This window comes from Enterococcus florum (genome assembly GCF_004309355.1).
GTDB classification, from domain to species: Bacteria; Bacillota; Bacilli; order Lactobacillales; family Enterococcaceae; genus Enterococcus_A; species Enterococcus_A florum.
In genome coordinates this window covers 115,344-173,014 of the sequence record NZ_BJCC01000009.1, presented here as the reverse complement: position 1 = coordinate 173,014, position 57,671 = coordinate 115,344, and the positions used below count along the sequence as shown (strand labels likewise).

Genomic DNA, 57,671 nt, shown 5'->3' with positions numbered 1-57,671 from the left:
ATCAGGATCGTTAACAATCCCACTGGTACATTGATCCAAAAAATATAGGACCATGAAAAATGAGAGAGGATCAAGCCGCCAATCCCCGGTCCAGCGATCGCACCGAGAGAAACAAAGGCTCCGATCGATCCCAGCGCCCGTCCTCGCTCCTGCATCGGAAAGACCTCCGTTGCGATCCCTGAATTCGTCGCCATCGTCATGCTTGCACCGATTCCTTGAATCACTCGACCGAAGAGAAGAAATTCCAAAGAGTGATTGAAGCCGCACAGCAAAGAGCCGATGGTAAAGACAACCGTACCCAAACGATAGACCTTGATCTTCCCAAAGCTGTCTCCAACTTTCCCAAACAGCAGCAGACACGCACAGACCACCATTAAATAAACAGACGCTACCCATTCTGCCTTGTTCATCGGGACGATCAGATCCTTCGAAATAGTAGGCAGTGCAATATTTACGATGCTTGAATCCAGAGTAGACATAAACGCAAACATCGCCACCGAGACTAAAATCCACCAGCGGTTTTTTTGGACCAGCGGATCCTCTTGATAGGTTTTCATAACAGGACTTCCTTTCTTGCAGATTATAGCAAGTTTTCAAAAAAAGCGGCAAGGATTTGCTACTTTGGTACTGATACTAAACAGAAAGTCGCCCCTTTTGTCCAGCATTTTTAAGATCTACACAGACGAAGAGGCTATGACTTATGTCATAGCCTCTCCTGTTTAAACTTATTGGGATTTGCGGCGGCCGCGACGTTGATTCGCTTCCATGATAACTGGAAGGATCACCGGACGACGCTTGGTTTGCTCGAACAAATAGCGGCTCAACCGATCTCGAATGTCTTGTTTCAATTTGCTCCATTCGAAATCATCGGAATGCAAATGCTTCTCCACGATTTCACTCGTGATATCACCGCTTTCCTTGATTAAATCACGGCTGGCTTTCACATAAACGAATCCGCGAGATGTGATCTGCGGTGTCGAAACGATTTTCTTCGTCTTGCGATCGATAGTGACTACAACAACGAATATGCCATCCTCAGACAGAACCTTTCGGTCGCGCAACACGATGTTGCCGATGTCGCCCACACCGATCCCATCAATCATCACATTGTCAGCTGGCTCACTGCCAGCCGCACTCATGTGCTTGTTTTTGTATTCCAGCACATCACCGCGACCTGTGATAAAGATTTTTTTATAAGGAATCCCCAGTTCGTGTGCCAAATCTGCGTGAGCAGCCAATTGGCGGTATTCTCCTTGCACCGGAATGAAATACTGAGGCGACATGAAATCGATCATCATTTGCAGATCTTTAGGGTTCGCATGACCAGAAACACGCAGGTTTTCGGAAATATTTTTTACGATTCCGCCCGCACGGTAAATCATGTCTTCCGTCTTAGCCACAGTTGTTTCCATCGCGATCGTTGGTGTCGTCGTGATGTATACCAAGTCACCGTTCTCGATTTTTACGTTGCGGTGAGACCCATTGGCCATTTTTTGCAAGGACTTGATCGGTTCGCCCATCCGACCTGTTTCTAAAACAATCAGTTCTTCAGGCTTATACTTTTTCATTTCTTTCAAGGTGATGAACAGATCCTCTGGTACTTCCAGTTTGTCTAAACGCATCGCCGTTCGAATGATCCGCTCCAGATCCTGCCCAGTCAATACGACTTTTCGATCTGCCTTTTGCGCCGCATTCAAGACTTGTTGGACCCTTTGCAGATTGCTGGCAACACAGGCAACGATGATTCGTCCGTCCCAATATTTAATGGTATCAAAAACCTCATCAGCGATTTCGCGTTCCCCTGCAACCTGCGCAGCATTTTCCGCATTCGAGGAAGAACTCAGCAAAGCCAATACGCCTTCCCCTCCGATTTCGCCTAGGCGGCGATAACTTGTGGAATACATTGGGATCGCTGTTGGATCGAATTTGAAGTCTCCTGTATAAACGATATTGCCTTCATCTGTTTTCAAGCTGATCCCGACTGAATCCGGGATCGTATGGGTGGTGCGGAAGAAGCTGATTACTGCCGAGCCAAAATCGATCTCAGCATGCTCATCAATGATATGAAAATCCTTGAATTTCTTGCTTTCTTCATTGTTTTTGACACTCAGCTTGGCCAATTCGATCGTCAATTCAGTCCCAAAAACCGGCACCTGAACCTCCGACACCAAATATGGCAATGCACCGATCGCATCGGCATGTCCATGTGTCAAGAAAACTCCTGCCACACGGTCGGCGTTTTCAATTAAATAGGTAAAGTCAGGAATCACAATATCGATCCCCAGTAATTCATTTTCCGGATATTTCAGTCCACAATCCAGGACAAAAATATCATTGTCCACTTCCACAACGTACATGTTTTTACCATTTTCACGTACACCGCTGAAAGGGATAAGTTTGATCGTACTCAAATAAGACACCTCTCTATTTATCGTTTTATCTATTGGTTTCAGCTTCCTCAGACCCCGTCTCAGTACGGTCTGTGCTTATACTCATTTGCTATTATACATGATTTTTACTGAAAAACCATGCAGGTCGCCGCAAAACCCTGCTTCTGCTTGTCTTTCTTATAAAACGATTCCTCAGCAAACGCAAAAATGATCTTTAAAACCAGCTCACAAAAGCTGCTTTTAAAGACCATCACTCATTTACTTTCAGGGCATTGCTCGTGCTTGGCGGTCCACCACCTGATCCACTTGGAAGAAATTCTCCAATACGTTGTTTTCTCCCTTTACATCCGAATCGAACCGCAGCCCATCGACATTGATTCGAGCATTCCGGTAATATGCTGGCGTAAATTGACCCCATGCAGGTTTTGAAGCATCGACGTTGGCAAATATATCATACCCCTGCCCCTTCAAAAAGCTGTATTTCGCATTCGCCGCCGTATAATTCGCCGCATCACTGATATCTGCACCGAATGGATAGATCAGCACATTGGTTTTTCCAATGATCGGCTCTACTTCATTTTTGAAGCGTTGCGTATCCTGCTGAATATCAGACAGCGGAGATTTGGCAAAATCAATATGCCCCCACGAATGGGAAGCAAAGGTCCAGCCAGTCTCCTTCAACCGATCGGCCACTCGTTTGGCTTCAGCCATCGCTTGTTTGGTCTTCTGAGTATCGCCATAACTTGATACCGAGCTGCGATAGCCCAACACACCATTGTAGCCAGTCACTGCTAAAATCCCCTTTGACCCTCGATAGGAAAAATCAGGATGCTGAGCGACAAACCGATCAATGATCGGCACCATATCGTAGTCTCCGACCTGTTCGCCTCCATTTGATTGGTAGCGATTTTTGATCTGCTGCTTCCGGTCGATCATCAGCTTTTCAGCAAACCCGGAGTTTTCCATGTATTCATAATAATTGACATCGTCTTGCGACAAAATCAAAGGCTTTTTTCCTTCCGGTAAAGAGACACCGGTGAATTCCAGCTGTCCTTGCTCATTTTTATGAAGCAGGTCGGCATAATTCACCAGTACATACCCCCGCTGATACGTTTGTTCGATCGCCTTCTCGAACTCAGGGATCGTCACCATGTAATCCTTATAGCCTTGTCCCTGCGATGTGCGAAAAGCGATTGCTGGATCAACGATCAAACTATGAACAAATAGATGAGAATAGGCCGCAGGATCCTCCCATTGGACCAGCTCTTTTTGCTGGTTCTCATAATTCTGCCGCTTGTTCTTTAGCTGCGGATTCTCATCGCCCTGCAGTTTGGCAATCGCAGCTTGAAAATCATATTGACTGGCCAAATGATTCGCCTCCTGCAATCGTCTGTTTGTATCAGAAGCGTCATGATTTTTTTGCTGTGTGGCTTCCGTTGTTGTTTTCGTGGACTGCTCCGATGCATTCCATGCTTCCCTTCGGTTCAGTCCTAAAAAGATACTTGCCCCTGTAGCCAGCACAACGATCATTGCTAGCACACTTAAAAACGCTTTTTGTCCTGTACTCATCTAATCCCCCACACCTTTATTGGTAAATTTTACTTTACCGCAAATACCGTCAAATCTCTAATGATACGCAAAAAGACAGAGAACCAACGACTGACCAAGTCGCCTCTCTGTCCCCCTGTTGATAAACGATTGCTTTCGGCACACATCCATGAAATTGACCACCCTTGCCCTCAACGGATGATTGACCACTAACCTTTGCTGGGGACGAAGATGGGATTCAGTGCCCTGAGTGGACTTTGACAACAACTGTAAGGGTAGCTGTCTTTTTTTGTATACACTAAAATACCCAATTTCTTCAAAACAGTTTTCCGAAAACAATGAAAATCCATCAACTTACTCATTTACTTGATTTTATTTTAACAAATTTCCAAATAAGTTTTTTTTATTAATTTTAACGTTTCATAAAGATTGCGATTTATCGAGAGGATCTCAGACAAAAAAAGGCAGAAAAGCCTTTTGTACCAACCTTTTTTAGTATTCAAAAAAAATTCTATCCCTACAAACAAAAAGAACCCTTTTGAAGAAAAGGGCTCTCTGTGATGTTATATCAAGTTCATTTCAACCATGGTTTCAGCGATTTGGACCGAATTCCATGCGGCCCCTTTCAGCAAATTGTCTGACACGACCCACATATGGACACCTGTGTCGACGTCGATATCTTTGCGGATACGGCCAACAAAGGTTTCTTTCTTTCCAACACTGTTCAATGCCTGCGGATAAAGCTGAGTACTTGGATCATCTTCCAAAACAGCGCCTGGTGCTGCAGCGATCACCGCTTGGATCTCTGCTACAGTTGCTGGTTTTTCCGTTTCGATATAGATCGATTCAGAATGCCCGGACAATACAGGAATCCGCACACAGGTCGCGGACACTTGAATGCTGTCGTCTTCCATGATCTTTTTGGTCTCATTGACCATTTTCCACTCTTCGTAGGTATAGCCTTCTTCTGCAAAGACATCAATTTGTGGAAGCGCGTTGAAGGCCAATGGATAATGCTTCTTGTCTCCCCCGCAAGGCAAGATGTTTGCAGCCATCTCCTCACCGTTTAGAAACTGCTGCGTTTGTGTTTTTAATTCCTCGATCGCTTGATTCCCCGCACCAGAGACTGCTTGGTAAGTCGACACGATGATTCGTTTTAAGCCAAACGCCTTGCGCACTGGCTCTAGAGCGACCATCATTTGAATCGTAGAACAATTTGGATTGGCGATGATGCCGTTGTGCTGACGCAATGCCTCGGGATTGACTTCCGGTACTACCAGCGGTACATCTTCGGCCATCCGGAAATGACTCGTGTTGTCGACAACGACTGCACCACGTTTGACTGCTTCAGGAGCAAATTTCGCTGAGATACCGCCACCAGCGGAAAATAGCGCCAGATCAACGCCCTCAAAAGATTCAGGAACCAGCTCTTCAATAACTTTGGTCTCACCCTTAAAAGTCAATTCTTTTCCCGCAGAGCGAAAAGAAGCCAAAAATTTGACTTCGCCCAAGGGCATACTCGTTTCTTCCAGCATTTGGATCATTTGTGTTCCTACTGCGCCGCTTGCGCCAACTACTGCCACGTTCACTTTTCTCATGATAATCACTCTCTCAACTCATAGTATTTTAAATATTCTATCACAGATAGACCAAAAGGCAACCACCATTCCGTCTAGACGTCCTTCGAAGACCGATTCTTTTTTTAAATTTTTGCGATGAATTGAGAATGTCCTCCTTCAAGACGAATGGAATCACTCTGCTGCACGATGTCCGTTTTTGAAAAATCTTGAAGACATTTTCGGATGTGTAACGGGACATCTTTATCTGAAATGCTGCGATCAACTAGACCTGCAAAACGTTCTTCACTGAATAAAGAAAAAGCTGCTGAAGCATTCACTCCAGCAGCTTTTTCTTATTCGTCTTTCTTCTTATCAAATTTATCTTTAAGCTTGCGTGCTTCTCTTTTGATGTCATCGCCTAATTCACGCGCATCCTTTTTGACTTCAGCTCCGAACGATTGTCCTTTGCCTTTCATTTCTTGCTCTTTATCGCCTCTGACTTTTCCAGCGGTCTCATTTGCTTCACCTTTGGTCTTGTCTTTTAAGTCTCTTGCATCTTTTTTGATGTCTGACATAGCGGATGCCCCCTTTTTTTAATACCCTAAGAGTAGGCGCAATTCCTGTTTTAAGCAAGTTATCTGCTTATTTTGCTGTCGATTGACTATCTAGCCATGTCTTGGCGGATTGCAGTTCGCTCATATCCAGCTGATGGCCTCGCTCCGTTTGCTCGATCGTGACATCCGCCTGTCGAGTTTGAAAGGCCTTCACCAATTCATCAAACGATTCTCGGCTGACGATAGGGTCCTTTTCGCCACCATAGGACAGCCAAACGCGCTTATCAGACAGCTCAAATTGTTGCGTATGCACCTCCAAAGACATCGGGTGAAAAAAGATTCCTTGACGCAAGGGGGTTTTTCTCTCTAACAATAAATGAGCGGCGATGTTCGCCCCATTTGAATACCCCACAAGAATCCAGTCTTCCATTGCAACGCCCTTCTCGGCACTTTCTTTTTCAATGGCAGCTAATAAATGATCGCTTTCCTGCTCCAGGCTCTCAAAATCAAATTGATTCAAGCCGTTGCGTTTGAAAAAGCGATTCATCCCGTCCTCTTGGATTTCTCCGCGAAAAGACACGATACGGCAGCTCCCATCAAGAAATCGGGCAATATCCACAAGAGAGGTTTCGTCTCCACCTGTTCCATGAAGCAAAAGCAAATTTTTTCCCCCTGCTTCACCTGGTTGGTATAAGGTTTTCATATCGGCTCCTCCATAACTTACTTTTTATAAGCCAAAGGTATCATGTTTTATTTCGAGAATCAAAAAATCTGTTTCTGGAACTATTTATCATTTGTTTTTTATGGATATGCCATTTAAAATTAATGTATAAAAAATAGGGAGATGATTGGATGCAGGTATTCGGAAAAGTGATCAAAAATCAGCGGCTTCATTTAAAACTGACCAAAGCACAAGCAGCCTGCGATTACTGCAGCGTCTCCGAGTTGACCCGAATCGAAGACCACAACCATGGGAAACAAAATGTGATTTTAGCATTGTGTCACCAGTTAGCGCTGCCTTACGATGCCGTTATTCCCAAACGCGTATTGACTGACCCCGTACAATTGATCCGTCTCATCGAAGCTCTGAATGCACGCCATGAATTCAAATCGGTCCTTTCCCTGCTTGAGTCTTATCTTCCACTGCTGCCTGTTCAAGACACCATTCAAGCTGGTCACCTGTTGTATTTAAAAGGCTATGCGGAGCTGCACGCAAACGAAAATATCCATCATGTACTGCTTTCTTACCAACGAGCACTGAATTTGGTGCAAGATGATCCACTGTATGAATTGCTGGTGTTGAAAGGCATCGCCTATTATTACCAGCAAAATAATGAATGGCATCGTGCAAAGCATTACTTTGACTATGCCTTGACCATGAAAAACAGAGCCCCGAATACAAAAAAGTTAGCGTCTTTGTACTATAAATCGTCCCAATTTTACGCCTGCATTGGCGAGGCCCAAAAAGCAATGAAGCTGTGTGATGAAGGGATTCAACTGATCCAAGAGCATAAGCTGACAGAAGGCTTGGATCTGCTTTATTTTGAGAAAGCCCTGCAGCAATCTACTAAAGAAAAAATGCGTGTGGATCTATTGGAAAAGGCCGATCAGTATGCGCGGATCAATCGAAATTTTTATTTGATCAACCTGTTAAAATATTGGCTGTAATGAATCAACATCGATAAACCAGCGGTGGCTGATTTGACAGCAGCCAGGTCAACAGCTTAAACACATTTGGTGTCAAGCGGCGTTTTTCAGGAAATAAACGCTGCAAAAGCTGCTGCCACTCTGCTGGTGAAAAATAATGCTGGAAATAAAAGAGATAGCGTTTCATTGCATGCGTGACACGCAAACGATAGAGGGAACGGACCAACTCACACAGGAACCAAGAAAAATCTTCAAAACCAATACGATCTCTCACTTGGAGGACCACTAGGAGTTTAAGCGTGTTCGCCTCATTTTTGGTTTGGTCATAGTAAGCAAAGATCCGTTTTTCCAATGTTTGTCGTTTTAGTCGGAACAGCTGCTCCATCGTAAATGGTTGCTCCTGCATCGTCCTTCCCTCCCTCGTTCAAGAATTGTGAACACTGACGCTGGATCAGTGTTCACTTTTTTATTTAAAAGACCGGTGTTTCGATGGTCTCAACATATTTGGCGCTAGACGCCCGTTCGTACAATCGTACCCCGTTTTTTTCAAAAATGCCTAGACCGCAGAGCTTGTCCATCTCCGTCTTGATTTCTTCTGACGTCAGCTCTTGATTGGGTTCCTTGTAATTCCAACGATGGACCTTTCCCTCGCTGGTTTCAAATGCTACGGATAACTTTAACATGGTGTTTCCTCCTTCGGTAGTATTTTCTAGTTTCTCCTCGGTCAGTTATTTTGTGATCCGAGATTGACTCGTTACGATCACACCGTCCAAGCTGTTTCCTGCGACAGCCATGCGTTCCATAATCTCTGCTAATTCAATCACCTTTTCCTCAGCAGGGTCAGCTACGACATTCGAAAAGTTGATCTTGTTCAGCTTGTCAGCACCCGCTTGTTCCAATTGAACCTGTAATTTGGTACTCAATCTTTGCTGCATCATCGATTCCTCCTTGATAGTTAGTGTAAGTATCGCGATTGCCTTACACCCCTATAAACGAGGAACAACACGTTTTTTCACCCCTTCTCCGCAAAAAAATCGATCGCCCGACAACGCTTCCTCAAACGATCCCGCCAACGGTATACCGCTTGAACACTGACCCGATAATAATCCGCGATTTCTGAAATAGTGAACCCACGATAGCAGTGCAGCACGATATAGCGTTTTTCTCCGATTGACAGATCTTCCCATATTCGTTCGATCAAATCGCTGTATTCCAGCCGTTCCACCGAAGGTCCATGTTCTGCCGATCGATATTCTTCACAGGCACGTTCAAAAAGCGCTTGCGAACGCCATTCTTTTCGCTGCAGGTCTCTCACACGCCAAGCAAACAATTGAAAAAGATACGCGATCAAAGAGCGATCTGGCATCGTTAGATCCTTCTGTTCGGCTGTTTGCAGCAAAAGGATACGCAACGTCTGAAGATAATCCTCGTAATTCGGATCACTGCTCTTCACCTGACAATGGTGCAACACTTTATAAAATAACATTTGATATTTTTCCAGCAATTTTTCTTTTTCCATTTCAGACATACAAATTCTCCTTATTTTTTTGTCCGGCCGGCATAAAAACCATACAAAACATTGGAAAACATGTAAAATTGCAATTTTGTAAATATAAATAAAAAATTACGAGTACGCACAACCCCTTAAGATTATATATAATAAAAGAACAAATACTATCAGAAAGGATGATGTCAATGTCAGAAGCACTCATTTTACCATTTCAATCTGAACCTCAGGAAAAGATCTTAAAAAGCAATATTCAAGACCCTTATTGGATTTCGCTGCTTGAAAAAGCGACGGTTTTCAATCATTATGACTGCAGCAAGATTTCTGCTCTGGTTCCGATTTACGGACGAAATGAAACACTGGTTCTGCGGGATGGAAAACCGTTCATTTCAGAAGGAACCACCCGAGCCACCCTCGATCGCTTCAACCAAGCCAACAGTTTTAGCAACTATCAGATTTTGATTCGTACCTTTCGCCAGTTTCGTTTGCTGCCCTCTTACAAAGTACCTGTCTCCAATCTCTATTTTTCACTTGTTCCGATGGAAGCCCCAAGGCATTGTATTTGGCTAAACACCTTAGAAGTCTATCGCTTATTCTCCAAAAATAAACGAGCCTATTGCGAAATGATTGACGGATCGATCATCGAACTGCCCGTCTTGTACCGCAGTGCTCTCACAAATCTGGAAAAAGCCGCTCTTTTTCTGGCGCTTTATCGTTGTGAGCACCGCTTTGAACTACGCAAAGGCACACATCCATTAGACTTTCTCGATTTGCCGGATACTCCGATGGGGCGTCAGCTCAGCAAATCAACCATGCTGGAAAAATGGCCGATCCAACCAGGAGCATTTCGTGAACGCTATGAAAAATTGAAACTGATGGACCTGTACAACAAGCTCGATTCAAACGCAATTTAAGAAAGAAGGAATGCATATGACTCACCCCTCTCCATTAATTTTAGATATCAGTGAATGGCAACCACCACAAACACTCCATTATGCTCAACTTGCTAAACAAATCGACCACGTGATCGTCCGTGTCCAATATGGTTCAGCTTACGAAGACAAGCACTACAAAACGCATATCCCGCAATTTCAAGCATTGGGAATTCCCGTAGCCGTCTACGCTTGGGTCCGCGGAACCAGTATTGCAGATATGCAGGACGAAGCCCGTGTGTTTTACGAACGTGCCAAACAATTCAAACCAAGCTTCTACTGGCTGGATGTAGAAGAATTCTCCATGCCCGACATGAGACGCGGCGTTGAAGCTTACCGCCAAAAATTGAAAGAGCTTTCAAACGCAAAAGTTGGCGCCTATGTCGCCAACCACCTGTTCCGACAACTTAACCTAGCCATTGAATCCTTCGATGGTCTTTGGCTGCCGACCTATGGAGCCAACACAGGCATTTATCAGGGTGCCGATCCAACAGCCAGTCAAGCCTACGATCTGCATCAATACACTTCCCAAGGCTGTTTGGTAGGGTACTCCGGTCCACTTGATCTCAGCCGTCTGGCCAGCAACAAATCCCTCAGCTATTTTACGGAGGGCACACAAAAAGCCCCAGCTCCTGAGACCAGCTGGGGACACGCAGAAAAAGGAATTTTTACATTGAACACAGCCATTCATCTACGAACTGCCCCAGACCGGACAGCCGCGAGTCTTGCCGTCTTACCGTCTGGAGCAGAGGTTCATTACGATGCCTTTGCCCATCAAAACGGGTACGTCTGGATTCGCCAACCTAGGCAAGACGGCAGCTGTGCTTACCTTGCTACAGGTCCTACGAACGGACAAACACGTACCGCTCCAAGTTGGGGAAGCTTCCGTTAAATCCGAATAACTCTCATCCAGAGAACAGAAATCTTGCACATACAAAAGAAACAGAGATGCCCCAACAGCATCTCTGTTTCATTCCTTACAAACCAGCTGCAGGAACCCCCAGCGTGTTGCCAAATATTCTCCACGAATCTCTTCATTCTTTAGGTGATTGGTCACCAATGTGCCTTCAACACGATAGACGATCACCGGCTCCTGATTCGAAGGAGCCACCCTTTCCAACAGCTGCAGCAAATCCCGCTTAGGCATCAAATAATAATTAAACTCATCTTCCTTCAAACGCTCATACGTGATCGCCCCTTCAAACGTCATATATGAAGCTAACTCCTTTAGCATCCACTTCGTTTGAACCGGTGTGATCTTCAGTCCCCGATACGAAAATGACTCCATCGCTTGATCCCCCCACTTCACATACCCTTTTGCTCCTCTACAAATCGCACCTTCATTTTAGCACACATCAGATAGCCAAGCCCACAGCCCGCCAAATTTGTGAAAATATCCCAAATATCAAAGGTTCCCAAATAAAACACATACTGCAGTGTTTCCACTCCCAAAATCGTCGCTATGGACAGAAACACTGCTTCTTTCCAACTCGCCCGAATCCCATACAAAATACCTAACGGAATAAAATAGACCACATTTAATAAGAATTCTGCCGCTTGTGTCCCCGTCCGCAACGGCATTTCAAAAGGATTCACATTCAGCGAATGATATTGCTGCGCCTTTGTAAACAGCACAATAAACAGCAGCAACCCGTACACACTATAAAACAAGTACAGATAAACCACCGACAGCCGTCGTCGCTCCCACTGCACATAAAACAACCACAAGCTCAAAAAAAGAAACAACCACAAGGCCTCATCGGTAAACGCAAACCGCTCCATCACTCCCGCTAACCGCGGATAGCGCGTCAATGTCGGCAAAGCCAAGAAGTAGATCACAACATAGCTTGCGATCCCAGATACGATCGCCGATATCAATTTTCTCATGCAGCCGCCCCCTTGATCCGGTAATGAATAGCTCATTATAGCAAAAAGCGACAAGGGAAAGAAGTCATCTTCTTCCGATCCCTTGCCACCTTAAGATTAATTTAGATGAAGCTGCTGCTTCAATTCATTTTGGACCCGTGTCAATTCTTCCGGCGCAACTCGTTGATATGAAACCTCGTTTTGCATGAAGCCCTCACCCTTCAACTGATCCGTTTTAAACGTATCAAACGCCGAACGATATTTTGATGCCAACGTCCGCATCTCACCAAAGGTCAGGTCCGTCTTCACGTTTTCACCCATCGCCGTCAAAATTTGCTGGTAGCTGGTCACACCATCCAAGGTCATGATCTTTTTCGCCACCCCAGTAATGATCTGACGCTGACGCTCCTGGCGCCCATAGTCGCCATTCGGATCATCATACCGCATCCGCGAATACTTCAAAGCCAAATCGCCATCCAGCTGCTGACGTCCTTCAGGAAAAGTCGTTCCCTCATAGGTAAACTCAAACGGATTGTTGACCTCAATCCCATCCACAGCATCCACTAAACTCTCGATCCCCTGCATATTGATGGTAATGTAATGATTGATCGGAATATCCATCAACTTTTCCACTGTATCCATCGACATCGCTGCCCCACCAAACGCATACGCGTGGTTGATCTTATCCTCCGTGTTATGCCCGACGATCTCCGCATACGTGTCCCGCGGCAAGCTCACGATCGTCGTTTGATTGTCCGCCGGATTCACCGTCGCCACCATCATCGTATCCGAACGCCCTTGCTCGTTCCGACCAAGCGCTCCCGTATCAACTCCTAGCAGAAGAACACTAAACGGTTCTTTGTCTTCTAGGCTGACCGTTCGACTGTTCCCATCCTGACGCTCCACCTTCTCATGAGTGCCATCCGCGGTCCGTTTCACATCGCTGTACATCTTCGCCCCGACCACTCCAACAACAACGAGGATCGTTAATAGGATACCTAGCAAAGTAAAAAGAACTTTTTTGGCTGTACTCGTACGTTTGACACCTTTGCGTTTTCGTTTTTTCTTTTCAGACATGATTTCAACTCGCTTTTTTCGATTTTTTCACAGTGTTAATGGTAGGGGAAAGTGATTTTAAAAACTAGGATTTAGTAGAAAATTAACGAAAAGAGTTCATTGCTTATGATGAAATGCAATCCTAGGCTAAATTCTTTTATTTCTAATAAATTCAATAATTGGATTTGTACGGAGGAATGTAACAATTACAAAATATATCAATACTGCGATTATCGCTTGAACAATATTCACCCATAATAGTTCAGGCATGTCATGTGTGAATAACCGTGTTAAAAAAAACATAATTAGTGCAGCCATTGTGTAAGAGATTATGTTTTTTACGTTAAACTTAAAATCTGTTGATTTTAAAAATGATCTAACTCTAACAATAGTGACAAATAATTCAGCGAAAATATTAGCAAAGACTACTCCGAAAAATCCAAACAACGGGAGAAGAAAAGCATTCAATAATATATTAATACCTGCTCCTAAAAGGACAGATTTATTATATTCCTTAACCCTACCTACAGGCATTAAATACTGTCTAGATATAGACATACCTAATGGAATTACTACAATTAAAATGCTGAAAAGAGGTATAATCTTGTTTATAAACAGAAATTTACTTCCAAAAAACCAAGGAACTAGTTTATCATAAACAATCAGCATTCCAAACATCGTAGGAATTGATATAAATAATTGCAAGTTAATTGTTTTTTCCATCATTCGAACAATTTTCGATGATTCCTTACTTGCAAATAAACTAGTCATGTGAGGTAACAAAACCAAATCCAACGTTGTGATTATAGTTATAAATACTGTATTGAGCTGCAGGGAATTGGCATAATACCCCACCGCAACAGCACCTAGATAAAAGCCTAGAATGGTTTTATTTAAATTAGTATAAAGCATTATTGCGACCTGCGGAATAAAATAGTCAATTGATCCTTTAATATGTTGAAGGCATTTTCTTATATTCACCTTGACAAATTTTATATGCTTTCGAATATATACCCAAACTAATAACTGTGATAACATTATTCCCAATGATTGAATAAGAGTATACACAACAACATCTTTCTCATCTTTAACTAATAAAATGATGAAAACAAATGAAAATAATTGAACTATTAAATTCACCATGCTAGTCTTTCTAAAATCTTCTATTCCCATAAAAAACCACGAAATATCAAACATTACTGCGAGAATGACAAATATTTGAGACAGGAAAACTCCTTTATTATCGACAAAAAAGGATAAAACAAAGTACATAATTAATACTATAGATGAAATTATCATTTTAAAAACAAATATTTCACAAAAGACTATAGAAGTGCTCTTTTTGGATTTTTTCCATACTAAGGCAACTTCTCTATTCCCATATATAGTAACTCCTAGCCCTGCAAGTAAAACAAAATACTGAGCGATTGAATAAGTATAATTATATACCCCAATCCCTACTGGTCCAAGAGCATTAGAAACGATAGGAATTGTGACAATTGGCAGAATTATCTTTGTCAATTGAAAGACAGTTTGATACATGAAATTTTTTGCTACATTCTTCATTTTTAATCTCTTCCAAAAACATCTCTAGTATAAACTTTATGTTTAACATCCATTAACTCGGTTTCGAAGCGATTGGAAACAATCACATCTGATTTTTCTTTGAACAACTTCAAATTATCAATAACTTGAGAACTAAAAAAAATTTCCTGATTCAGGTTTGGCTCATATATGATAACTTCTATACCTTTAGCCTTTATTCTTTTCATTATTCCTTGAATAGAAGAATGACGGAAATTATCTGAATTTGTCTTCATTGATAAACGATAAATCCCCACAACAACTGGTTTTTTTTGAAGTATTTTCTCAGCAATGTAGTCTTTTCTTGTTGTATTAGATTCCACAATTGCTCTTATAATGTTACTTGGTACATCCTCATAATTGGAAAGTAGTTGCTTAGTGTCCTTAGGTAAACAATAACCACCATATCCAAATGATGGATTGTTGTAGTGACTACCAATGCGAGGATCTAAACAGACACCATCAATAATCTGCTTGGTATTCAGTCCACGAATCTCTGCATATGTATCTAACTCATTAAAATAAGCAACCCGCAATGCTAGATAAGTATTGGAAAAAAGTTTAATTGCCTCCGCCTCGGTAGAATCAGTTAATAAAACGGCAACCTCACTCTCCATCGAATTGTTCCTAAACATTTTAGCAATCTTTTCCCCCCTATCTGTTTTCTCTCCTACAATTATACGAGAAGGGTGAAGGTTATCAAACAAGGCTCTTCCTTCTCGTAAAAACTCTGGTGAAAAAATAATATTTTCAGTGGAAAAGGTTCTTTTTAGTTTTTTTGTATATCCAACCGGTATAGTAGACTTAATAATAAATTGAGCATTCGGACGAATTTCTAAGGCATTTTCAATCACGCTTTCTACAGAAGAAGTATTAAAATAATTTTTTTCTTCGTCGTAATCAGTTGGGGTTGCAATGATAAGATAATCTCCAAAATTCACAGCTTTAGCAAAATCTTTGGTAAACTCAATTTTAGTCTTCTTCTGAGTCAAAAACTCATTTATCTCTTTATCCTCTATGGGTGTGATTCCTTCTTTTAACATTTCTATTTTTTCATCTACAATATCGTAAGCTAAAACCTGTTCTTTTTGTGATAGTAGTAACGCATTGGCCAATCCCACGTAACCTAGACCAAAAACCGATATTTTCATTTTTCTGTTCCTCACTTATTAAAATATATATTGTATCACTATTCTCATGTTACTATTTCGTTTTTAGCACACGTAAAGATAACTAACAATTCAAAAGCACCTGATGATAATAAAAATGACAATTTTATTTCAAATACTAAATTCATTAACAATAATAGCATTAAAAAAATACGAAGCCTATTATCCGCCTCTTTCAAACTAGATTTTATTAAAAAGACATAAATTAATATAATCAAAATTAATCCAATAAGCCCTGCATAATAAATGATATTTATGTATCCTGGATCAACCGGTGCTCTTTCATTTAATCCAAAAAAGAACCTAGGACTACTAGGAAAAACAAATTGACTACTAATGGTACTAGAAACATCGTAATTTGCATAGCTATCAGTAATTGTTGTACTTATATTATTTAAAAGAGGATATCTAGTTGCTAAAAAGAATCTTAAGTTTGGAGCAATATTCATTGACAATACAGAGAATATTGCCAAAAAAAACGCCAAAAACCCATTTATTATGGTAAAGAAAATTCTTGCACTTAAATTATTATTTCTATAGGAGATAAATAAGAGAAATAATACATTCATTGCTAATACAAAAACATTGAACCTTGATGTTAAAATCACTGCCAAAATCAGAAAAATGAAATAGCAATAAACAAACAAGCTATTTCTAGTTTTTTTCCAAATGATTAATAAACCAAAAAAGAAGATCGCAATATTTATAAAATATCCAGCAAAATCATAACCAGAAAAAAGACCGCTAGACCGGAAGGGTAATAATTTTTTTGAATATCCGCTAAAAATGTACAAGGATTCCCTAATACTAGGTGAAAGTATACTCAAAATTATTGAAAGTGCATGGATGCTTATAGCAAGCAAGTAAATTTTTGTTAGCTTTATATAGCTAACGTTACTGTTGTTAAAAAATAGGAATATGACTAATGCGGAGACTATACTCCGAATAGTTTTTAGTAGGAAAAAGAAGTCATTGGATAGACTAAACAAAAATACTAAAGATGAATATAATAGAACAACGCTTAACAAGATAATAACTATTAGCTGTCTCTTTGTGAAAAAAATCTTTCCATTTATTCTTTTAATTAATGAGTAGATTATCCAAAAGATATAAACTATTATTCTAATATCGATTCCCTTGATTTCTCCTAAAAAAATCATACTAAAAATGAAACAGAACAACTCAATAGAACGTATTTCGTATTTCTCATTTTTATTGATTAAACTCATTTCCATTAACTATCTTCTCCATAATATTATCCCAATTGTATAAATCCCTTAAAAAAGTAATTTCACAATCTCTATCCTTACTACGAAATTCTCTCAAGAATTCTAAAACCTTTCTCAAATCAAACACTGAACTGTCATTTTCTACTTCTATATAAAAATCCTTATTTACTTTTTCATTTAAATGTCCTGAGGTTATAACGGGTATTCCTCGAACTAAGTATTCAACAACCTTCAAGGTTGTATCAATATCAGCATGTCTTTTATAGAGTGATAATGCTCCTATACCCGCATCCGCTATCTCAAAAACCTTGTTTAATTCCTCTCCATGTAAGGGTCCATAAAATTTAATCTCATTTGTCAAGTCTAAACTTAGAGCAAGTCTTTTCAACATACCTATTTCTGGTCCATCCCCAACAATATGAAAAATTATTTTTATCTTATTTTCCTTTTGCTTATATTGGTATATTGACTTTATTAATTTGTCGTAACCATGATACGAAATCAAAGTTCCAACACCTAAAAAATTGATGGAATCATTTAAAGAATTTCTTTTGTAATTAATAGGTAGATTGTTAGAACAAACCCCATTTGTGATTTCAAAAAATTTTTTCTCTTTCTTTATTTCACTATTACTTAGGATTACTGGAATGCAATCTATATACCTTTTTGATTGTAAAAATATTATTTTATCAAAAATCATTTTCAAAAGAGTAAGCAATTTTCTGTTTGACGAATTTACTTGCTCAAAAAAAAATGGGAATGTAGGAATTTCATATATAACTTTAATTCCATTCTCTCTTGCAAATTTGAATAGTTTTACCTGTCTAAACGTAGGTTTAAGTGTTAATCTAAAATAAAGTATCTCGATAGGCAAACTCTCTATCATTTCTTTCGAGTGTTTTAAAAGTTCCCTAATATTCCCAGGTTTATTAGTAGATATTTCCTTAAACCATTGTCCCTTATAAAAAATAACATTAAAAATCTTACCATCTTTTTTACAAATTAAAGTACATTTTTTCATTCTAGACAATGCTTTACATTGACTTACAATCTTCTTATATATTCCGCTGGTCTTCTTCATTTCGATATTTGTAACAAATAATATTTCATTCACCAAATCCCTCCTCCCTAAATGAAGTATCTATCTCGGATTTTTATCAGTGAATCAGAAATGTATTTACTTTTCTTATGAAAATCGAGTTTACCAGTACTTTGACTTTCATCATGAATAACTTCTAATTCACTATCATAATATATTTTCTTATTCAAATTATTTACTTCCTCAGCAATAAACGCTTCCTCGCTGTACATTAAAGAAAAATACTTTCTGTTAATATTCTGTAGAAATTTGTTTCTTAACATAAAAAATGATCCATGCGCTGAGTAAACATACTGACTGGCTCTTTTGACTTTCCTGTTTCTTTGTGCTTTTATCTGAGATAATTGTATATATAATTTTGAGAGAAAAGGTCTTTTAAAAATAAAGATTCTCTTATTCAAAGATTTCAAATTGTATCTTTTTTCGTACTGTGGGTTCTCATAAACACCTCGATTTTTCTCATAGACAGACGGCGCGACACAATAGATTTCGGAAGAGTATTGCCTGTTATTCAGCGTCTCAAAGAAAAAAGTATCTCTTATCTCAATATCTGTATTACAAAATACAACCCATTCAAGCGTCTTATATCTTTCAATAATATGCTCATAAGAATAGAACAACCCATTTAAGTAACCCAAATTCTTTTCAGGGTAAAAAGCATATATTTGGTAGTTCTTATCCTCGTTGTCAATTAATAAATTGGCAGCTTCATTGTTAGAATCTTTATTAATCGTAATTCCAACAACAAAGTTCTTTTTCACTTGCTTTTCTAATTCCTCAAGAAAGGAATTAATCTCAGAATAATTATCATAATATATTATACATATTGCTATAGCGGTAGTATCTAACATTTTCTCCACACCACCCGATTCACATAATCAGTGTAAGACAAAATAATTCTTAAAACCTTCTCTGATACATTAAACATAGAATAGTCAAGAACCGTTCTCAAGGTATCTTTTTTTTGGGTCTCTAAAATAGTTAATCCTTCTAAAATTCTTTCCTTCTTTAAACCCACCATCATCACACTAGCTTCTTCCATAGCCTCTGGTCTTTCATGAGCTTGACGAATATTTAATGCTTTAAAGTTTAAAATCGATGATTCTTCGCTAATCGTACCACTATCACTCAAAACAGCTGTAGCATTAATCTGTAGTTTATTGTAATCATTGAACCCCATAGGTTTCATGGTTTTAACTAAATCATGAAATTTGATCTTTTTCTCTTTGATCATATTCATAGTGCGAGGGTGAGTACTTATGATGATTGGATATTGATATTTCTCTGCAATCGTATTAATTGTTTCTACTAAATCGAGAAAGTTTTCTTCCGAACTAACATTCTCTTCTCTGTGAGCAGATACAAGAAAGTATTTGTTCTTTTTTAGTAATAATCGTTCTAAAATATTCGATTTATCAATATCTTCTTTTCTTGAATTCAATACTTCAAACATTGGACTACCGGTTTTAATTATACGATCAGCTGGTAATCCCTCACGAAGCAAATACTCGCGCGCTATGTCACTGTAAGTTAAATTAATATCCGCTGTATGATCAACAATTTTACGATTCGTTTCTTCTGGAACTCTTTGATCGAAGCATCGATTTCCAGCTTCCATGTGAAAAATTGGAATGTGTCGTCGTTTTGCTGCAATCGCACATAAACAGCTGTTAGTGTCCCCTAAAACAAGAAAAGCATCCGGCTTAACCTCTTCCAAAATCGGATCAATTTTAATTAAAATATTTCCAACTGTTTCAATTGCAGTACCTACAGCAGCATTGAGAAAATAATCAGGTTTTTCTAATTTAAAATCTTTGAAAAAGACTTCATTCAGCTCATAGTCATAATTTTGACCAGTATGAACTAAAATATGATCAATCGCTTCCGAATTACTCAGACAATTGATAACTGCAGATAAACGAATAATTTCTGGTCTCGTACCCACAACTGTCATTACTTTTAGCTTTTTCACAATTAAACCTCCATAAAGTAAGTATCTGGATGATCAGAATCAAAGGGTTCATTTACCCACATAATAGTAACCATTTCTTTTTCACCAAGATTTTCGATATTGTGTGTGTACCCAACCGGGATATCAACAACTTCTAATTTTTTATCTGAAACAAAATATTCCAAAACTTCTTCCGAATCAATATGCCTAAAACGTATCACACCCTCTCCACTGACCACTAAAAATTTTTCATTTTTAGTGTGATGCCAATGGTTTCCTTTAGTTATTCCGGGTTTTGATATGTTTATGGAGATTTGACCTCTGTCCGGGGTGCGAATAAATTCTGTAAAAGAACCTCTGTTATCTTGATTCATTTTGAGTGGATAAGCAAACTCATCTTCAGGTAAAAAACTTAAATAAGTACTGTATAAGTTTTTTTCGATCCTTTGATTCAATTGCGGAACGCTAAGATTCTTTCGACTTTCCTTAAAAGACATTATAATCTCTTTTAATTGGCCTACAGTAATTGTGTCAGATTCCTGAACAATATAATGATCGTCTCCTCTTGTCGGGTGCCCTTGTAGACATCTTATCAACTCTTGGACAACATCGTCTATATAGCATAAAGTCATTGTAGCGTTGGGATCATTGACCAATACTTCCTGATTTCTAGCAATTTTATAGCAAAAGGTGGCAACTACAGTATTGTAATTGGGGCGTGACCATTTCCCATACAAATTGGAAAAACGGTAGATATAAATTTGAGCCCCTGTATCATTTTGATATTGTTGTAATAATTCTTCCCCAGCTTTTTTACTTTTCCCATATGGGTTATCTAATGAAGCCTGAATTGATGAGGAAATCATAATAGGGCAAGTGTTATTATTGTCTTTCAAATAAGATAACAATTTGGAGGTAAATCCAAAATTTCCATCCATGAACTCCGACTCATTACTTGGACGATTGACTCCTGCTAAGTGAAAAACAAAATTCGCTTGATAACAATATTCTTCCAATAAATAATCTGGAGTGTCTACATCATATTCAAAAATAGTTTCATAACCTTGATTTTTCAGTTCTGCAATCAAGTTTTTTCCTACAAATCCTTGAGATCCAGTAACAAGAATCCTCATTCGCTTCTCCACGCTTTCAATTCACTTTGTACATACTCTAAACTTAATAACTTATCCTTGATTTGTTGTACTGTTAACCGCTCAGTGTTATCAGAGTTGTACTCTCCCTCTTGAGTTAATTCTTTACTTCCCTCCGAAAAATATTTATCATAATTCAGATCCCGGGTATCCGCAGGAACTCGATAAAAATCTCCCATATCCGTAGCAACATGGTACTCTTCTTTAGTTAAAAGCGTTTCATAGCGTTTTTCTCCGTGACGAGTTCCAATAATTTGGATTTCATTTTTGACATCAAAAAGTTCTTTTACTGCCTGAGCCAAATTACCTACAGTAGATGCTGGAGATTTTTGGACCATAATATCTCCAGCTACAGCATTTTTAAACGCAAAAACTACTAATTCTACAGCTTCTTCTAAGCTCATTAAAAAGCGAGTCATATCAGGATCTGTAATAGTAAGTGGTTTTCCAGATTTTATTTGTTCAATAAACAAAGGAATTACTGATCCTCTGGAAGCCATAACATTTCCATAACGGGTTCCACAAATTGTGGTCTTTTCTTCAGAAACTGTCTTGGCTTTTGCAACAAAAACTTTTTCCATCATCGCTTTTGAAATACCCATAGCATTAATTGGATAAGCTGCTTTATCTGTTGACAGGCAGATAACTTTCTGAATACCCATTTCTACAGCAGCAGTCACTACGTTGTCTGTACCAATAACGTTTGTTTTAACAGCTTCCATTGGGAAAAATTCACAAGAAGGGACTTGTTTCAATGCTGCTGCATGAAAAACATAATCTACACCGTACATCGCATTCTTTACACTGTTGATGTCTCTAACATCACCAATGTAAAATTTCAATTTATCATCACTGTATTTTTTCCTCATATCATCCTGCTTTTTTTCATCTCGAGAAAAAATTCGAATTTCTTTTATATCAGAATCTAAAAAGCGATTCATAACTGCATTTCCAAAAGAACCTGTTCCGCCAGTAATCAATAATGTTTTATTTTTAAACATAATTACTCCCTCAATAAAAAGTCATCCATAATAGACATAAGTTTCTTTTTTTCAAAATTCTTTTCATAATAATTTTTTGAGTTTCTACCCATTTCTTGTATTTCTTTTTTACTCAATCTATCAATTTTTTTTAGATTTTCTAAAAGACCTTTGACATCACCTGAGTCGCTAACAAAGCCAGCTTGTGAATTTTTAATAATATCTTGAACCTCGCCATCCGCGGAAAGCAGAATAGGCATTCCGCACGCCATACTTGATTGGAGCTTTGCTGGTATAGTCATTGAGAAAATTTCACTCTTCTTTAAAGACACAAATGAAAAATCCCCTGCGCTAAATATATACGGAATATCACTTGCAGGAACAGGGTCTAAAAAGGTGAAAAATTCATTCAGTTTTTCTTTTGTAATTTCAGAGATCAATTTTTCTTTACTTCTTCCATCTCCCACAATGTTAAATCTGATATTTAGGTTCTCTGATTTTAAAAACTTACCCACTTCGGGTAGAATATCAAGTCCTTGAGCTACTCCGATGTTCCCAGCAAATATGATATTCTTTTTTTCATCCTGAAAAATTTCCGAACTTTTTCTATCAACTGGACGATAGAATTCTTCTGCATACTGAGGCCAATAAAAAACTTTATTTGCAGGTATTCCCCTCTGCTGAATATTTTCTTTAAAACTTTTAGATGCGGTAAATATTTTTTTACAATTTTTATAAATATAATCGACCATTTTTTCTAACGGTTTAATCATAAATGGACTCGTTATTCCAGTAATAATCTCAAAATTCTCTGGCCATAAATCCATGACATAGATGTAACAAGGAACATTAAGTCTTTTAGCTATTTTAATAGCCGGTATAGCTTGAGTCATTGGAGAAACCTCATAGATAAATACAGCATCAAATTGTTTTTTATTAAACAACCCCCATAAAATTCCTGAAAAAACAAAGGATAAATAATTTAACCCCATCATGAAACCACTTTTTTTTCTGGGTATAATTGGGATTCTAATAATCTCAATACCATTGTAATTTTCATTTCTTTTTTTCCTTATACCATAACCGTCATAGAAATTACCTTTAGGGTAATTGGGAATTCCCGTTAAAACAGTAACATCATACCCCTTTGACACCCATGTTTCACAAATATCATTTATTCGGAATTGTTCTGGATAAAAGTATTGAGATACAACTAGTAACCTCTTACTCATTAGTTATCATTCCCATACTTTGTTTAATTGTTTCTTCAAAATCCAGAAAGTCTTGATTATCACAATTTTGAACATAAGTTATACTACCAAATGCTTTATTTACCAATTTACCTATTTTACCAGGAAAATATCCCAATAGTTTTATTCCCCAATTAAAAAGCACTGTTAAAATAATTTTTTTTCCTCTTATTGAAGCAATTGATTTGACCATTCCACTAGTTCTTACATAATCTTTGTTTTGCGGAAAAAATACTCCTCGTTCGCCATTATCAATCAATCTTTTTAAATATATACATAAATTCCCTATAAAAAGCATTGAACGTTCGTTTTTTATATTAGGAAAGATTGGGCTTTTATCAGCAATTTTTATAAGCTGAGGGAAATTCCCTTTACTTTTGTATCCATAAATCATTGGTGGTCTTAAAATTGCTATTTTAAATGTTTGAGTTTCTAATGGACATAACTTTAGTTCAGCCTGCAACTTACTATCTCCATAGAAATTTGAGGGGTTAGGCCTGGTTTCAGGCGTGATTACCCGCTTTTTATTAATATTAGATCCTTCTCCGTAGACTATGATTGAACTCATATAAATGAACTGACCAGTTTTATTTCCTAAATCCGCTTTATATTTTTTCGCCGTTTCAACTGCTAAATCACAATTGACCTGATAATATAAACGCTTTGTTTCTTCGTCAACTTTTTCAACATCCGCATGAGCAATTCCTGCAACATGAAAAACTGAATCATATAAATCAAATTTTCTGCTTTTCCATGAATTATCTTTCATATCAATAGTATCTATTTGGTACTCTCTACCGAACTGTCTCATCCACTTTTCAAACGATGTCCCTATGTAACTATTGGCACCTGTTATTAAGATTCTTTTCATTCTTTTTCCTCCTTGTTCAGCAAGCCTGTCCCGCCTTCGACGACACCTTGACTCCTAAACACCACAGAAAATGTTCCTATAAAACATTTTAAATCCATAATGGGAGAAATATTGCTTGTGTATCTTCCATCTAGAATAGATTTTACTGAAATCTCTAATTCATCTCTGCCATTTATTTGAGCTAACCCAGTAAGCCCTGGACGAATATTGTTTGCACCATATTTATCTCTCTCTTCAATTAGATCATACTGATTCCATAAAGCAGGTCTCGGGCCAATAATCGCCATGTCACCTTTGAGAATATTTATTAACTGAGGTAATTCATCTAAACTCGTTTTTCGTAAGAACCTACCTACTCTCGTGATATAGTAATCTGGGTTTTCTAACAAGTGTGTAGGCATTTCTTTTGGCGTTTCAATCTTCATCGTACGGAATTTGTAGATGTCAAAATATTTCTTATCTTTTCCGACTCTTTTTTGTTTAAAAATAATTGGCCCTCTAGAATCGATTTTTATAGAAATGCATAAAATCAAAAAAATTGGAGACAATAAGACGATACTAAATAAAGAAATAAAAAAATCAATTACGCGCTTTACTATACTTGCATACATTAATAATAAATCCACCTTTACCTATTTGATGCATTTGCAAATGCTACGATATTCTTCGCCAGTTCCAAATCATTTTCGGGTAATTGCTCAACAAAATCCATTACCTTTTCTAAAGAATATCCCTCAATATGTCCTACAAAAATTTTTTCGAATACGGCCTCATCATTTCGTTCTTTGTCTAAAAGAAGTTCCTCATATAGTTTTTCTCCTGGGCGGATTCCGGTTTCTATTATTTCAATTTCATCCTCTTGATAACCACTCAGACGTACCATGTTTTTTGCAAGATCTACAATCTTTACAGGTTCTCCCATATCCAAAATAAAAATTTCTCCACCATTCGCTAACGCACCAGATTGTATGACTAGTCGGCTAGCTTCAGGAATTGTCATAAAATACCTAGTCATTCTGAAATCAGTAACAGTTACTGGCCCACCCTTAGCGATCTGTTCACGAAATAAGGGAATGACACTTCCTCTTGAACCTAAGACATTACCGAAACGTACCGCAGAAAACTTAGTTTTTCCTTCTTCATTCAAAGAAGTAATTATCATTTCCGCAATACGTTTTGTTGATCCCATAACATTTGGAGGATTATTTGCCTTGTCGGTGGAAACCATGACAAAATTCTCGACACAAAAACTTTTAGACGCCTCTGCAACATTCTTTGTTCCAAAAATATTGTTTTTTACTGCTTCTCGAGGATTGTATTCCATTAATGGTACATGTTTATGCGCTGCAGCATGATAAACAATTGTTGGTTTATATCTATCCATTGTTTCAAATATTTTTTCTCGATCCTGAATATCTGCTATTACTGGAATAATTTGAGTTACCTTATTGATATGTTTGCTTTTAAGTTCCCTCTCAATCTGGTAAATAGAGTTTTCACCATGGCCGAGCAGAATCAATTTAGACGGATTAAACTTAATTACTTGCCGACAAATTTCTGACCCAATCGATCCTCCAGCACCCGTTACCAAAATAACTTGCGCTGTTAATTGATCCTTGATTGAATCAATATCTAGTTTCACTTCTTCTCTTCCTAAAAGGTCTACAACATCGATTTCTCTTAATCGAGTCATGTTTACTTTCCCGGAAGCGATTTCCTCTATCGATGGCATGGTATTAACCTTCACCTTTAGTGGTTCTATTTGATTGAATATTTCTCTTAAACGTTTTTTAGAAAGAGAAGGAATTGCAATCGTAACCATGTCAATTTTATTTTCCTCAACTAAACAAGATAAGTCATCTGTAGTCCCTAAAACCTTAACACCTGAAAGATATGTAAATAACTTGTTTGGATCATCATCAATAAAACCGATAACACAGATATTCCCAGCAGTTTTGGAGCCCAAAAAACTATTGTAAAGAATTTTACCACCCGTTCCTGCTCCAACGATTAAAGTTCTTGTCTGTTTACGATCTTTAGGACCTTTCTCATTTTGTTTCTCAACACAAATCCGCCAGATTAGTCTACTTGCAATGATAAGGAAAACAGATAAAAAGTAAGTTAACACTTCGAAGCGCAAGCTATATACATAATCCAATAAAAAACTCATGATTATAGCATCAACAAAAAACTGACATGTAGCAGTAAAAAAAATAGCAATCATTTCTTTCAGATTTGTATACCGATTAATACGAGTAAAAACCTTAAAAAAGCTGCCAAATAACAAATAAAGGAATACAGATATTACTGTGTTTAACAGAAAGAAATTTGTTGTTATCAAAACAAAAGGGTTCATAAAAAGAAATGCTGCAATGTTGGCAGAGATAATTAGAAAACTATCTAACATAACCAATATTGCAATCTTACGTTTTCTTGTAAAATCAAATTTTAACACTCAGAAAGTCCCCTAACTAAACTTAACCATTATTTAAAAAATCTAAATCGTTTTTCTTTAAATCGCTCAAAAGATGGCGCTTGAATTCCATCACCATTTAACAGTGCCTTTGCAATTTGCTTCATCTCTGTTACTTTTGCTTTCCCACACTCTTTTTCAATTTCTTCGTAAGCTTCCTTCATATAAAAACTCCGATGCTTCAAATTATGAGCATCTGATGCTACCATATGCAGCATATTGTGTGTTAACATGTCTTTTGCTGTCTTTTGAATGTCTTTCCCAAAAATACCAACAATGCTTGGTGCCGTTAACTGCGTTAGTACGCCCATTTCCAAAAATGGGATCAATTGATTAGGGTCCTTGCGAAAAACAGCATTTCGCTCCGGATGGACGATCACTGGGATGTGTCCTTCTTTCAACAAATTGTAAAACAGTACCTCTGAATAAGCAGGAACCTCTCCTGTAGGAAATTCGATCAGGAGATATGTATCGTCAAGGTCGGTAAACAGGATCTCTTGGTGTTGAATATCCTCCAAGAGAGATCCTGAAATCCGTACTTCCTGACCTTCTAAAACAGTGAGCGTTATGTGATGCCGATCAAGCTCTGATTGCAATTGATCAACCTTTTCAATGACTTCATTTGCTGGATTATCGTATTTTCCGTTATTATGATGCGGCGTACATAAAATATGGGTGATTCCTTGGCTAACAGCTTTTTCAGCCATTGCTAAACTGTCTTCCATTGTTTGTGCCCCATCGTCTACGCCAGGTAAAATATGACAATGCAGATCGATCATGTTCTCACCTTCTAGTTTTGTTTTTAGTTCTCTGTTCCGTAATAATAATAGCCTTGATCTGATTCATCTGTACTTCCGTTATATATTGCCCCTAAAACATTCGCATTCACCATCGCTAATAGTTCACGAGCCTTTTGTAATGAATCCTTGCGAGTCACATTCTCACGGACAACTACCATCGTGGCATCTGCCTTTGATGCCATGATTTGCGCATCGGTTACTGCAACAACTGGCGGCATGTCGAAAATGATGAAATCATACTCACCTTTTAGATCCCGAATAATCTGATCCATCTTTAAAGAACCCAATAATTCAGAAGGGTTCGGTGATTTTTGTCCACTTGTTAAAATGGATAGATTTGGTACAACGGTCGATTGAATAGATTGATGGACATCTGTATTTGTACTTAATACATTGCTCAATCCATTTGAATTGGTTAATTGAAATGTTTTATGAACAGTTGGTTTACGCATATCTGCATCGACCAGCAAGACTTTTTGTCCTGAATTGGCAAATACCACTGCTAGATTTGCTGCTGTAGTAGACTTTCCTTCTCCAGGACCAGAAGATGTGATAACTAGTGTTTTTAGCTGCTGATCCGCTGAAGATGCGAATTGGATATTGGTCCGTATCGTCCTGTATCGTTCTGCAACGGGCGATGATTTATCGATTAATGTGATTAAGCTTACTGCTTCGGTGGTTTCATTGTTTTTTTGTCTAGCCATGGGTGCCTCCCTAAACTCGAGTACGACGACGGCGAGCTTCACCTGTCGAACGATCTTTTTTCTCTGGACGAGGTTGTGAAACAGCTTCTGCTGGACGACGCAACTTCGCATTCAATTCTTTGTTGGTCATTGCTGGAATATTTCCCAAGACTGTGAAGCCATAATCTTCTGTCAATGTTTTGCTGTCTTTGATGGTACGGTCCAGCAACTCACGAACGATTGCCAATACAACACCTGCCATTACCCCGCCAACTAAACCAATCAATAGCATCAGCTTCTTATTTGGAAAAATTGGATCATTGTCAGCAACTGCATTGGAGATAATGGAAATACGGTCAACGTTCAACACATTCTTGGCATTAGCTTGAAAGGTTTCAGCAGTGACATTTGCAATCGTTGCTGCTTCTCTTGGCTTGGTGCTGGTCGCAATAATCGAAAACATTTGAGAATTTTGATTTTGTTCGACATGGATCATTTCTTTTAACTCTTCCGGTTTAAGTGCTAGACCAGAATCAGTCTCCAAACGTTCAGCCACTTCCTTGGTTACTAAATCACCTGTAATGATATCCTTATACGTATTGATCATTTGCAGATTGGTATTGACATCATTGGCATTGGTGGTTTCTGTTTGCGGTAAAGTGACGACTAACTGTGCCTGAGAACTGTATTTCGGTGTCAACACGAAAAAAGCGAGGACTCCTGCAATCAGAATTCCCAGCACGCCACCTATAATGATAAATCGCAATCGTTTACGTAACACCTCTAATAATTGTTGCACACTAACTGTTTCTTCCATAGACCCTCATCTTTCCTACTTGCGTTTTTGAAATTAATGAATCATTTTTATGAAAAAAATGTGAATACATCAGATTCCATTATAGCGGAATTCCGCATCAACTTCCATAACAATTTGCAGGGAAATGAAATTGTAAAATAAAAGAAATACTTTCAAATTATTATTTTTTATCAAGCGGTCGGGTCTGATAATAGCAAGCGCTCTCTTTGTAAAGCCATTTTTATAATTTATTTTCATATCAAATAAATTCATTCTTAAAAAACCAAAAGATAACAAAAATGATAAAAGAAAAAGGTTATTTCGAGGTATTTCAGCTAGTTGTAATAGTAATAACTTCCAGATTCTCGTTTTTTCTTTCCATTGTAAACAACGCCCAAGATGTTGGCGCGGGCGTGAACGAGCATTTCTTTGGTTTGAAGTACTTCCTGCTTCCTAGTTTTTCCTTCACGAACCACCAGAATAGTCCCGTCTGTACGGGCGGCCATGATTTGTGCATCCGTCACCGCTGCCAATGGCGGCATGTCGAAAACAACGAGATCAAATTTTTTCTGCATGGTCTTCATCAATTCAGCCATTCGTTTTGAGCCCAACAATTCAGAAGGATTTGGCGGCTTTGATCCGCTGGTTAAGACAAAAAGATTCTGGATCATGGTCTTTTGACAATAGTCGTCAACCGAGGCTTCACGGCTCGTCAACAGGTCACTGAGCCCGCGATTATTTTTCAGCTTAAAGCTCAGAGCCACACTTGGTTTCCTCATATCGGCATCTACTAGTAATACTCTGCTGCCAGCATTGGCGAATACGATCGCCAGATTGGCTGCAGTAGTGGATTTGCCTTCTGCAGGACCTGACGAAGTGATCACTAATGTTCGAATGTCTTTGTCCACCGAAGCGAAATTGATATTGCTGCGGATGCTTCGATATTGTTCTGCTGCGATAGAAAAATCTTCAGAAGTCGCTGCCACTAGCGCAACGGGCGTGGTTTTTCGTCTTTTCTTTTTCACCATGGTTTTCTGCTCCTCATATGTAGTTGTTTTCTGGAACGAATCGTTCTGTTACATTCGTTCCCTCAATGTGCGGACGGTAGCACTAGATTTTTTTCGTTCACTCTTGGTTTGAAGGGTTTTCTTGCCTTCTGTGACTTCACGTCGGGTCATTTCAGAGACTTGGCCTAAGACAGGCAGCTCCAGCTTGTCCGCAATGAAAGCTTCGTCGTTGACCGTTTTGTCGAAAAGCTCCAATCCAAAGGCCAAGGCAAGTCCACTGATCAACCCGATCGCAGTACCGATCAACAGATTGAGCTTGTGATTCGGCCAGAATGGTTTGTGAGGCGCCAAGGCATTTGAAGTGATCGTCACCTTGTTGATATCCAGTACCTCTTGAGCCTTGCTTTGAAAAACCTCTGAGACCTTGTTGGAAACATGGGCAGCCTCTCTTGGTCTGGCGGCTTTGGTAATGATTTGGAACATTTGCGAGTTTTGCGATTGTTGGACCTCGATCATGTTTTTCAACTCTTCATTGGTAAAATGGTAGCCATGGTCCTTTTTCAATTCTTCTCTAACTTTTTCGATCACAAGGTCGCCCATGATCATATCTTTATAGGTATTGATCAGCAACAGATTGCCGTTGATGTCATTTTGCAGATTGACATTCCCCTCTGACTGTTTGGTGACCTGTACGATCAATTGCGAAGCAGAGCTGTAACGCGGTGTCAAAAAGAAAAAAGAAATCGTTCCCGCCAACAAAATACCCACAATGAAGCCGGAAATGATCCATTTGATTCGTTTCTTTAAAATATCGATGATTTGGCCGATACTGATGGTCTCTTCCAAAGTAATCCCCCTCATACTTTAGCGTTGCTATTTATTTTTTTATCAAAATCTATACAATACTTTTTATTATAAAGTAAAAAACTTGAAATACCATAACAATATTTTTAAAAAAACTCATAAAGAAAAACCGATGATTTTACATTTAAAAAGACTTGCTGCAAAAACAATCAAAAATAATAGATCAGGGCGTTCACCCCCCATAAAAGAAGTGAAAACAACTAATTTCTCATTGCAAAAACCATTTTTTTCCGAAAAAATAAAATAAACTAATTTTGGAAATCGTTTATTCAAAATCCTAAAAATAACCGAATCATTTTTTTTAGAAGCGATTCTTGTTTTCCGACTTTTTTATCGGTGATTCAGCAAAAAATAGGCCATTTCTTAAATTCTTCAAAAAAAAGACTGAAAACAAAGTTTCTTTGTCTTCAGTCTTGCTTCTTAGCTGATGATCGTCACGGTCACAGACCGTCTGCCCCACTGTCTGCATTGCTCGACCGTCGGAAAATGAACATCCACAATGTTTCCCTTGATCGCTCCTCCGGTATCTCCTGCAATGGCTATGCCGTAGCCAGAGACTTCTACCATCGATCCTAAGGGAATCACATTTGGATCGACTGCTACGACCTGAGGATTTTGGCGCAGATCGATCCCCATGGCTGTCCAAAAGGTGTTGGCGGATTCTGCACACGAGTAGGCCGTCGATTGCATCTGCATCGTTTTGCCGTTTGTCGTTGGTGTACTTGGTGCTGGTACAGGTGCTGGAGCGGGTGCAGGCTGCGTTGGCTCTGTTTGAGCTGTCTCCTTAGATTCTTGTGGAGCAGCTTGTTCCTGCGAAGCCTTTTGTTCAGCGGCTTTGGCTGCTTCGGCCTGGCTTGCGTTCTCCGCCTGTTTAGCGGCTTCTTTTTGCTTGGCTTCTTCTTCTGCCTTGGCGGCTTTTTGTTTCTTCGCCTCTTCGGCTGCTTGTCGTGCTTTTTCAACCTCTTTGGCTTGGCTGATTTTTTCTAAACTGGTTTTGTTATCAGAAAGCTCTGCTTTTAGATTCGTCATTCGCTCATCCAAGGAGGCAGATTGCTTTTCTAAACTGGCTTCGTTTTTCTTTAAATTGGCTTGCGTCGTTTCTTGCGTAGCCTTTAAGGACACTAATTTTTCTTTGGCTTCATTCAAGCCGAGGATTTTCTCTTTTTCGGCTTTTTGAATCGTAGACATGGCATAGGCCCGGCTCAAAAATTCCGTTAGATTTTTTGAGTCTAACAAAGTCATGAATGTTCGTTCAGCCATCCCGCTCAACTGCGCTTCTTTTAATCGTTCCCCAACGATCTCTGTACGCTTTTCAATGATCTGAGTGGTTTCTTCGATTTCCTTTTTCGTGGTCTGCAATGTCTGCTCATTCTCGCTGATTTTACTGCGAATCGTATTGACTTCTTGATATTTCGTATTTACATCGTTCAACGCAATCTGCAGTTCCGCGCTGATCTTGTCGCTTTGACGTGCTACAGCAGAAGCTTGCTTATCGAGTTCACTGATCGATTCTGCCTGTGCCAAGACAGGCAAAAGCAGGTTGGTCGTTACTAGCACTGCGGCAAAAATACCAGCCGTTTTCCCTTTCACTCATTCCACACCTTTCACATTTCTCCCACTCATTATACGAAAACGAGAAAACAGGTTTATTGCGGTCAGGTTACAATTTAGTATCAGAAATTTAACAGTCTTGAACGAAAAAACACCCTTCACTAAGAAAGGTGCTGGTACTTACTTTTTCCGCAATTCTTTCACGAGCTTGCGAACCTCATCTAGTGAGCTGATGCCTTCCTTGGATTTCATATTGGGAAAGCCAGATAACAAGCGGCGTTCTTGCAGATTCAGACGCGGCAATCGTCGGCCCTTTTGCTGCCGCAGCTCTTCCAGCCAATCCTTGCCATCTTCTCTTAAGGCTGAAACTCGTTCGTCGTAAAGGGCCTTTTTTTCCTCAGCGGTTTGCTGCAATTGCTCTTTCTTGTCTTGAATCGCCTCGCTAAGTTCCTTCAATCCACGACGCAAAGATTGAACACTGCTTAGCGTAAAGCCTAAATCAAAACTGATCAGCATCAATAAAAGGATCGGCAGGAAAATGCCAAAGCGATCGACCCAGCCGCTGACCAGAGTCATTAATTCTGGATTTAAAATTTCCACAATGAACAAGCAACACACTCCCCAAAAGATTGAAACTGGGACGGCAACTCTGCCGTTGATATTCAAAGGGACTTCTTTGTAATCCCATAAGCTGGCATGAAATAATTTTTCCAGCAAATAGCTGGTGACATATTCCAACAAAGTGACTAATACAAAGGCCAGCAGAAATACCACCAGCAAGTTTTGCTGGTAGGGTGCAATCAGGTACAGCACCCCCAAGATCCCAAATCCATAGATTGGGGTGATTGGTCCTAATAAAAAGCCGCGATAAACGAAATGCTTGGCTTTAATGGAGCAGTAAATGGTCTCCCAGAGCCATCCAATAAAGGAATAACAAAAGAATAAGAGCACAACTGAACTAACGATTCGTTCCATAGATTTCTCCTTTTTGTTGAATAGTGCAAATACAACTAGTTACTAACTGATTTTCTTGTTTGTCTTCTTTTACGATTCTACCAGAAAACCCTGAAAAACTGTGTAAATTAGTAGGGGATTTCAAGGGAAGTGCGCTACAATGAAGGTGCACTCATTTTTTGACTGCTTTTTAAGCATAAAAAATGAACACGAAAGGAGGAAATGTATGATTCGGCTTTTACGCTATGCCAAAGAATACCGCAAACAAATCATTTTAGGACCCTTTTTCAAATTTTTAGAAGCCGTCTTCGAATTGGTCCTCCCTTTATTTATGGCTCGTTTAGTCGATGAAGGCATCGCTAGAAACAATTCGGCCAAGGTCATTGAGATGGCTCTGTGGATGCTGGGTCTTTCGATCGTTGGCTTGCTTTGTGCACTGGTCTGTCAATATTATGCTTCGATCGCTTCGCAGGGCTTTGGGACGGTTTTGCGAGATCAAATGATGAAGCACATCAATCGTTTTTCTCATCATGAATTGAACCGCTTCGGTACAGATACCTTGATCACACGGATGACAAATGATATCAATCAAATGCAACAGGCGCTAGCTATGTTGATCCGCCTGGTGGTTCGTGCGCCTTTTCTTAGTATTGGATCGGTGATCATGGCCTTTTATATCGATTGGCAAATGGGGTTGATTTTCTTAGTTCTACTGCCCTTTTTCTGTCTGATCCTCTATTTGATCATTCATTATTCTGTGCCGTTATACAAAAAAGTCCAGCATCAATTGGACCAATTGAATCAGCTGGTCACACAAAATCTTAGCGGTGTCCGTGTAATTCGTGCGTTTGCCCGAACGAACACGGAAACGGCTCATTTTAAAGAGGAAGCCTTCGATCTTTCCAAGGTGAATCAGCGAGTCGCCAATATTTCGGCACTGTTGACGCCCAGCACGACACTGATCATGAATATGGGTGTGGTAGGTTTGCTGTATTTCGGTGGAATCAAAGTCAACGTTGGTCATCTGGAACAAGGGCAGGTCTTGGCCTTGATCAATTACATGAATCAAATGCTTTTGGCCTTGATCGTAGTTTCCAACTTAGTGGTCCTCTTTACACGAGCAGCGGCCTCAGCGAATCGGATCAACGAAGTCTTCGATGCCAAACCTTCTTTGACTGATCCAAAAACAATGATTCAACCAAACGAACAAGCACCATTGATCCAATTTGATCAGGTCGATTTCCGCTACACAGAGGACTCCGGTTTGGCTTTGGAGGGTATTTCCTTCGAGCTGCCGGAGAAACAAATCTTAGGCATCACTGGTGCTACTGGCAGCGGGAAATCAACGCTGATCCAGCTGATCCCGCGCTTTTATGATGCTTCTGCTGGCAGGATTTCTGTTGAAGGGGTCGATGTGAAGGAATGGCCTTTGAAGCAGCTGCGCCACGAGATTGCCATGGTCCCGCAAACGGCTGTCTTGTTCACTGGAACGATCCGTGAAAATCTTCAGTGGGGCAAATCCGATGCGACAGATGAAGAATGCTGGCAAGCACTGGATACTGCTCAAGCCAGCGAATTCGTGAAAAATCTTCCTGAAGGATTAGACACCCGGATCTTTGAAAACGGCAAAAACTTTTCCGGAGGACAGCGTCAGCGTTTGACGATCGCTCGCGGATTGATCCGCAAGCCGAAAGTATTGATCTTGGATGACTCTCTCTCTGCTCTGGATTATCAAACAGACCTTGATCTCCGAAGGGCTTTAAGAAGAGACCTTGATTCTGCTGTGATCATCATTTCTCAACGGCTGCGTTCGATCCAAGACGCACCGACGATTTTGTTATTGGACAATGGAAAACTGATCGGAAAAGGGACCCATGATGAATTAATGAACGATTCGTCAATGTACCAACGCTTGGCTGCATCACAGGACGAAGGAGGCGAAGCCCATGAATAAACGAAAAAACTTCTTTCGCTCCTTGAAATCCTTCGTGCCTTATTTGATGGCTTATCCTAAAGAGCTGATTTCTGCTGTGCTTTTAGGACTGGCTAGTGGGGTGACTTCGGTCATGATGACCTATTACATTGGTGTCGCAGTCGATCAAATGGCTGATCAAGGACAAGTCGACTTTCCACATCTGTTTGCGATTCTGCGCTTGTTTGCTGGTTTGTTTTTGGTCACTGTCCTCAGTCAGTATTTGATCCAGCGAATCGGGAATCGCGTTGCTTATGAATCGGTAGCCAAGCTGCGAGATGAGACCTTTACTCATTTGAACCAGCTGCCGTTGAACTATTACGATCAATCTTCACAAGGAGACATCGTCAGTCGGTTTACAAATGACATGGATAATATTTCTACTGCTGTTTCCGCTGTATTCAATCAAGTATTCTCAGGGATGACCGTGGTTTTGGTTGCGCTTGTGTTTATGCTTTACCTGAGTCCGCTGTTGACATTGGTGGTCTTGGTCGCAACACCGATCATTTTTCTGCTGACGTATATTGTGGCTCGAACATCGCAAAAATATTTTACCAGTCAGCAAAAAATCGTAGGTCAGATCTCTGGGTTCGTGACGGAGATGGTCGGCAATCAAAAAATCGTCAAAGCCTTTCAGCGGGAAGCAGTCAACCAGCACAATTTTGAGACAATCAACCAGGAATTGTATGTTCGTGGTCAAAAAGCCCAATTCGCTTCTTCCTTAACCAATCCGTCTTCTCGCTTTGTGGATCATCTGGCTTATCTGATGGTCGGCTTTGTCGGTGGGTTATTGGCGCTGCAGGGCGGTCATGGCATTACGATCGGGATCATTTCCAGCTTCACGATCTATTCGAGTCAATTCACCAAGCCCTTTATCGAATTATCGGGCATTACGATTCAATTGCAAACAGCTGTTGCTGGGTTGGACCGATCCTTCGAGCTGCTGGATCAGCCGATTGAAAAACCCGATGCAGCCGATGCTGAACAGCTGACGAAGGTGAAAGGCGAAGTCGTTTTTGACCAAGTGTATTTCAGCTATCGTCCGAATCAAAAACTGATCGAAGACTTCAATTTGACGGTCCAGCCGGGAGAAACGATTGCGATCGTCGGAAAAACCGGTGCTGGAAAATCAACTTTGGTCAACCTGCTGATGCGTTTTTACGAGGTCGATCAGGGACAGATCCGGATCGACGGCACCGATATTCGTCAGATCACTCGCGATAGTTTGCGAAAAAACTTTGGGATGGTGCTGCAGGAAACTTGGCTGATGGACAGCAGTTTACGTGCCAACCTGCGCTATGGACGAAAAGAAGCCTCCGACGAGGAGATTTTTGCTGCGTTGAAGGATGCTTACATGTATGAATTTGTACTGCGCCTGCCGAAAAAATTAGACACGGTCGTTGGTGAAGCAGGCTTGAAGCTTTCCGATGGACAACGGCAGTTGTTGACGATCGCTCGTACTATGATCAGTCGACCGCCCATGTTGATTTTAGATGAGGCGACTAGCTCCGTCGATACGTTGACTGAGCAAAACATTCAACAAGCCTTTTTAAACATGATGGAGGGACATACTAGTTTTGTGATCGCCCATCGGTTATCAACAATCAAAAATGCCGACAAGATCTTAGTCTTGGACCAAGGCCATGTGGTAGAGATCGGCAGTCATGCGGAATTGCTGAAAAAAGACGGCTATTACCATCGCCTGTACCAAGCACAATTTTCCCAACAAGAAATCTAAAAAATCGTTGAAAGAAACAAGCGACGCTCCCCTTAGCTGAGCTCGACAATTCTTTCAACGATTTTTTTTATCTATGTTTGGACACTCGGAAAAATACCGCTAGTCCCATGCCTGCAAAGAGCAAAGTAAATCCGCCTGAGGCTGCAAACCAAGCTGCGATCCCGATTTTCTCTGAGATCGGACCAGCTAAAATCAATCCTACCGGCATTGCGGCTGATAATACACTGCTCAATAGTGAAAAGACTCGACCTAATTTCTCTGGAGCCACTGTTTCCTGCAAATAAGCTGTAAAAGGAATGTTGTACAAATTTCCTATACCACCCATGAAAAAGCACATTAGAACAAAGACCCAATAGCCAGCCAAGCTGGTGGGAGTCAGTCCACTCAATACAAACGTTATCCCTAATCCGATACATGAAATCTGTGCCGCCAGCAATTTATTGCGCCAGTGCTTTTTCATTCCGATGAGAAAAGCACTTACCATCATCCCTGCAGCATACGACAATTCGACGACGCCAGCAAACCAAGCACTCCGTTCAAAGTGGACGTTGGTCATCAACGGGAACAAAGAGCCTAACGGCAAGTAAAAAATCATGATGAAAAAAGAACTGCATAGAACAACGAACATTGGTCGATCCTGCCAGAATACCGCAAATCCTTCTTTTAATTCAGTCACGTAGTGAGACATACTTTCCTTTGTTCGTTCGATGACAGGCACTGCTACGATCCATAATGTGAACGAAGCCGCCAGTGCACCTACCAGGTCACTCAAAAGAATCACCCACAAAGGCATCGCCGCAAACATCGCTGCTCCTAAAACAGGTCCCAGCATAAAAGCCCCAGATTGCAAAAATTGGTTCCAGCTGTTGGCTTTGACCAGTTCTTCTTCCGGCACCAAAAGCGGCACGATCGCCTGAATCGAAGGAGTATGAAAGACATTTGCCAACGCCCGTAAAAATAAGGCCAGGATCACGATCATGAAAGAAGGACTTCCCCATAAGAACCAGAGAGATAAAACCAGTGCTACGATCCCCATAAACAAATCCGCAGCGATCACAACCCATTTGCGGTTCAATCGATCCAGCCAAACACCGACGAAGGGGCCTAAGAACATCTGAGGTAAAAAGCTGAACAAGCCTGCGATCGACAACATGATCGCCGATTTAGATTCGCTGGTCAACCACCAGATCAGTGAAAATTGAACAGCTGAGCTCCCGATCAGCGAAACGGTCTGCCCAGATAATATCGTTAAGTATTTTTTTCTCCATTGTTGTTTTTCCATAAAGCCTCCTGATTTTGTCTTGCTGACAAAACAAGAAGTTCTGTCAACATTAATCTGTTTGTTTTTCTACTTGCTTCAATCGCATTGACGCACTCATCAAATTCACCTCCAGGAAGCCGATGCTCCGATTTTCTTCCCTAAATTGTAAGCTATTTCCTTCGATTAGGCCAGCCTTTTAAAAAAAAGAACAGCTCACCTTCGAGCCGTCCTAACGCTTATAGTAAACCTAATTCGATCTTCCAGCGCAATACGCGTTCAACAGAACGATCGACTTGTTTTTCTGAATAGTCTCCTTGTTGGATCGCCTGCAGAATATAAGGGATTTGCTGCGCATAGCTGGACGATAGAATCAGATCATTGCCTGCTTTCAATGCCTGCAGACCAGCCTTCTGCTGAGAAATAAAATCTGCCAATCCTGCCATATCCATATCATCCGTCATCACGACTCCGTCAAAGCCTAAATCCTTGCGGAGCACTTTATGAACGGCTGGTGAGATCGACGCAGGATTTTGATCATCGATGGCAGAAATTATGTTATGAGACACCATGACACTATCCGCTCCTGCTTTGATTCCTGCTTTGAAAGGCAAGAAATCATTCTGTTGAAGCTTCGCCAACGGCCGATCATCCGTTACGATCTCAACATGTGAATCACGGTTGTCTCCGTAGCCAGGAAAATGTTTTAAAGTCGAGCCGATTTTTTGTTTCTTCATTTCTGTCACACTGCGCTGCACAAACTTACTCGTTCCCTTCGCATCCATTCCGATCGTACGATCGTGGATGAACGAGGCAGGATCCGTCGAAACATCTGCGTCTGGAAACATCCCCAGCTGAATCCCCAGCTCATGAAAAGTGGCGGCCTTATGATCAATATCCTCAGTGATCGCTGCCCAACCGCCCGCCTGATAGACCTGTTGAGGACTGGCAAAAGGCGGTGAGACCAATTGATTACGACTCAAACGAGAGACTGTTCCGCCTTCCTCATCAGATCCAATCAATAGTGGGATTTTACTAGCTTCCTGATAGTTCTCGATCTTAGCCTTCAAGCTATCCCGATTCTCCCCTTGCATGTCGCGATCAAACAGCAGATAGCCGCCTAAATGATAGTTCTGAATATCGGTTACTTGATTTTTCAAAGGCACGCGAACTAAAAACAACTGCCCGACCTTTTCTTCCAGCGACATGCTTTGCATGATATCTTCTATTCTTTTTTCCATCTCGGATCTCTCATCTTTGTTAGATTCTGTGGTACTTGCTTTCGTCTTGCTGCTTTCCTCCGTCGTTTGTTCTGGTTGATTCCCGCTGCAGCCTCCCAACAGCAACAGGACGCCGATAATCAGCAAGCCAAGTATTCGTTTTTTCACGTTCATCCCTTCTTTCCCCAATTCGATTATAGCATGAACATGTCCACGAAAAAAAAGACAGCCTCTAATAATCAGCTGTCTTCTTCATCGCTTATTGAACTTATAATCCCCTTAACTTGTATCCTCTGCGCCAAACAGTCTTAATGACTTCTCCTTCATTTCCAGCGACTTCCAACTTCAGACGAATATTTTTTACGATCGATGACAACTGCACCATTCGTGATTGGGTCAATTCTCCCCAAATCAGCTCGCACAATTCTTCACGGGAAACGATTGTTCCATATTCCTGTCTCAGCTTCTGGAAAACTTTAAATTCATTATTCGATAAAGAGGCGATCATGCTTTCGATTTTGGCCTTTTCAGAGTGAATATCATAAACACCCTCATCCGCAGAAAAAATGTATGGATACTTCTCGACTGTTGTCGGAATCTTCTCTCTTAGTTCTTCGATGGACGCATTGGAATGGAACCAATCCAAGATTCCAGCGCCTTCCATACCGCATTGTTCGTTTTCCGAAAGAACGGTGTCAACTTTTCGGAAGATGATCTTTTCATCTTGGATCAATTTTGGCAGGATTTGATTCACTTCCGCAGAAGAGATAGTCTCACTGAAAATGATCATTGGGAAAAGCTGCAGTACCTCTTTTGTTGATTCCACATGATTGATCAATTCCAACGTCGTGGCAGAACAAAACACTTCGTAATTCAGACATTGTAAACGATGGACGATTTCTTGCTCAGCTAAAATATTTTTTGTTAAAAGTAACAATCTGTTCATTATTCTCACCTCAATTATTTTACTTTTTATACAGCTATTCGTTTCTTTCACTATACATATAAAATAAATATTAATCGATAGAACCTTTGATATTAGAAAAATAACGCCCCTTTTAGAATAATTATTACCACGGGCTCATCTTTTGATTCTTCAACGTTTTTTAATTTTTTTCTAATAAAATAGAAACAAATTTTGATTTTTTTCAAAAAAAAAAGACACGAAGCGTGTCCGTGTCTAAACCATCATTTTCTTCAAAGCTTTTACCTGTTGTTTGGCTTTGTCAAAAATTGGCAGATTGAAGTGTTTGTAAAGCGATCCTGCAACAAAATAAGCAATGTTGTAGTCAACGATGCTATGAATCAGGCCGCCGATCCCCATCAAAATGAAGACCGTATACAGATAGCCCTGCGAATAATAAGTCTCTGGCATATTCCCCATAAAATAGAACACACTGACAACGATCATTTCGAGTGCAGAGTGCAGCACGCCGATCAACACGTTGAACAATTGGAAACGGCCATTTGCCAATGTAAATTGTCCATTTTTGAAAACGATCTCGGGGTGCTTTTGCAAATAGCTGGCCCCAACGACAGCAAAGACGATATGCGACAGTGCCCGTAATGCAATGATTGGTGAAGTAGAAATAAAAAATCCAAATGCAGTCCCCAAAACAACAGCGATCGCCATTGCCGGTGAGAAAAACATAGCGATAAAAACGGGTACATGGCTCGCTAAGGTAAAGGAAGCCGGTGGGATAGTGACTCTCGGCATGATCATTGGAATCAGCACACCCAAGCCAATAAGCAAAGCAGAGATCGTCAAATGTTTGACAGAATTGTTTTTCATAATATCCTCCTTCATCATCCACTCATGACTAAACAGGTTCCCCCTAACCTGTCAAGACACGTTGAATAGCATTAAGTGTAGTAGAAGTCTGTCTTCCTGTCAAGACACTTGACCGTTTTTTTAGACCTTCACCTGCTCACATCCTTTGTGCCCGGCAGTCTCGACGGTCTCTTTTTCATCGCTTTCGGCAATTACTTTTAGGTGCAAATTCCGCAAAATCACTGACAATTGCGACTTTCTTGATGGCGTGACCTCTTTTTAAAGAGACTGGCAAAGGACTTCGTATGAAATCACCTCGTCCATCGTTTCTCTCCATTGAAAATGGAGCAGCAATTCCTTTTCGTTAAGGCATACTAAATCTGTTTGATCCCCAGCTGATTGCCGATTGGAAAATTTGAATAGCTAGAGAAATGCTTTTCACTTTTTTCTGTCTTGCGCAGTACAGCTCTTGACAATTTCTCGCGCAGCTCCTCGATTGAGATTTCTCTAAACACCCAATCATAGATATCATCATTCGAGAACAGTTGCTTTTCATCATCCGCCAATGAAGCATCCACTTTACGAAAGAGGATCTTGTCCTGCAAACTAGGAGCGGAAAGAATTCGCTTGGTCTCTTCACTTGAGAAACTTTCACTAATGAACACGATCGAGAATAATGCCAAAATGCCAGATTCACTGTTCAAGTCGCTGATTTCCTGAGTCACGCTTGCCGAACATAGTACCTCATAATCCAACGATTGCAGCTTTCGGATAAAGGCTTCTTCAAAAAGAATATTTTTTGTTAGTACTAAAATACGTGTCATGGCGGTCCCTCCGATTTTTTTAGATAGCTGATTTTTGAGTGTTTCCGCATTTTATAACGGTTGTTATCATTTGATAACTACCTCCGATCGATTTTTTGCGGATTTTTCGACTAAAAAAGGGCTTTTAACTATTTTTACCAAGAAACTACGATTAGATGCTAGATGCTGATTTTCTTACTAGATATGCAAATAAATGTAAAAGTTGTCACTTATTGAAAAGTATAGCATCAAATCTGCGACCAAAAGTTTTTTAGCATTAATTTTATTTAAAATTTCACATTTTCCTTATTATTTTGAATACTATTTATAGCTTATTATTGGGAGAGGAGGGGATTCATTTGCGGATTTATAGTATTGACGATCCGTTTGTCGCGCGCAACTGCTTCGTTGACTTAATTTATTCTCTCAACGAGGCCTCTTTTCGGTGATCGAGGTTGAAAACGAACGACCCTTTTTCATGGGAATGACCTTGCAGACAACATACGCGCCTTCAGCTTACACTGTTTCAGTGTTTTTGCTTTTTCTCAGGAAAATGCGATTCGTTCAAAGGACCTGAAAAGGATCTTGCAAAAGGTTTTTTAAGTTTTTAAAGAGGCTATGACAGTGTGTCATAACCTCTTTCCATTTTATCTTGGTTCTAGTTCAGCCAAACGCTGCTGCTTCTCTTCCTCTATCATACCTTGAGCCATTACGTAACGATTCTTAGCGTGTCCAGCACATTCTACCGAACAAGCGCCAAGATATCTTGCTTCATTTTCTTCTGAAACCAGCATTTGACGATTGCATTCTGGGTTGCTGCAATTGATATAGCGTTCGCAAGGACTTCCATCAAACCATTCTTTCCCAATGACCTGTTTGTCGACTTGATTGATTTCCACACTGATCCGTTCATCAAAAACATACATTTTTCCGTCCCATAGCTCCCCTTGAGTTTCTGGATCTTTTCCATAGGCCGTGATTCCCCCATGCAATTGTCCGACCCCTTCAAACCCTTCACGAATCAACCAGCCGGAGAATTTCTCGCAGCGGATGCCTCCGGTACAATAGGTCACGATTTTTTTAGCCATCAATCGCTCCTTGTTTTCCCGAATCCAAGCAGGCAATTCTCGAAAGCTGTGGATCTCCGGACGAATTGCTCCCCGAAAATGCCCCAAATCGTATTCATAATCATTTCTAGCATCGATCACTACAGTCTCTTCATCCAATAAAGCCGTTCGAAAAGCCTCAGGAGATAAGTACTCGCCAGTTGTTTTTAAAGGATCGATGTCATCTTCCAGGTTTAATGAAACCAGCTCTTTTCTTGGTCGGACAAACAATTTCTTAAATGCATGTCCCTGACTCTCATCAAATTTAAAATAGATATCTTTAAATCGAGGATCCTGACGCATCTGTTCCATGTAACGTTCGGTGGCTTCTATGGTCCCAGATAACGTGCCGTTGATCCCTTCTGTAGCTACCAGTATCCGTCCTCTTAAATCCAAAGAGGCACAGAAAGTCAGATGCTCCTTCGCAAAGGCCTCAGGATCTTCGATGGGTGTATATAAATAGTACAATAAAACGCGATAATCCATGAATGACTCCTCCTTCTCACCTACTATACGAAAAGGAGTCAAAATTGACGAACTCTTTGCTTGTTCGCACCTAAACAAAGGGACTGTGACATTGCGGTCACAGTCCCTCATTTCGTTATGGTTGTGGTGTCTCAGGTGTATTTTCAACGGGTACTTCTGTATGCTCCGCTAAGTAACGGAACACTCGATTTTCAGCATTTTGCTGCAGGTTGTAATAATAAAAACTGATATCATTATTGTGGAAGGAACCCTCTGGGAAAATTTTTCGTGTACTCTCTGGCATGGCGTATTTAGCCGGTTCGGCCGTCGAACAAATCACTAATCCACGCGCCGCATCTATCCGGGCATCCGCTAATCCCATAACCTTCCCATAGGTGCCGCCCTCATTTCGCACATAGGAGCCTAGATTGGTTTCCGCTGGTGCTGTTGTTTCGTCCGTGGTCCAGGAGATCGGATTGATCGCCATTGCTTCTGGCGCATTCGTGACCAGCTCTCCATTGAAGTCTGGCGAGACTGTATTATAAGAGATGATTACGCCTGTGTCATCCGGCCCCGTTGCAAATTTTGTATGCGGATTCGCTGCAAGCTCAGGTCGGGTCACCGCCTGACCGATGACATAAGCTGCGATCATTCGTTGATTGACCTCAGGATGCTCCTTTAAGTAATCAAACAAAATTTCTTTGATCAATGCTGCTCCTTGAGAATGCCCCACTAAAATGAAGGGACGTCCTTCGTTGTAATTTTGAATGTAATAATCAAAAGCTGCCAACACATCTGCTTTAGGTATGCCATTCGTGTATTCCGCCTGCTGCTCTTTCGGCTGTGACAAAAGCCAATTGGCATCGAATTGACGATACATCGGCATAAAAACATTGCCGCTGCTCTCAAATGCAGAGCCCTGATTCGCAAGAAAGACTTGAGCACCTGCCCGCACATTAATATTGTCCATCGTGGAGACCGGAGATTGCTCTTTTTTTCTCTGATAGGCGGTTGGATACAACATAAAGACATCCGCGGGTTCGGTTGGGTCAGTGGTTTTCTCGATCCAGTTGTCCACATCGTGGTAATCAGCGGCTTCGATCTCATCGCCTGCTTTGGCTGGTTGTTCCAGCGAAGCCGAACGCTTCGTTTCTTTCGATTTTTCTTTTTGTGAGCAAGCACCTAAGAGACTTAGCACAAACAGACCGATGATCGATCCGATCATTATTTTTTTCATGAGATCCTCCTCGTAAACTTCGCTGCATCTATGTTCCAGATGCTTACTTGTAAAACGGTACTCTGCCTTTCAAAGGCACAAAAAACTTAAACTTCCCGTGTTTTCTTGTTTTGTTCCAATTGGTTAGACAAGCGTCCAAACTCTTCCAGCGACAAGGTTTCCCCTCGCCGTCTTGGATCGATCTCTGCTTGCTGCAGACTGGTTTCCAACCAGGATCTAGTCGCTTCATCTTTTCCATAGCTGTGAAGAAGGTTATTCCAAAGTGTTTTTCTGCGCAAGGCAAAGGCCGCTTTGGTTAAACGGAAAAATTCCTTTTCATTGCTGACTGCGACTGCTGGTGTTTCACGGCGGACCAACCGCAGGATCGCCGAATCGACGTTTGGTTGAGGAATGAAGACTGTTTTAGGCACGATAAACGCAGTCGTTGCTTGCATATAGTATTGGACTGCGATAGTCAATGAACCATAAGCCTTCGTTCCTGGCTTGGCTGAAATACGATCTGCAACCTCCCGCTGCATCATGACAATCATCTCATCTACATTCAGCTTAGATTCTAAAAAGTACATCATGATCGGTGTCGTAATGTAATACGGCAAATTGGCCACTACTTTAAGCGGACCTACTTGATCAAAATAGGCCGTTTCAGCTGATAGATCCGCCTTCAGTACATCCTGATGAACGATCTTGACATTGCTGTAGGGACTCAGCGTATCTGCTAAAACCGGGATCAGCCGATCATCGATCTCAAATGCCAGCACTTGGTGCGCCGTACGAGCCAGGTGCTCTGTCAACGCTCCGATTCCAGGGCCTACTTCGATTACATTCGTCGTTTCATCGATTTCAGCAGTCTCTACGATGCGTTGTAAAATATTGGGATCCGTCAAAAAATTTTGTCCGAGGCTCTTCTTAAACGAAAAACCATGCTTTTGCAAAATCTCTTTTGTACGGGAGGGCGTTGCTATATCTTTGTTGTTCACAAGGTTTCCTCGACTTTCTTCATGGCTTGATGCAAAGCTTCTTCAGTAATGCGGAACATCGCCAGGCGTTTTTCCAATTGCTTGGCATTGGTGTAGCCGATGCGCAATTCTTCACCTAAACGTTCCCGCCTTTCACGCGATTGGGCTCCCGCTATTAAACCATATTCCATCAAGACTTGTCTAGGGATTTTTGGCTCATGCGAGTCTGAGGCGGTGACTACTTTGCGCAACGCTTCAATGATCGCCTCATCGCTGGCATGCTCCACCCCCAAACTGGCTCCCCGTCGTTTGGGGGTGGCCATCCGTCGGGACAAAAAAGCATGCTTGGCATCAGGAATTTCCTCCATGATGGTTCTGCGAATTTTTTCACCCGAAAAGTCTGGATCCGTGAACACAATCACCCCACGGGTCTCCTGGGCATGTTCGATCTGGGTTAAAATATCTTGATTGATCGCTGACCCCCGGGTTTCGATCGTATCGATCGCACCAAACACTTCTTTTAAGCGCTTAGTGTCATCTTTGCCTTCTACCACAATGATCTCTTCGATCCTCTTATCCATGATTCGTGATCCTAAACAGTTGGTGCGCATTTTTTGTGGTTTGTTCGGCCACCTCTTCAAAGGGCAGGTTACGCAATTCAGCGATTTTTTCCACTACATAACGTGTGTAGCCGGGTTCATTTCGCTTGCCGCGATAAGGCATCGGCGCTAAATAAGGAGCATCTGTTTCTACCAGTAATTTATCCATCGGCACGACCGTTGCTGCTGCCTGGACATCGGGGGCATTTTTGAAGGTCACAACCCCAGAAAAAGAGACATGCATGCCTAGATCCAAAAAGCGTTTGGCCCATTCATCGTCCCCGCTGAAGCTGTGCATGATCCCGCCAATCTCACGAATGTCTGCATCCTTCAAAACAGTGTAGGTGTCCTCGATTGCATCACGGGTGTGGATACTGATGGGCAGATTCATTTCTTTGGCGATCGCAATTTGCCGGCGAAACACTTTTTCCTGGACTTCCTTTGGGTCTTCCATCCAATAATAATCCAAGCCGATTTCTCCTAGTGCGACCACTTTGGGTAGAGTCAATTGTTTGACCAACTTTTTTTCGATTTCGGTTGTATAGCTGCCCGCTTCAGTGGGGTGCCAGCCGATGATCGAGTAAATTCCTTCGTATGCTTGGTTTAACTCCAAACTTTTGTTGATCGTTGGTGTATCGAAGCCGACGACAGCCATTTCGGTTACACCTAATTCTTTCGCCCGTTCAACGGTCTCGGGAATCTCTTCGTTAAATTGTTCTGCATTCAAATGGGTATGGGAATCAAAAATCATGAAGCTTCCTCCTTGCAGGTCGGTACCTGTCTACTTTCTTCTTTACTACCATAGCATAAAACAATGAATTTTCCAGTTCTCCATCTTTAGTCTGATGCAACCTTTCGAAAAACTTTTTATAATGGTCCTCTGTACAGCACCTGCTGTACACAGAAAAGACTGATCCTTGTGATCGATTAGGAGGGATCGTATGAACGATTTCCAACGAGAGTTTCCCAATACCGCAAAATCCTTAAGGCAGCGATTTCCTGAAAAAGCGCCGCTATCCAGTCTTTGGCACTGGCTGCTGCTGGGGTTCTTCAGCTTATTGGCCGTAGCCTCGCTCCAAAATCAGCTGTTGCTGATCGGCGGCATGCTGCTTTTAGCCGCTCTAGTCAAAGGTCCTGGCATGATCATCTGGGGAATTGCTTATTCTTTTTTAGTAAGTCTCTTTCCACCCATCGGAATTTTGCTATCCGCAATTTTCTTTCTACTGAATATTCGCCTGCTGACCCATAGCTGGCGTGTCAATCTGATTAGTACGCTCGTTTATCTTTATCCTCTGGGATTAAGTGGGCTGCGCTATTTTACTGACTGGACCGCCACATGGCAAACGGCTCTTTTGCTGCTGCCTGGTTTGCTGATTTTGCATCTTTCCTTGACCAAGGTCTATACGTTCTATCCTAGCGCCAGACAAGTGGTATGGACGATTTTAGCTACACCCTTTGAATTATTGATTTTGGTGCTGCCAAAACGCTTCAGCCGGAAATTCAAGCAAACACCAGATTTCAATACGGCTGTAAAACAGCCCAAAATAAAGAGGCGAAAGCGCTAGCTTTCGACCTCTTTTGCTGTCTAATACTCAAGATGATCCAAAGCTGGCTGTTCTTTCGTCAGCTTTTTGATCGCGAACACATAAAGTGTCGCGGTCAATAAGGCAGAAACGGCATCCGAAAAAGGAGCAGCATAGAGGATCCCTTCTAATCCCCACACATTGGAAAAGATAAAAATCGCTGGCAGCAGTAATAAAATTTGGCGCGTCAAGGTCAAAAAGATCGCTATCTTCGTCTTCCCAGTCGCTTGAAAGAAGTTTGCGGCTACGATTTGAAAGCCGATCACGGGCAAACAGGTAAACCAGGCCTTTAAAGCAAACGAACTGAAGGTCATTAATTCTGGGTCTCGGTTGAACAGAGAGACCAGCAATTCCGGAGCCACACGAGTAACGATCCAGCCGATCAAAACGATCACGGTGGCAGTCAGGATCGCCAACTTTTGCGCTTGCCAAACCCGGTACATCTTCTTTGCCCCGTAGTTAAAGCTGATGATCGGCTGTGTTCCTTGAACCAACCCAGTGATCGGCATCAGTAAAATGGTTTGGATACTGTTGACGATTCCCATGCCAGAAACAGCAACGTCCCCGCCAAAGGCTGTCAAGCGGACATTCAACACAACATTCAAAAAACTATTGGCCAATTGGATAAAGAAGGACGGTAAGCCCAATGCCGTTAAACGACTGGCAGTCTTCCAATGCAAACGCATATTTTTCAGGTGGATCTTGTGGCGGCTTCGTTTGCCGAAAAAATAGGCCAAGATCCAGACCATTGAAATAAATTGCGATAGGATTGTTGCCAGAGCTGCCCCGGCCATTCCCATATCCAACAAGTAAATAAACACAGGGTCAAGAACGATATTGACTCCTGCCCCCATAAACATCGTAATCATCGCTAATTTGGGCTGTCCGTCTGCCCGCATGAAATTATTCATCCCCAAACTGGTGATCTGAAAAACAGCACCCATAAAAATGATGCGCATGTATTCCATCGAGTAAGGCAGAACCGTTGCACTTGCACCAAATAGAAGCAACACCTTAGATAAAAATACTTGCCCTAACACCATAAACAAAATCCCGCTGATCAACAACAAAGAAAAGGCATTCCCCATTGCTTCTTCTGCTTCCTGCGGCTTTTTTTCTCCCAATCGAATCGAGAATAACGTCGCTCCGCCAACACCGAACAACAGCCCGATGGCGATCAATACGATCATGATCGGAAAGCCGATCGTGATTCCTGCCAAGCCGTTTTGCCCTAATCCGGGAGCATTTCCTATATAGATTCGGTCAACCACGTTGTACAATGCGTTGATGACCATTCCAATGATCGCCGGAATCGAAAATTGAATAATCAAGCGCCCGACACGCTCTGTTCCTAATGGATTAGTTTGTTCCTTCATAGGTCTGCCCCTCTCTCTTTTCTATTTTTTCAACCAATGACAGCAGGCTGCCATAAAGAAATTGCTGCTCTTCCTCAGTGAAATCTTGCAGCAATAATTCATTCCACCATTCTAGTTTGTTGACGATCAACGTTTCGAGCTGCATTCCTTTCTCGGATAAGAAAATATTATTGCAGCGTTTGTCGTGAAGATCTTTTTTCTTGACCACATATCCTTTTTTGATCAGCGATTGAATGGTCCGAGTGATCGAAGCCTTATCCAGCTGCAAATAATGAACGATGTCCTCTTGGGTCACTTGTTGATGCTTATACAAGAACATCAGGACCATCGTTTCTGTAGACGTGAGATTCTGCGACATCATCACGTCATTCAAATACGCCTGATTTTTTCGATACAAGATCGAAATCAGACGGCTTAAACTATGTTTCATGATTTTCCTCTTTTCTTTGCCTTCGCTTTATCATAAAAACAAATTAGTTGCGTTGTCAACTATTTTTTTAGTTTTTCTAGCCAAAACAGCTCATTCTTTGTTAATCTGGAAAGAAGAAGAAAAAGGAGGTTTTTTCCGTGATTAAGAATATTGTGTTCGATATGGGCAATGTGCTGGTCGATTTTGATCCATGGCGCTTTGTTGGTGAAAAAACGGCAGATCCGGCACAGCAAAAACAATTGATCGACGAACTATTTGGCTCAGTGGACTGGCTGCGCTTTGACAAAGGAACAATCACCAAAGAAGCCTTGAGAAGTGACGTCAAAGAGCGTCTGCCAGAGCTTCTCCATCCAATCGCAGACGATCTGCTGGATACCTGGTACTTAGGTCTGCATCCCTTGCCTCAAATGGCTGAACTGCCTAGAGAATTAAAGGAAAAAGGATACCGAATCTATTTGTTGTCCAATGCACCGGAAGATTTTTACCTTTTCAAAGAGACAGTCCCCAGCCACGAAGCCTTTGATGGTTTCTTCATTTCTTCTGATTGGCGTTTGTCCAAGCCGGAGGCAGCTATCTATCAAGCCTTTTTCGCTCATTTTCAATTGAATCCAGCTGAATGCTTCTTCATCGATGATACTGCAGCGAATATCTTGGCTGCCGAGGAAGCAGGCATGGCAGGATTTCACTTCCGAAAAAATCCGGAAAAGCTAAAAGCCGCTCTAGAACAATTTTGATCGTCAAACCAGCCCTGGCAGCTTATTTTAGAAGTTGACTGGGGCTTTTCTTTTTAAAAGCGGAAATCCGTTATTAAACATCCCTCATAAAAAATGCCTTGTGCAGTGTTATCTCCTTTCTTACTGTTACAGCGCTCCTTCGAAAAAAACTAAAAATTGGATTCATTTTTGATTTTGTGTTATACTATGTATGGAATTTCGTTATCAACGTGATTAGTTGCCTTTCGTCACCATTAAGAAAGGAGAATGAATATGACATTCTATAACAGTGACTTACAATATCGAGTAACCTTGAACACAGAATTGAATCTTTTTATCGTATTTGATAAAAAAGACGACAATCATTTCGCAACTGGGGTTACGATCGAAAAAGCAGTACAAGAATTGAAAAAATCAGCATAAGGAGCGAAACACTCTAATGAAGGATTCCAGTTCTCTGTAAAAGCATCTACTTGTCCATGAAGTAGGTGCTTTTTTCGTGTCTTTTTTCAAATAGATAAAAGATGTTATCGGGATTTGATCTCAACTACTATTCTTAAATTCCTATCAAAAAAAAAGCTATTCAAAACTTTAACTAAAAAAAATCCAAATAATAAAACAACAAAATATAAATTATTGTTTTCTCCTTTTCACTAAAGAAAAGATTATTTATACAGCTACATAGCTGATTTTAATCAATTTTAAAAGCCAATAAATAACAGTACATCTCCATGTGGTCCCATTGGACGCTTCCTTTAGAACTTGTTACATTAGCGATGAGGGAAAAATGAAGGAGGGAGTAGTATGAGCTGTACAGTCAACTTGTATCAGCTACTGTTGGAAACGGCGATTTTGTCAATTGACTCGATGGAAGAATTAACCAATAAGAAGAACTTTGCCACAAAAGAAGACGCACGTGACTATCTAAATGAAAAAATGCCTGTGTTATTGGAAAGATTTTATACAGAACACGAAGAAAATATTCATTTGCTGATTGCAAAAGACTATTGATCCATTTCCCAGGGGGTCGGGTGACTGTTATTGTTTGAGAGCATATTTCTTGCGCATCATCTGCTCGCTTAGTAAACTATACTATAGAAACACCCTTAAATCCCCATTTTTTTGCCTAGCTGCTTTTCCACAGCTAGGCATTTTTTTTGTGGATTGCGACAATTTTTGTTACGATTACAACATAATAAACAGTCTAAATAACGAATGATTGAAGAAAGGCGGTGAGCATCGTGGCATTTACCCGAACTCGAATATTTGAGCGATTTGCACCACATACACAGCCGGAAGAATTGAGCTTTTATTGTGCTACTTCCCTAATCAGTACTCACAAGATGACCTCTTATTTGAAAGCGGATGGATCACTCTTATATATTGCTGAGTATATTTATGGTGTTCCAGCATCGACTTGGTCTAAAAACGACTTTTTGCTTGCATGCAGCCATCTTCAAAAAAGCAATATTGAACTATACTTTAAATTCGGTGACAACGAATACCAAAGACTTTCCTTTGAATAAGATCTGCTTTTATGCTGCTCTACTGGTCGATCCTTCGATCAGTTTTTTTGTTTCTAATCGTTGTAGTGCGAATGGTTACATTTAAATCTTTTTCGCAAACTATTTTTCAAATACAATGAACTTTGATATACTCCACCAAAAGGATGTGTCTTTATGCCAGTATTTGCATTATTGATCGACGCTCTGACTTTGGGCGGCTATTATCTCCAACTCAATCATCCTGGTTCTTTCATCTATCTGATCGGTTTCATTTTCCAGCTTGTGATGACTCTCCTGCTCTTTTTTCTTACAGTCGGTTATCATGGGAAAAGATATGCTGGTTTTCGTCCTGAAGGCTATTCGTATTTGTCGATTCGCTTTGGGCTTATCGTTGTTTCTCTGCTCATCAATGGAATTGTATTGTTTTTATATGGATTAAATCTTTTTGGCATCAATGACCTGGTTTTTTCAGGCTATTAAGGAGGCACGACGATGGATCCCCGCATTTATTCTTGGAATACCCATGAACAACAGCATCGTCCAAGCTTGCCCTCGCCATGTAAAATCAAGATACAAGACGATGTTGCGTTGCGCCTTGAACTAGAGCAGGTTTTAGAGAAGCTACCTCATCGTTCCTTGGCTATTTGGGCGTTGGAGCAAGCGTCATCGTTTCTGATTCACCTTGATTCTCATTTGGCAGAGGATCCTCGTATTCAGCAAGCAATAATCGTTTTCGAGCAGCGCATCGCTAGAACCTGTTCTGCTTACGAGATGCGCCAAGCGGGTTTTCTGGCCAATCAACTGGCGAAAGAATCTGTTTCAGAACGAAGCAAATATGCAGCCCGTACATTTGCACAAGCGATCGCTGCAGGCCATATGCGCGGTCATGCGATCGTTTCGGCAGACTACAGTATAAAAACGATCAATTTGATCGCTCCTCAAAAGTTAGAACCAGTTGTCACTCAGCGGCTTAAACAGATCGAGACAGCTAAAAAAAGAAGGATACTAACGAATGTTTAAACACCAAAAAAACAAGTCTAGCGAGCGATTCGCCAGACTTGTTTTTTTGATTTAATTGCTTAAGTCTTCCCCGTTGGTCGCAATCACTTTTTTGTACCAGTCGAAGGATTTTTTCTTGCTGCGCTTCAAGGTGCCGTTGCCTTCATTGTCGCGATCGACATAGATGAAGCCGTACCGTTTTTTCATTTCACCGGTTCCAGCTGATACCAGATCGATACAGCCCCAAGAAGTATAGCCCATCAAATCTACCCCATCTTCATCTACTGCATCACGCATTGCCTGAATATGAGCAGCTAGATAATCAATTCGATAATCATCTTCGATAACGCCATTTTCATCTGGTGTATCCACCGCACCTAAGCCGTTTTCCACGATAAACAATGGTTTTTGGTAGCGATCATAGATATCGTTCATGGTGATCCGCAGGCCTAATGGATCAATTTGCCAGCCCCATTCACTTGCTTCCAGGTAAGGATTCTTCACTGAGGCAAAGATATTGCCTTCGGTTTGTTCCAGCAATTCTGGATCTGTCGTAGACACGCGAGAGGAATAATAAGAGAATGAAATGAAGTCCACCGTGTGAGCCTTCAATAATTCTTTGTCTCCGTCTTCCATCTTGATTTCGATGCCTTTGCGCTCCATTTCTTTCAGTGCATAAGCTGGGTATTCGCCGCGTGATTGAACATCAATAAAGAAGTAATTTTCACGATCATCTGAACGAGAAGCCCACACATCTTCTGGTTTTGGTGAATACGGATAATAAGCACCTGCAGCTAACATACAACCTACTTGGTTTTCAGGATCCACTTCATGAGCAATCTTAGTAGCGACTGCGGAAGCTACCAGCTCATGATGGGCTGCCTGGAATTTAATTTGTTCTACATTGTCGCCTTCTTCAAAGTAAAGGCCAGCCCCCATAAATGGTGCATGGAGAATCATATTGATTTCATTGAAGGTCAACCAATATTTGACCAACCCTTTATAACGAGTAAAGATCGCCTTGCAAAGATTTTCGTAAAAACCAATGAGCTCACGGCTGCGCCAAGCGCCATATTTTTCAACCAAATGCATCGGGCAATCAAAATGAGTGATCGTTACTAATGGTTCGATGCCATGTTTTTTGCATTCTTTGAACATGTCTTCATAGAATTTTAGACCTTCTTCATTCGGTTCTGCCTCATCACCCTTTGGAAATATACGGCTCCAAGCGATTGATAGGCGGTACGTTTTAAAGCCCATTTCTGCAAATAGTGCAATATCCTCTTTGTAATGTGTGTACATGTCGATCGCTTCTTTTGCTGGATAAAAATGTTCATCATCAAAATCGAACATTTTCATTTGTCCTGCAATCACTGGAAAACGATCCTTTCCGATTGGAACAACATCGACATTGGCCAACCCGCGTCCGCCTTTGTCATATCCGCCTTCACATTGATTGGCAGCTGTTGCGCCGCCCCATAAAAAGTCTTTTCTAAATCCCATGTTATCTACTCGCTTTCTTTTATACTTCTCGTAATGATTTTGCTACTTCGTCTTGCACTTCGATGCCTTCTTTTTCCAGGCGTTCGATGGTTTCTTTAAAGTTTGGCAGGTGTTCTTTGTGTGCAATAAATAATTCATCCATAATACGTTGCGCAGTTTTACCTGAGCGAACCATTGGATTGATAGTAAATGCTTGTAATGCTGTGTTATAATCACCGGTCACCGCAGCTTCGATGATTAACAATTCCATTGCTTTCATCACCTGCAGCCAGCCGCGTTCTGCTGTTGGCAATTCGCCAAAGGCAACATTACGGGCACCCTGTCCACCGATATAGGCTGAAACCTCCACTACGCAATCTGCCGGAAGATCTGGTACCGCTCCATCATTTTTAGTGGAAACAACCAATTGGGTATTTTTGTTGGCGTAGATCGAAGCAATGGATTCACAGGCTGCATCAGAATAGTAGGCACCGCCTCGTTGACTTAATTGTTCTGGTTTATAATCCAAGTTTGGATCTTTGTACAATTCAAACAATTCAGTCTCTGTTTGCTTCACTTGTTGCGCACGGGTACCGATGGTTTCGTATTCTTCCAACGCATGCGCCAGAGTTTCTTCTTCTTGGTAATAGTAATGGTGGTAGCCACAAGGAATCATCTGCATTTGCTCGAGAATCTCTCTTGGGAATGGAATGTCATGAATATTCTTCGGCATCCCTGTTTCGTCGCCTTCATACATTTTGTTAATGAGTTCTTGTGTCACATCTTTCCCTTTAGCATCGGTCACCTTATGCCAATGGAAATGATTCAGGCCCGCGAATTTGTAAATTAATTCATCCGGTTGTTTCCCTAACATTTCAGGTTCCACCATCTGAGCCATGACTGGCACATTACATAAACCGATCACTTTATCCCATTTTCCATAACGAACGACTGCTTCAGTTACCATACCGCTTGGGTTTGCGAAGTTAATTAGCCAGGCATCTGGACATAAGCGTTTCATGTCTTCAACGATTTCTAAAATAATCGGTACCGTTCTAAAGGCTTTGAACATTCCGCCTGCTCCGTTGGTTTCTTGACCAAGCATGCCGTAGTATGCTGGAATGCGCTCGTCTTTGATGCGGGCTTCTAACAATCCTACGCGGAATTGCGTTGTCACAAAATCAGCATCTTTTAAGGCTTCTTCGCGATCCAACGTCATATGGATCTTCACCTCGTATGGAGAAGCGTCCCACATCCGTTGTGCCATGTTTCCAACAATTTCCAGCTTTTCCTTGCCAGCTTCGATATCCACTAACCAAATCTCGCGAATCGGTAATTCTTCGTAGCGTTTAATGAAACCTTCCATTAATTCTGGCGTATAGCTGCTTCCTCCACCGATCGTTGCGATTTTCACACCTTGAGTCATTGAATCGTCTCCTTCGTTTTTATTTACATTATTATTATCAGATACGTAAACTTTTAAAACAATAGAAAACGCTTCGATTGCAGTTTGATTTACAAATATTCGCAAACTTCTTTGCTAATTTGTAAAATACGTTTCTCTTTTTGAGAAAAGCGCTATCATAATGACAGCTTTTCATTTACAATAGACTTAAATAATTTGTAAAAAGGAGGCCCTTTAATATGTTAATCAGTGAAAAAATGAAACAAACCGATTTCTCTGCGGCCGAAACCACTCTAGTCGAATTTATTTTGGATAAGAATTTAGCGATCCAAGAACTGACGATCAAGGAGATCGCTCAGGAAACTTTCGTCCACCCCTCTACGCTGATTCGAGTATCAAAAAAACTGGGCTTCAATGGGTGGGTTGAACTAAAGGCCGCATTTCTTGAGGAGCAGACCTATCTGCAAACCTACTTCGACCGTGTAGATGCCAATCTCCCCTTTTTAGCTACCGACGGATTAATGACGATCGCCAATAAAGTCGCTACCTTGGAACGAACGACGATCGATGATACCTTGAGTTTGCTGGACCACGATAACCTGCAAGCAGCCAAACAACTGGTATTAAAGGCCAATCAAATCAAAGTTTTCGGCAGCAACGCGAACACATTGATCTCCCAAGATTTTGCATTAAAGATGCGGCGGATCGGGAAAAACGTTACCCCTTGCCAAACACTTTACGAAACTGCCTATGAGGCCTTCAATTGTCAGAAAAATGATTGCTGTATTTTGATTTCCTACACTGGCGAAAATGAAATGATCCTGCAAACTGCGGACATTCTGAAGCAGCGCAAGATTCCTTTCATCGGATTGACCAGTATCGGAGACAATACTCTGGCTGCACTCAGCAATGCTGTCTTGCGTCTGACCACTCGTGAACGTTTGTATTCCAAAATTGGGAATTTTACGATCAATACGTCGATTTCCTATTTGCTGGATGTCTTATACAGTTGCGTGTTTGCTGAAGATTATTCCTATAATCTCAATCACCTGATTGCTATCGGCGAGACCGTGGATACACGAAAAACCAGCTCTGAGATCATGGAAGAATCACCAGAATTTCGTCTGCAATTTTCCGAATCCTTTCGGCCGAATTAAAAAGGAGGGCGTGTCCCTCCTTTTTAAATGCATTTACGCTAAGACGGTGATGATTTCATCTTCACCCGAAACTTCTTTCTTGTCGCAATCCAAAATATCTAGATAATCCGCTGCATTTGTTACGATCACTGGTGTCTCAACGCTGTATCCTTCCGCAATGATTGCATCGCGGTCAAAGCTGACTAATTTGTCGCCACGTTTGACTTTGTCTCCTTGCGCAACATGAGCAGTGAAGTATTTTCCATCCAGTTGAACGGTATCCAGCCCAATATGGATCAATAGCTCCAATCCATTGTCTGAAACCAAGCCAATCGCATGTTTTGTAGGGAACAACGTCATCACTGTGCCATCAAATGGTGCAACTACTTCCCCCTTCGCCGGATGGATCACCACTCCTTTGCCTAATGCGCCTTGAGCAAATGCTT

General features: G+C 40.8%; 60 protein-coding genes (2 of these 60 cut by a window edge). 12 read left to right on the top strand and 48 right to left on the bottom strand.

Translation table 11 applies throughout. The annotated features are described in order from the left end of the window. The 7 genes from NRIC_RS05960 to NRIC_RS05930 form a co-directional block, all read right to left on the bottom strand. A protein-coding gene (locus NRIC_RS05960; protein WP_146621777.1) for an MFS transporter crosses the window boundary here: on the bottom strand, positions 1-557 show its beginning. The gene continues 871 nt to the left of window position 1, outside the view; 557 of the gene's 1,428 nt are visible here — the first part of the coding sequence; its start codon is at positions 555-557; its stop codon lies off the left edge, out of view. Between the two features lie 168 nt (positions 558-725). Beyond that, positions 726-2,411, bottom strand: a complete 1,686-nt coding sequence (locus NRIC_RS05955; protein WP_146621776.1) for a ribonuclease J — start codon at positions 2,409-2,411, stop codon at positions 726-728. A gap of 243 nt (positions 2,412-2,654) precedes the next feature. Continuing rightward, on the bottom strand, positions 2,655-3,959 hold the full coding sequence (locus tag NRIC_RS05950) for a polysaccharide deacetylase family protein (protein ID WP_146621775.1): 1,305 nt from the start codon (positions 3,957-3,959) through the stop codon (positions 2,655-2,657). A gap of 542 nt (positions 3,960-4,501) precedes the next feature. After that, positions 4,502-5,536: an aspartate-semialdehyde dehydrogenase gene (locus NRIC_RS05945; RefSeq protein WP_146621774.1), complete on the bottom strand. Its 1,035-nt coding sequence runs from the start codon at positions 5,534-5,536 to the stop codon at positions 4,502-4,504. Between the two features lie 104 nt (positions 5,537-5,640). Continuing rightward, a complete protein-coding gene (locus NRIC_RS05940) occupies positions 5,641-5,835 on the bottom strand; it encodes a hypothetical protein (RefSeq protein ID WP_146621773.1) in 195 nt (64 codons plus the stop codon). A gap of 15 nt (positions 5,836-5,850) precedes the next feature. After that, positions 5,851-6,072 carry a CsbD family protein gene (locus NRIC_RS05935; RefSeq protein WP_146621772.1) on the bottom strand — a complete coding sequence of 74 codons (222 nt, stop codon included), beginning with the start codon at positions 6,070-6,072 and terminating at the stop codon, positions 5,851-5,853. Positions 6,073-6,139: 67 nt separating this feature from the next. Further along, positions 6,140-6,754, bottom strand: a complete 615-nt coding sequence (locus tag NRIC_RS05930; protein ID WP_146621771.1) for an alpha/beta hydrolase — start codon at positions 6,752-6,754, stop codon at positions 6,140-6,142. Positions 6,755-6,903: 149 nt separating this feature from the next. On the opposite strand from NRIC_RS05930, the gene NRIC_RS05925 reads away from it, so the two are divergent. Beyond that, positions 6,904-7,719: a hypothetical protein gene (locus tag NRIC_RS05925; protein ID WP_146621770.1), complete on the top strand. Its 816-nt coding sequence runs from the start codon at positions 6,904-6,906 to the stop codon at positions 7,717-7,719. Between the two features lie 4 nt (positions 7,720-7,723). On the opposite strand, the gene NRIC_RS05920 is transcribed toward NRIC_RS05925, so the two are convergent. From NRIC_RS05920 to NRIC_RS05905, 4 genes are all read right to left on the bottom strand, one after another. Further along, complete coding sequence (locus NRIC_RS05920; RefSeq protein WP_146621769.1) at positions 7,724-8,104, bottom strand: hypothetical protein; 381 nt, start codon at positions 8,102-8,104, stop codon at positions 7,724-7,726. Positions 8,105-8,168: 64 nt separating this feature from the next. Further along, positions 8,169-8,381, bottom strand: coding sequence for a DUF2922 domain-containing protein (locus NRIC_RS05915; RefSeq protein ID WP_146621768.1), 213 nt, complete (start codon positions 8,379-8,381; stop codon positions 8,169-8,171). 45 nt (positions 8,382-8,426) lie between these two features. Continuing rightward, entirely contained in the window at positions 8,427-8,633 is a 207-nt protein-coding gene (locus NRIC_RS05910; protein WP_146621805.1) for a DUF1659 domain-containing protein, read from the bottom strand. Between the two features lie 77 nt (positions 8,634-8,710). After that, a complete protein-coding gene (locus NRIC_RS05905; RefSeq protein ID WP_146621767.1) occupies positions 8,711-9,226 on the bottom strand; it encodes an RNA polymerase sigma factor in 516 nt (171 codons plus the stop codon). Positions 9,227-9,393: 167 nt separating this feature from the next. Here NRIC_RS05905 and NRIC_RS05900 point away from each other — a divergent pair, with 167 nt between their 5' ends. Both NRIC_RS05900 and NRIC_RS05895 read left to right on the top strand, forming a co-directional pair. Continuing rightward, on the top strand, positions 9,394-10,119 hold the full coding sequence (locus NRIC_RS05900; RefSeq protein ID WP_146621766.1) for a hypothetical protein: 726 nt from the start codon (positions 9,394-9,396) through the stop codon (positions 10,117-10,119). A gap of 16 nt (positions 10,120-10,135) precedes the next feature. Then, complete coding sequence (locus NRIC_RS05895; protein ID WP_146621765.1) at positions 10,136-11,029, top strand: GH25 family lysozyme; 894 nt, start codon at positions 10,136-10,138, stop codon at positions 11,027-11,029. A gap of 78 nt (positions 11,030-11,107) precedes the next feature. Here NRIC_RS05895 and NRIC_RS05890 read toward each other — a convergent pair whose 3' ends face one another. The 22 genes from NRIC_RS05890 to NRIC_RS05785 all read right to left on the bottom strand — a co-directional run bounded on the left by NRIC_RS05890 (position 11,108) and on the right by NRIC_RS05785 (position 33,492). Next, positions 11,108-11,425, bottom strand: coding sequence for a hypothetical protein (locus NRIC_RS05890; protein ID WP_146621764.1), 318 nt, complete (start codon positions 11,423-11,425; stop codon positions 11,108-11,110). Between the two features lie 17 nt (positions 11,426-11,442). Next, positions 11,443-12,024 (bottom strand): VanZ family protein, encoded by a 582-nt coding sequence (locus tag NRIC_RS05885; protein WP_146621763.1) that lies wholly within the window; start codon positions 12,022-12,024, stop codon positions 11,443-11,445. A 96-nt stretch (positions 12,025-12,120) separates the two neighbouring features. Then, positions 12,121-13,080, bottom strand: coding sequence for an LCP family glycopolymer transferase (locus NRIC_RS05880; RefSeq protein WP_146621762.1), 960 nt, complete (start codon positions 13,078-13,080; stop codon positions 12,121-12,123). Between the two features lie 126 nt (positions 13,081-13,206). Beyond that, positions 13,207-14,625: an oligosaccharide flippase family protein gene (locus tag NRIC_RS05875; protein ID WP_146621761.1), complete on the bottom strand. Its 1,419-nt coding sequence runs from the start codon at positions 14,623-14,625 to the stop codon at positions 13,207-13,209. Between the two features lie 2 nt (positions 14,626-14,627). Beyond that, positions 14,628-15,794: a nucleotide sugar dehydrogenase gene (locus NRIC_RS05870; protein ID WP_146621760.1), complete on the bottom strand. Its 1,167-nt coding sequence runs from the start codon at positions 15,792-15,794 to the stop codon at positions 14,628-14,630. A 44-nt stretch (positions 15,795-15,838) separates the two neighbouring features. Then, complete coding sequence (locus tag NRIC_RS05865) at positions 15,839-17,047, bottom strand: O-antigen polymerase (protein ID WP_146621759.1); 1,209 nt, start codon at positions 17,045-17,047, stop codon at positions 15,839-15,841. Next, entirely contained in the window at positions 17,025-18,155 is a 1,131-nt protein-coding gene (locus tag NRIC_RS05860) for a glycosyltransferase (RefSeq protein WP_146621758.1), read from the bottom strand. The genes NRIC_RS05865 and NRIC_RS05860 overlap by 23 nt, the downstream gene beginning before the upstream one ends. A 14-nt stretch (positions 18,156-18,169) precedes the next feature. Next, positions 18,170-18,991: a hypothetical protein gene (locus NRIC_RS05855; protein ID WP_146621757.1), complete on the bottom strand. Its 822-nt coding sequence runs from the start codon at positions 18,989-18,991 to the stop codon at positions 18,170-18,172. Beyond that, positions 18,985-20,112: a non-hydrolyzing UDP-N-acetylglucosamine 2-epimerase gene (wecB, locus tag NRIC_RS05850; protein WP_146621756.1), complete on the bottom strand. Its 1,128-nt coding sequence runs from the start codon at positions 20,110-20,112 to the stop codon at positions 18,985-18,987. Before wecB ends, NRIC_RS05855 begins: the two co-directional genes overlap by 7 nt. Before the next feature lie 2 nt (positions 20,113-20,114). Next, positions 20,115-21,224, bottom strand: coding sequence for a polysaccharide biosynthesis C-terminal domain-containing protein (locus NRIC_RS05845; protein WP_146621755.1), 1,110 nt, complete (start codon positions 21,222-21,224; stop codon positions 20,115-20,117). After that, a complete protein-coding gene (locus tag NRIC_RS05840) occupies positions 21,221-22,243 on the bottom strand; it encodes a polysaccharide biosynthesis protein (protein WP_146621754.1) in 1,023 nt (340 codons plus the stop codon). Before NRIC_RS05840 ends, NRIC_RS05845 begins: the two co-directional genes overlap by 4 nt. A 2-nt stretch (positions 22,244-22,245) precedes the next feature. Next, a complete protein-coding gene (locus NRIC_RS05835; protein WP_146621753.1) occupies positions 22,246-23,454 on the bottom strand; it encodes a glycosyltransferase family 4 protein in 1,209 nt (402 codons plus the stop codon). Further along, positions 23,447-24,343: a sugar nucleotide-binding protein gene (locus tag NRIC_RS05830; RefSeq protein ID WP_146621752.1), complete on the bottom strand. Its 897-nt coding sequence runs from the start codon at positions 24,341-24,343 to the stop codon at positions 23,447-23,449. Before NRIC_RS05830 ends, NRIC_RS05835 begins: the two co-directional genes overlap by 8 nt. Beyond that, positions 24,340-24,954 carry a sugar transferase gene (locus NRIC_RS05825; protein WP_146621804.1) on the bottom strand — a complete coding sequence of 205 codons (615 nt, stop codon included), beginning with the start codon at positions 24,952-24,954 and terminating at the stop codon, positions 24,340-24,342. Before NRIC_RS05825 ends, NRIC_RS05830 begins: the two co-directional genes overlap by 4 nt. Before the next feature lie 17 nt (positions 24,955-24,971). Continuing rightward, positions 24,972-26,750: a polysaccharide biosynthesis protein gene (locus NRIC_RS05820; RefSeq protein ID WP_146621803.1), complete on the bottom strand. Its 1,779-nt coding sequence runs from the start codon at positions 26,748-26,750 to the stop codon at positions 24,972-24,974. 77 nt (positions 26,751-26,827) lie between these two features. Continuing rightward, positions 26,828-27,595, bottom strand: a complete 768-nt coding sequence (locus tag NRIC_RS05815; protein WP_146621751.1) for a tyrosine-protein phosphatase — start codon at positions 27,593-27,595, stop codon at positions 26,828-26,830. Between the two features lie 23 nt (positions 27,596-27,618). After that, the gene (locus NRIC_RS05810; protein WP_146621750.1) at positions 27,619-28,320 is read right to left on the bottom strand and encodes a CpsD/CapB family tyrosine-protein kinase; all 702 of its coding nucleotides are present in this window, start codon (positions 28,318-28,320) and stop codon (positions 27,619-27,621) included. Positions 28,321-28,330: 10 nt separating this feature from the next. Beyond that, a complete protein-coding gene (locus NRIC_RS05805) occupies positions 28,331-29,116 on the bottom strand; it encodes a YveK family protein (RefSeq protein ID WP_146621749.1) in 786 nt (261 codons plus the stop codon). Between the two features lie 314 nt (positions 29,117-29,430). Next, positions 29,431-30,123, bottom strand: a complete 693-nt coding sequence (locus tag NRIC_RS05800) for a CpsD/CapB family tyrosine-protein kinase (RefSeq protein WP_146621748.1) — start codon at positions 30,121-30,123, stop codon at positions 29,431-29,433. A gap of 48 nt (positions 30,124-30,171) precedes the next feature. Beyond that, positions 30,172-30,948: a YveK family protein gene (locus NRIC_RS05795; protein ID WP_146621747.1), complete on the bottom strand. Its 777-nt coding sequence runs from the start codon at positions 30,946-30,948 to the stop codon at positions 30,172-30,174. Positions 30,949-31,386: 438 nt separating this feature from the next. Then, positions 31,387-32,556: a 3D domain-containing protein gene (locus tag NRIC_RS05790; RefSeq protein ID WP_146621746.1), complete on the bottom strand. Its 1,170-nt coding sequence runs from the start codon at positions 32,554-32,556 to the stop codon at positions 31,387-31,389. Between the two features lie 141 nt (positions 32,557-32,697). Then, complete coding sequence (locus NRIC_RS05785) at positions 32,698-33,492, bottom strand: putative ABC transporter permease (protein WP_146621745.1); 795 nt, start codon at positions 33,490-33,492, stop codon at positions 32,698-32,700. A gap of 205 nt (positions 33,493-33,697) precedes the next feature. Here NRIC_RS05785 and NRIC_RS05780 point away from each other — a divergent pair, with 205 nt between their 5' ends. After that, a complete protein-coding gene (locus NRIC_RS05780) occupies positions 33,698-35,425 on the top strand; it encodes an ABC transporter ATP-binding protein (RefSeq protein ID WP_146621744.1) in 1,728 nt (575 codons plus the stop codon). After that, the gene (locus tag NRIC_RS05775; RefSeq protein ID WP_146621743.1) at positions 35,418-37,181 is read left to right on the top strand and encodes an ABC transporter ATP-binding protein; all 1,764 of its coding nucleotides are present in this window, start codon (positions 35,418-35,420) and stop codon (positions 37,179-37,181) included. Before NRIC_RS05780 ends, NRIC_RS05775 begins: the two co-directional genes overlap by 8 nt. Positions 37,182-37,248: 67 nt before the next feature. Here the strand turns inward: NRIC_RS05775 and NRIC_RS05770 are convergent, their stop codons facing one another. The 10 genes from NRIC_RS05770 to NRIC_RS05725 form a co-directional block, all read right to left on the bottom strand. Further along, positions 37,249-38,463: an MFS transporter gene (locus NRIC_RS05770; RefSeq protein ID WP_146621742.1), complete on the bottom strand. Its 1,215-nt coding sequence runs from the start codon at positions 38,461-38,463 to the stop codon at positions 37,249-37,251. Between the two features lie 215 nt (positions 38,464-38,678). After that, positions 38,679-39,833: a glycoside hydrolase family 3 protein gene (locus NRIC_RS05765; protein WP_146621741.1), complete on the bottom strand. Its 1,155-nt coding sequence runs from the start codon at positions 39,831-39,833 to the stop codon at positions 38,679-38,681. Between the two features lie 94 nt (positions 39,834-39,927). Continuing rightward, on the bottom strand, positions 39,928-40,605 hold the full coding sequence (locus NRIC_RS05760; RefSeq protein ID WP_146621740.1) for a winged helix-turn-helix domain-containing protein: 678 nt from the start codon (positions 40,603-40,605) through the stop codon (positions 39,928-39,930). A 234-nt stretch (positions 40,606-40,839) separates the two neighbouring features. Further along, positions 40,840-41,451 carry a hypothetical protein gene (locus NRIC_RS05755; protein ID WP_146621739.1) on the bottom strand — a complete coding sequence of 204 codons (612 nt, stop codon included), beginning with the start codon at positions 41,449-41,451 and terminating at the stop codon, positions 40,840-40,842. 353 nt (positions 41,452-41,804) lie between these two features. Further along, positions 41,805-42,254: a hypothetical protein gene (locus tag NRIC_RS05750; RefSeq protein WP_146621738.1), complete on the bottom strand. Its 450-nt coding sequence runs from the start codon at positions 42,252-42,254 to the stop codon at positions 41,805-41,807. 626 nt (positions 42,255-42,880) lie between these two features. Then, positions 42,881-43,825, bottom strand: a complete 945-nt coding sequence (trhO, locus tag NRIC_RS05745; protein ID WP_146621737.1) for an oxygen-dependent tRNA uridine(34) hydroxylase TrhO — start codon at positions 43,823-43,825, stop codon at positions 42,881-42,883. A 115-nt stretch (positions 43,826-43,940) separates the two neighbouring features. Then, complete coding sequence (locus NRIC_RS05740) at positions 43,941-45,041, bottom strand: DUF3089 domain-containing protein (RefSeq protein WP_146621736.1); 1,101 nt, start codon at positions 45,039-45,041, stop codon at positions 43,941-43,943. Between the two features lie 86 nt (positions 45,042-45,127). Continuing rightward, entirely contained in the window at positions 45,128-46,018 is an 891-nt protein-coding gene (rsmA, locus tag NRIC_RS05735; protein ID WP_146621735.1) for a 16S rRNA (adenine(1518)-N(6)/adenine(1519)-N(6))-dimethyltransferase RsmA, read from the bottom strand. Continuing rightward, the gene (gene rnmV / locus NRIC_RS05730) at positions 46,015-46,578 is read right to left on the bottom strand and encodes a ribonuclease M5 (protein ID WP_146621734.1); all 564 of its coding nucleotides are present in this window, start codon (positions 46,576-46,578) and stop codon (positions 46,015-46,017) included. The genes rsmA and rnmV overlap by 4 nt, the downstream gene beginning before the upstream one ends. Further along, positions 46,571-47,347, bottom strand: a complete 777-nt coding sequence (locus tag NRIC_RS05725) for a TatD family hydrolase (RefSeq protein WP_146621733.1) — start codon at positions 47,345-47,347, stop codon at positions 46,571-46,573. The genes rnmV and NRIC_RS05725 overlap by 8 nt, the downstream gene beginning before the upstream one ends. Before the next feature lie 190 nt (positions 47,348-47,537). Between NRIC_RS05725 and NRIC_RS05720 the strand changes: the two genes are divergently transcribed. After that, entirely contained in the window at positions 47,538-48,161 is a 624-nt protein-coding gene (locus NRIC_RS05720; protein ID WP_146621732.1) for a hypothetical protein, read from the top strand. A 20-nt stretch (positions 48,162-48,181) separates the two neighbouring features. Here NRIC_RS05720 and NRIC_RS05715 read toward each other — a convergent pair whose 3' ends face one another. Together NRIC_RS05715 and NRIC_RS05710 are read right to left on the bottom strand one after the other, a co-directional pair. Continuing rightward, complete coding sequence (locus NRIC_RS05715; protein ID WP_146621731.1) at positions 48,182-49,555, bottom strand: MATE family efflux transporter; 1,374 nt, start codon at positions 49,553-49,555, stop codon at positions 48,182-48,184. Continuing rightward, entirely contained in the window at positions 49,539-49,985 is a 447-nt protein-coding gene (locus NRIC_RS05710; protein WP_146621730.1) for a MarR family winged helix-turn-helix transcriptional regulator, read from the bottom strand. The genes NRIC_RS05715 and NRIC_RS05710 overlap by 17 nt, the downstream gene beginning before the upstream one ends. Before the next feature lie 137 nt (positions 49,986-50,122). Between NRIC_RS05710 and NRIC_RS05705 the strand changes: the two genes are divergently transcribed. The 5 genes from NRIC_RS05705 (at position 50,123) to NRIC_RS05690 (ending at position 53,223) form a co-directional block, all read left to right on the top strand. Beyond that, complete coding sequence (locus NRIC_RS05705; protein ID WP_146621729.1) at positions 50,123-50,719, top strand: HAD family hydrolase; 597 nt, start codon at positions 50,123-50,125, stop codon at positions 50,717-50,719. Positions 50,720-50,971: 252 nt separating this feature from the next. Beyond that, a complete protein-coding gene (locus tag NRIC_RS19260) occupies positions 50,972-51,121 on the top strand; it encodes a hypothetical protein (protein ID WP_175580013.1) in 150 nt (49 codons plus the stop codon). A gap of 381 nt (positions 51,122-51,502) precedes the next feature. Further along, a complete protein-coding gene (locus NRIC_RS05700; RefSeq protein ID WP_146621728.1) occupies positions 51,503-51,709 on the top strand; it encodes a hypothetical protein in 207 nt (68 codons plus the stop codon). A 668-nt stretch (positions 51,710-52,377) separates the two neighbouring features. Continuing rightward, positions 52,378-52,683, top strand: coding sequence for a hypothetical protein (locus NRIC_RS05695; RefSeq protein ID WP_146621727.1), 306 nt, complete (start codon positions 52,378-52,380; stop codon positions 52,681-52,683). Positions 52,684-52,695: 12 nt separating this feature from the next. Beyond that, a complete protein-coding gene (locus tag NRIC_RS05690) occupies positions 52,696-53,223 on the top strand; it encodes a putative immunity protein (RefSeq protein WP_146621726.1) in 528 nt (175 codons plus the stop codon). Positions 53,224-53,274: 51 nt separating this feature from the next. Here the strand turns inward: NRIC_RS05690 and NRIC_RS05685 are convergent, their stop codons facing one another. Next, a complete protein-coding gene (locus NRIC_RS05685) occupies positions 53,275-54,705 on the bottom strand; it encodes a 6-phospho-beta-glucosidase (protein ID WP_146621725.1) in 1,431 nt (476 codons plus the stop codon). 19 nt (positions 54,706-54,724) lie between these two features. After that, positions 54,725-56,110: a 6-phospho-beta-glucosidase gene (locus tag NRIC_RS05680; protein ID WP_146621724.1), complete on the bottom strand. Its 1,386-nt coding sequence runs from the start codon at positions 56,108-56,110 to the stop codon at positions 54,725-54,727. Positions 56,111-56,328: 218 nt separating this feature from the next. On the opposite strand from NRIC_RS05680, the gene NRIC_RS05675 reads away from it, so the two are divergent. Continuing rightward, a complete protein-coding gene (locus NRIC_RS05675; protein ID WP_146621723.1) occupies positions 56,329-57,246 on the top strand; it encodes a MurR/RpiR family transcriptional regulator in 918 nt (305 codons plus the stop codon). 33 nt (positions 57,247-57,279) lie between these two features. On the opposite strand, the gene NRIC_RS05670 is transcribed toward NRIC_RS05675, so the two are convergent. Then, on the bottom strand, positions 57,280-57,671 hold the 3' portion of the coding sequence (locus NRIC_RS05670) for a beta-glucoside-specific PTS transporter subunit IIABC (protein ID WP_146621722.1). The gene runs 1,507 nt beyond the window's last position; the window shows 392 of its 1,899 coding nt (coding positions 1,508-1,899); the start codon falls outside the window, past its right edge; the stop codon is at positions 57,280-57,282.

Excerpts from the sequence above, each read along its gene's own strand:
- NRIC_RS05700 (WP_146621728.1), top strand. The coding sequence starts at position 51,503 with ATGAGCTGTACAGTCAACTTGTATCAGCTACTGTTGGAAACGGCGATT.
- NRIC_RS05820 (WP_146621803.1), bottom strand. The coding sequence starts at position 26,750 with ATGTTAGATAGTTTTCTAATTATCTCTGCCAACATTGCAGCATTTCTT.
- NRIC_RS05780 (WP_146621744.1), top strand. The coding sequence starts at position 33,698 with ATGATTCGGCTTTTACGCTATGCCAAAGAATACCGCAAACAAATCATT.
- NRIC_RS05725 (WP_146621733.1), bottom strand. The coding sequence starts at position 47,347 with ATGATTTTTGATTCCCATACCCATTTGAATGCAGAACAATTTAACGAA.
- NRIC_RS19260 (WP_175580013.1), top strand. The coding sequence starts at position 50,972 with ATGACATTCTATAACAGTGACTTACAATATCGAGTAACCTTGAACACA.
- NRIC_RS05830 (WP_146621752.1), bottom strand. The coding sequence starts at position 24,343 with ATGAAAAGAATCTTAATAACAGGTGCCAATAGTTACATAGGGACATCG.
- NRIC_RS05765 (WP_146621741.1), bottom strand. The coding sequence starts at position 39,833 with ATGAACGTGAAAAAACGAATACTTGGCTTGCTGATTATCGGCGTCCTG.
- NRIC_RS05870 (WP_146621760.1), bottom strand. The coding sequence starts at position 15,794 with ATGAAAATATCGGTTTTTGGTCTAGGTTACGTGGGATTGGCCAATGCG.
- trhO (WP_146621737.1), bottom strand. The coding sequence starts at position 43,825 with ATGGATTATCGCGTTTTATTGTACTATTTATATACACCCATCGAAGAT.
- NRIC_RS05785 (WP_146621745.1), bottom strand. The coding sequence starts at position 33,492 with ATGGAACGAATCGTTAGTTCAGTTGTGCTCTTATTCTTTTGTTATTCC.
- NRIC_RS05845 (WP_146621755.1), bottom strand. The coding sequence starts at position 21,224 with ATGAGGATTCTTGTTACTGGATCTCAAGGATTTGTAGGAAAAAACTTG.
- NRIC_RS05920 (WP_146621769.1), bottom strand. The coding sequence starts at position 8,104 with ATGCAGGAGCAACCATTTACGATGGAGCAGCTGTTCCGACTAAAACGA.
- NRIC_RS05900 (WP_146621766.1), top strand. The coding sequence starts at position 9,394 with ATGTCAGAAGCACTCATTTTACCATTTCAATCTGAACCTCAGGAAAAG.
- NRIC_RS05865 (WP_146621759.1), bottom strand. The coding sequence starts at position 17,047 with ATGGAAATGAGTTTAATCAATAAAAATGAGAAATACGAAATACGTTCT.
- NRIC_RS05945 (WP_146621774.1), bottom strand. The coding sequence starts at position 5,536 with ATGAGAAAAGTGAACGTGGCAGTAGTTGGCGCAAGCGGCGCAGTAGGA.
- NRIC_RS05680 (WP_146621724.1), bottom strand. The coding sequence starts at position 56,110 with ATGACTCAAGGTGTGAAAATCGCAACGATCGGTGGAGGAAGCAGCTAT.
- NRIC_RS05915 (WP_146621768.1), bottom strand. The coding sequence starts at position 8,381 with ATGTTAAAGTTATCCGTAGCATTTGAAACCAGCGAGGGAAAGGTCCAT.
- NRIC_RS05835 (WP_146621753.1), bottom strand. The coding sequence starts at position 23,454 with ATGAGTAAGAGGTTACTAGTTGTATCTCAATACTTTTATCCAGAACAA.
- NRIC_RS05710 (WP_146621730.1), bottom strand. The coding sequence starts at position 49,985 with ATGAAACATAGTTTAAGCCGTCTGATTTCGATCTTGTATCGAAAAAAT.
- NRIC_RS05840 (WP_146621754.1), bottom strand. The coding sequence starts at position 22,243 with ATGTTTAAAAATAAAACATTATTGATTACTGGCGGAACAGGTTCTTTT.
- NRIC_RS05815 (WP_146621751.1), bottom strand. The coding sequence starts at position 27,595 with ATGATCGATCTGCATTGTCATATTTTACCTGGCGTAGACGATGGGGCA.
- NRIC_RS05950 (WP_146621775.1), bottom strand. The coding sequence starts at position 3,959 with ATGAGTACAGGACAAAAAGCGTTTTTAAGTGTGCTAGCAATGATCGTT.
- NRIC_RS05910 (WP_146621805.1), bottom strand. The coding sequence starts at position 8,633 with ATGCAGCAAAGATTGAGTACCAAATTACAGGTTCAATTGGAACAAGCG.
- NRIC_RS05800 (WP_146621748.1), bottom strand. The coding sequence starts at position 30,123 with ATGGTGAAAAAGAAAAGACGAAAAACCACGCCCGTTGCGCTAGTGGCA.
- NRIC_RS05925 (WP_146621770.1), top strand. The coding sequence starts at position 6,904 with ATGCAGGTATTCGGAAAAGTGATCAAAAATCAGCGGCTTCATTTAAAA.
- NRIC_RS05720 (WP_146621732.1), top strand. The coding sequence starts at position 47,538 with ATGAACGATTTCCAACGAGAGTTTCCCAATACCGCAAAATCCTTAAGG.
- NRIC_RS05685 (WP_146621725.1), bottom strand. The coding sequence starts at position 54,705 with ATGGGATTTAGAAAAGACTTTTTATGGGGCGGCGCAACAGCTGCCAAT.
- NRIC_RS05855 (WP_146621757.1), bottom strand. The coding sequence starts at position 18,991 with ATGTTAGATACTACCGCTATAGCAATATGTATAATATATTATGATAAT.
- NRIC_RS05770 (WP_146621742.1), bottom strand. The coding sequence starts at position 38,463 with ATGGAAAAACAACAATGGAGAAAAAAATACTTAACGATATTATCTGGG.
- NRIC_RS05885 (WP_146621763.1), bottom strand. The coding sequence starts at position 12,024 with ATGAGAAAATTGATATCGGCGATCGTATCTGGGATCGCAAGCTATGTT.
- NRIC_RS05805 (WP_146621749.1), bottom strand. The coding sequence starts at position 29,116 with ATGGAAGAAACAGTTAGTGTGCAACAATTATTAGAGGTGTTACGTAAA.
- NRIC_RS05810 (WP_146621750.1), bottom strand. The coding sequence starts at position 28,320 with ATGGCTAGACAAAAAAACAATGAAACCACCGAAGCAGTAAGCTTAATC.
- NRIC_RS05875 (WP_146621761.1), bottom strand. The coding sequence starts at position 14,625 with ATGAAGAATGTAGCAAAAAATTTCATGTATCAAACTGTCTTTCAATTG.
- NRIC_RS05775 (WP_146621743.1), top strand. The coding sequence starts at position 35,418 with ATGAATAAACGAAAAAACTTCTTTCGCTCCTTGAAATCCTTCGTGCCT.
- NRIC_RS05755 (WP_146621739.1), bottom strand. The coding sequence starts at position 41,451 with ATGAAAAACAATTCTGTCAAACATTTGACGATCTCTGCTTTGCTTATT.
- NRIC_RS05825 (WP_146621804.1), bottom strand. The coding sequence starts at position 24,954 with ATGTATGCAAGTATAGTAAAGCGCGTAATTGATTTTTTTATTTCTTTA.
- NRIC_RS05905 (WP_146621767.1), bottom strand. The coding sequence starts at position 9,226 with ATGTCTGAAATGGAAAAAGAAAAATTGCTGGAAAAATATCAAATGTTA.
- NRIC_RS05890 (WP_146621764.1), bottom strand. The coding sequence starts at position 11,425 with ATGGAGTCATTTTCGTATCGGGGACTGAAGATCACACCGGTTCAAACG.
- NRIC_RS05675 (WP_146621723.1), top strand. The coding sequence starts at position 56,329 with ATGTTAATCAGTGAAAAAATGAAACAAACCGATTTCTCTGCGGCCGAA.
- NRIC_RS05895 (WP_146621765.1), top strand. The coding sequence starts at position 10,136 with ATGACTCACCCCTCTCCATTAATTTTAGATATCAGTGAATGGCAACCA.
- NRIC_RS05880 (WP_146621762.1), bottom strand. The coding sequence starts at position 13,080 with ATGTCTGAAAAGAAAAAACGAAAACGCAAAGGTGTCAAACGTACGAGT.
- NRIC_RS05935 (WP_146621772.1), bottom strand. The coding sequence starts at position 6,072 with ATGTCAGACATCAAAAAAGATGCAAGAGACTTAAAAGACAAGACCAAA.
- NRIC_RS05695 (WP_146621727.1), top strand. The coding sequence starts at position 52,378 with ATGCCAGTATTTGCATTATTGATCGACGCTCTGACTTTGGGCGGCTAT.
- NRIC_RS05740 (WP_146621736.1), bottom strand. The coding sequence starts at position 45,041 with ATGAAAAAAATAATGATCGGATCGATCATCGGTCTGTTTGTGCTAAGT.
- NRIC_RS05690 (WP_146621726.1), top strand. The coding sequence starts at position 52,696 with ATGGATCCCCGCATTTATTCTTGGAATACCCATGAACAACAGCATCGT.
- NRIC_RS05750 (WP_146621738.1), bottom strand. The coding sequence starts at position 42,254 with ATGACACGTATTTTAGTACTAACAAAAAATATTCTTTTTGAAGAAGCC.
- NRIC_RS05930 (WP_146621771.1), bottom strand. The coding sequence starts at position 6,754 with ATGAAAACCTTATACCAACCAGGTGAAGCAGGGGGAAAAAATTTGCTT.
- NRIC_RS05715 (WP_146621731.1), bottom strand. The coding sequence starts at position 49,555 with ATGAAGGAACAAACTAATCCATTAGGAACAGAGCGTGTCGGGCGCTTG.
- NRIC_RS05760 (WP_146621740.1), bottom strand. The coding sequence starts at position 40,605 with ATGAACAGATTGTTACTTTTAACAAAAAATATTTTAGCTGAGCAAGAA.
- rnmV (WP_146621734.1), bottom strand. The coding sequence starts at position 46,578 with ATGGATAAGAGGATCGAAGAGATCATTGTGGTAGAAGGCAAAGATGAC.